49 protein-coding genes and 1 tRNA gene (2 of these 50 cut by a window edge) are annotated in these 57,671 nt (G+C 58.4%); 26 read left to right on the forward strand and 24 right to left on the reverse strand.

Annotated features, from left to right (window positions below; genetic code table 11):
- The 3 genes from D1820_RS16770 to D1820_RS16780 form a co-directional block, all read right to left on the reverse strand.
- Nucleotides 1-1,485, reverse strand: partial view of a M3 family oligoendopeptidase gene (locus D1820_RS16770; RefSeq protein ID WP_118069832.1) — the 5' portion only. It extends 360 nt beyond the left edge of the window; the window shows 1,485 of its 1,845 coding nt (coding positions 1-1,485); the start codon lies at nucleotides 1,483-1,485; the stop codon falls past the left edge of the window.
- A 143-nt stretch (nucleotides 1,486-1,628) separates the two neighbouring features.
- Nucleotides 1,629-2,591, reverse strand: coding sequence for an alpha/beta hydrolase (locus tag D1820_RS16775; RefSeq protein WP_118069833.1), 963 nt, complete (start codon nucleotides 2,589-2,591; stop codon nucleotides 1,629-1,631).
- Complete coding sequence (locus tag D1820_RS16780) at nucleotides 2,591-2,878, reverse strand: SCP2 sterol-binding domain-containing protein (RefSeq protein WP_040172450.1); 288 nt, start codon at nucleotides 2,876-2,878, stop codon at nucleotides 2,591-2,593. The genes D1820_RS16775 and D1820_RS16780 overlap by 1 nt, the downstream gene beginning before the upstream one ends.
- A gap of 97 nt (nucleotides 2,879-2,975) precedes the next feature.
- On the opposite strand from D1820_RS16780, the gene D1820_RS16785 reads away from it, so the two are divergent.
- From D1820_RS16785 to D1820_RS16810, 6 genes are all read left to right on the forward strand, one after another.
- Nucleotides 2,976-3,545, forward strand: coding sequence for a tetratricopeptide repeat protein (locus D1820_RS16785; RefSeq protein WP_040172452.1), 570 nt, complete (start codon nucleotides 2,976-2,978; stop codon nucleotides 3,543-3,545).
- Nucleotides 3,546-3,586: 41 nt separating this feature from the next.
- On the forward strand, nucleotides 3,587-6,604 hold the full coding sequence (locus D1820_RS16790; protein WP_118069834.1) for a helicase-related protein: 3,018 nt from the start codon (nucleotides 3,587-3,589) through the stop codon (nucleotides 6,602-6,604).
- A gap of 28 nt (nucleotides 6,605-6,632) precedes the next feature.
- Nucleotides 6,633-6,998: an RNA-binding S4 domain-containing protein gene (locus D1820_RS16795; RefSeq protein ID WP_040172575.1), complete on the forward strand. Its 366-nt coding sequence runs from the start codon at nucleotides 6,633-6,635 to the stop codon at nucleotides 6,996-6,998.
- Nucleotides 6,999-7,062: 64 nt separating this feature from the next.
- On the forward strand, nucleotides 7,063-7,401 hold the full coding sequence (gene fdxA / locus D1820_RS16800; protein WP_014873843.1) for a ferredoxin FdxA: 339 nt from the start codon (nucleotides 7,063-7,065) through the stop codon (nucleotides 7,399-7,401).
- A 362-nt stretch (nucleotides 7,402-7,763) separates the two neighbouring features.
- Complete coding sequence (locus tag D1820_RS16805) at nucleotides 7,764-8,276, forward strand: CarD family transcriptional regulator (RefSeq protein ID WP_014873844.1); 513 nt, start codon at nucleotides 7,764-7,766, stop codon at nucleotides 8,274-8,276.
- Nucleotides 8,277-8,460: 184 nt separating this feature from the next.
- Entirely contained in the window at nucleotides 8,461-9,234 is a 774-nt protein-coding gene (locus D1820_RS16810; protein WP_102897484.1) for an ion channel, read from the forward strand.
- A 13-nt stretch (nucleotides 9,235-9,247) separates the two neighbouring features.
- On the opposite strand, the gene cobS is transcribed toward D1820_RS16810, so the two are convergent.
- Nucleotides 9,248-10,006, reverse strand: coding sequence for an adenosylcobinamide-GDP ribazoletransferase (cobS, locus tag D1820_RS16815; protein ID WP_118069835.1), 759 nt, complete (start codon nucleotides 10,004-10,006; stop codon nucleotides 9,248-9,250).
- 99 nt (nucleotides 10,007-10,105) lie between these two features.
- On the opposite strand from cobS, the gene cobT reads away from it, so the two are divergent.
- Nucleotides 10,106-11,122: a nicotinate-nucleotide--dimethylbenzimidazole phosphoribosyltransferase gene (cobT, locus tag D1820_RS16820; protein WP_102897482.1), complete on the forward strand. Its 1,017-nt coding sequence runs from the start codon at nucleotides 10,106-10,108 to the stop codon at nucleotides 11,120-11,122.
- A gap of 72 nt (nucleotides 11,123-11,194) precedes the next feature.
- Here the strand turns inward: cobT and D1820_RS16825 are convergent, their stop codons facing one another.
- The 3 genes from D1820_RS16825 to D1820_RS16835 all read right to left on the reverse strand — a co-directional run bounded on the left by D1820_RS16825 (nucleotide 11,195) and on the right by D1820_RS16835 (nucleotide 15,315).
- On the reverse strand, nucleotides 11,195-13,087 hold the full coding sequence (locus D1820_RS16825) for a monovalent cation:proton antiporter-2 (CPA2) family protein (RefSeq protein WP_118069836.1): 1,893 nt from the start codon (nucleotides 13,085-13,087) through the stop codon (nucleotides 11,195-11,197).
- Nucleotides 13,088-13,576: 489 nt separating this feature from the next.
- Nucleotides 13,577-14,797 (reverse strand): PAS domain-containing protein, encoded by a 1,221-nt coding sequence (locus D1820_RS16830; protein ID WP_118069837.1) that lies wholly within the window; start codon nucleotides 14,795-14,797, stop codon nucleotides 13,577-13,579.
- 62 nt (nucleotides 14,798-14,859) lie between these two features.
- Nucleotides 14,860-15,315 carry an Lrp/AsnC family transcriptional regulator gene (locus D1820_RS16835; RefSeq protein ID WP_096707156.1) on the reverse strand — a complete coding sequence of 152 codons (456 nt, stop codon included), beginning with the start codon at nucleotides 15,313-15,315 and terminating at the stop codon, nucleotides 14,860-14,862.
- 144 nt (nucleotides 15,316-15,459) lie between these two features.
- Between D1820_RS16835 and hppD the strand changes: the two genes are divergently transcribed.
- On the forward strand, nucleotides 15,460-16,560 hold the full coding sequence (gene hppD, locus D1820_RS16840; protein WP_040181478.1) for a 4-hydroxyphenylpyruvate dioxygenase: 1,101 nt from the start codon (nucleotides 15,460-15,462) through the stop codon (nucleotides 16,558-16,560).
- Nucleotides 16,561-16,680: 120 nt separating this feature from the next.
- On the opposite strand, the gene D1820_RS16845 is transcribed toward hppD, so the two are convergent.
- Nucleotides 16,681-19,428, reverse strand: a complete 2,748-nt coding sequence (locus tag D1820_RS16845; protein ID WP_118069838.1) for a hypothetical protein — start codon at nucleotides 19,426-19,428, stop codon at nucleotides 16,681-16,683.
- A 169-nt stretch (nucleotides 19,429-19,597) separates the two neighbouring features.
- Here D1820_RS16845 and D1820_RS16850 point away from each other — a divergent pair, with 169 nt between their 5' ends.
- Nucleotides 19,598-20,314 carry an SIMPL domain-containing protein gene (locus tag D1820_RS16850; RefSeq protein WP_096788753.1) on the forward strand — a complete coding sequence of 239 codons (717 nt, stop codon included), beginning with the start codon at nucleotides 19,598-19,600 and terminating at the stop codon, nucleotides 20,312-20,314.
- Between the two features lie 67 nt (nucleotides 20,315-20,381).
- Here D1820_RS16850 and D1820_RS16855 read toward each other — a convergent pair whose 3' ends face one another.
- Nucleotides 20,382-21,674 (reverse strand): O-acetylhomoserine aminocarboxypropyltransferase/cysteine synthase family protein, encoded by a 1,293-nt coding sequence (locus D1820_RS16855; RefSeq protein ID WP_102897478.1) that lies wholly within the window; start codon nucleotides 21,672-21,674, stop codon nucleotides 20,382-20,384.
- A gap of 175 nt (nucleotides 21,675-21,849) precedes the next feature.
- Nucleotides 21,850-22,839: a hypothetical protein gene (locus D1820_RS16860; RefSeq protein ID WP_118069839.1), complete on the reverse strand. Its 990-nt coding sequence runs from the start codon at nucleotides 22,837-22,839 to the stop codon at nucleotides 21,850-21,852.
- A gap of 401 nt (nucleotides 22,840-23,240) precedes the next feature.
- Here D1820_RS16860 and D1820_RS16865 point away from each other — a divergent pair.
- From D1820_RS16865 to D1820_RS16885, 5 genes are all read left to right on the forward strand, one after another.
- A tRNA-Thr gene (locus D1820_RS16865) sits at nucleotides 23,241-23,316 on the forward strand.
- A gap of 295 nt (nucleotides 23,317-23,611) precedes the next feature.
- A complete protein-coding gene (locus D1820_RS16870; protein ID WP_118069840.1) occupies nucleotides 23,612-24,838 on the forward strand; it encodes a tyrosine-type recombinase/integrase in 1,227 nt (408 codons plus the stop codon).
- The gene (locus D1820_RS16875; RefSeq protein ID WP_118069841.1) at nucleotides 24,835-25,407 is read left to right on the forward strand and encodes a hypothetical protein; all 573 of its coding nucleotides are present in this window, start codon (nucleotides 24,835-24,837) and stop codon (nucleotides 25,405-25,407) included. The genes D1820_RS16870 and D1820_RS16875 overlap by 4 nt, the downstream gene beginning before the upstream one ends.
- Before the next feature lie 86 nt (nucleotides 25,408-25,493).
- Nucleotides 25,494-25,760, forward strand: a complete 267-nt coding sequence (locus D1820_RS16880) for a helix-turn-helix domain-containing protein (protein ID WP_205521392.1) — start codon at nucleotides 25,494-25,496, stop codon at nucleotides 25,758-25,760.
- Nucleotides 25,761-25,817: 57 nt separating this feature from the next.
- Nucleotides 25,818-28,091, forward strand: coding sequence for a DUF5906 domain-containing protein (locus D1820_RS16885; protein WP_118069842.1), 2,274 nt, complete (start codon nucleotides 25,818-25,820; stop codon nucleotides 28,089-28,091).
- A 102-nt stretch (nucleotides 28,092-28,193) separates the two neighbouring features.
- On the opposite strand, the gene D1820_RS16890 is transcribed toward D1820_RS16885, so the two are convergent.
- Nucleotides 28,194-28,823 (reverse strand): hypothetical protein, encoded by a 630-nt coding sequence (locus D1820_RS16890; RefSeq protein ID WP_162894113.1) that lies wholly within the window; start codon nucleotides 28,821-28,823, stop codon nucleotides 28,194-28,196.
- Between the two features lie 720 nt (nucleotides 28,824-29,543).
- Here D1820_RS16890 and D1820_RS16895 point away from each other — a divergent pair.
- The 5 genes from D1820_RS16895 to D1820_RS16915 all read left to right on the forward strand — a co-directional run bounded on the left by D1820_RS16895 (nucleotide 29,544) and on the right by D1820_RS16915 (nucleotide 37,305).
- A complete protein-coding gene (locus tag D1820_RS16895) occupies nucleotides 29,544-30,815 on the forward strand; it encodes a hypothetical protein (protein WP_118069844.1) in 1,272 nt (423 codons plus the stop codon).
- A gap of 11 nt (nucleotides 30,816-30,826) precedes the next feature.
- Nucleotides 30,827-31,903: a hypothetical protein gene (locus D1820_RS16900; protein ID WP_118069845.1), complete on the forward strand. Its 1,077-nt coding sequence runs from the start codon at nucleotides 30,827-30,829 to the stop codon at nucleotides 31,901-31,903.
- Between the two features lie 315 nt (nucleotides 31,904-32,218).
- Nucleotides 32,219-34,159, forward strand: coding sequence for a hypothetical protein (locus D1820_RS16905; protein ID WP_162894114.1), 1,941 nt, complete (start codon nucleotides 32,219-32,221; stop codon nucleotides 34,157-34,159).
- Between the two features lie 574 nt (nucleotides 34,160-34,733).
- Nucleotides 34,734-36,476, forward strand: a complete 1,743-nt coding sequence (locus tag D1820_RS16910; protein ID WP_254683334.1) for an ATP-binding protein — start codon at nucleotides 34,734-34,736, stop codon at nucleotides 36,474-36,476.
- A 220-nt stretch (nucleotides 36,477-36,696) separates the two neighbouring features.
- Nucleotides 36,697-37,305 (forward strand): acyl-homoserine-lactone synthase, encoded by a 609-nt coding sequence (locus D1820_RS16915; protein WP_040172505.1) that lies wholly within the window; start codon nucleotides 36,697-36,699, stop codon nucleotides 37,303-37,305.
- Nucleotides 37,306-37,359: 54 nt separating this feature from the next.
- Here the strand turns inward: D1820_RS16915 and D1820_RS16920 are convergent, their stop codons facing one another.
- From D1820_RS16920 to D1820_RS16970, 11 genes are all read right to left on the reverse strand, one after another.
- Nucleotides 37,360-38,451 carry an alpha-hydroxy acid oxidase gene (locus tag D1820_RS16920; RefSeq protein WP_118069847.1) on the reverse strand — a complete coding sequence of 364 codons (1,092 nt, stop codon included), beginning with the start codon at nucleotides 38,449-38,451 and terminating at the stop codon, nucleotides 37,360-37,362.
- Nucleotides 38,451-39,005 carry a sulfopyruvate decarboxylase subunit beta gene (comE, locus tag D1820_RS16925; protein ID WP_118069848.1) on the reverse strand — a complete coding sequence of 185 codons (555 nt, stop codon included), beginning with the start codon at nucleotides 39,003-39,005 and terminating at the stop codon, nucleotides 38,451-38,453. The genes D1820_RS16920 and comE overlap by 1 nt, the downstream gene beginning before the upstream one ends.
- Nucleotides 39,002-39,508 carry a thiamine pyrophosphate-binding protein gene (locus D1820_RS16930; RefSeq protein ID WP_118069849.1) on the reverse strand — a complete coding sequence of 169 codons (507 nt, stop codon included), beginning with the start codon at nucleotides 39,506-39,508 and terminating at the stop codon, nucleotides 39,002-39,004. The genes comE and D1820_RS16930 overlap by 4 nt, the downstream gene beginning before the upstream one ends.
- 37 nt (nucleotides 39,509-39,545) lie before the next feature.
- The gene (locus tag D1820_RS16935) at nucleotides 39,546-39,956 is read right to left on the reverse strand and encodes a universal stress protein (RefSeq protein ID WP_096870781.1); all 411 of its coding nucleotides are present in this window, start codon (nucleotides 39,954-39,956) and stop codon (nucleotides 39,546-39,548) included.
- 28 nt (nucleotides 39,957-39,984) lie between these two features.
- On the reverse strand, nucleotides 39,985-40,965 hold the full coding sequence (locus D1820_RS16940; RefSeq protein WP_118069850.1) for an alcohol dehydrogenase catalytic domain-containing protein: 981 nt from the start codon (nucleotides 40,963-40,965) through the stop codon (nucleotides 39,985-39,987).
- Nucleotides 40,962-41,723 carry an SDR family NAD(P)-dependent oxidoreductase gene (locus tag D1820_RS16945; protein WP_118069851.1) on the reverse strand — a complete coding sequence of 254 codons (762 nt, stop codon included), beginning with the start codon at nucleotides 41,721-41,723 and terminating at the stop codon, nucleotides 40,962-40,964. Before D1820_RS16945 ends, D1820_RS16940 begins: the two co-directional genes overlap by 4 nt.
- Complete coding sequence (gene hisD / locus D1820_RS16950; RefSeq protein WP_102897471.1) at nucleotides 41,716-43,023, reverse strand: histidinol dehydrogenase; 1,308 nt, start codon at nucleotides 43,021-43,023, stop codon at nucleotides 41,716-41,718. The genes D1820_RS16945 and hisD overlap by 8 nt, the downstream gene beginning before the upstream one ends.
- A 12-nt stretch (nucleotides 43,024-43,035) precedes the next feature.
- The gene (locus tag D1820_RS16955; protein WP_118069852.1) at nucleotides 43,036-44,364 is read right to left on the reverse strand and encodes a TRAP transporter large permease; all 1,329 of its coding nucleotides are present in this window, start codon (nucleotides 44,362-44,364) and stop codon (nucleotides 43,036-43,038) included.
- Nucleotides 44,365-44,376: 12 nt separating this feature from the next.
- Nucleotides 44,377-44,889, reverse strand: a complete 513-nt coding sequence (locus D1820_RS16960) for a TRAP transporter small permease (protein ID WP_040180975.1) — start codon at nucleotides 44,887-44,889, stop codon at nucleotides 44,377-44,379.
- A gap of 115 nt (nucleotides 44,890-45,004) precedes the next feature.
- Nucleotides 45,005-46,150 (reverse strand): TRAP transporter substrate-binding protein, encoded by a 1,146-nt coding sequence (locus D1820_RS16965; protein WP_118069853.1) that lies wholly within the window; start codon nucleotides 46,148-46,150, stop codon nucleotides 45,005-45,007.
- A gap of 23 nt (nucleotides 46,151-46,173) precedes the next feature.
- On the reverse strand, nucleotides 46,174-46,359 hold the full coding sequence (locus tag D1820_RS16970; RefSeq protein ID WP_040173837.1) for a hypothetical protein: 186 nt from the start codon (nucleotides 46,357-46,359) through the stop codon (nucleotides 46,174-46,176).
- A gap of 129 nt (nucleotides 46,360-46,488) precedes the next feature.
- Here D1820_RS16970 and D1820_RS16975 point away from each other — a divergent pair, with 129 nt between their 5' ends.
- The 4 genes from D1820_RS16975 (at nucleotide 46,489) to argE (ending at nucleotide 51,477) form a co-directional block, all read left to right on the forward strand.
- The gene (locus D1820_RS16975) at nucleotides 46,489-47,514 is read left to right on the forward strand and encodes a LacI family DNA-binding transcriptional regulator (RefSeq protein ID WP_118069854.1); all 1,026 of its coding nucleotides are present in this window, start codon (nucleotides 46,489-46,491) and stop codon (nucleotides 47,512-47,514) included.
- Nucleotides 47,515-47,745: 231 nt separating this feature from the next.
- Nucleotides 47,746-49,119, forward strand: a complete 1,374-nt coding sequence (locus tag D1820_RS16980; protein WP_118069855.1) for an aspartate aminotransferase family protein — start codon at nucleotides 47,746-47,748, stop codon at nucleotides 49,117-49,119.
- Between the two features lie 14 nt (nucleotides 49,120-49,133).
- On the forward strand, nucleotides 49,134-50,318 hold the full coding sequence (locus D1820_RS16985; RefSeq protein ID WP_118069856.1) for a M24 family metallopeptidase: 1,185 nt from the start codon (nucleotides 49,134-49,136) through the stop codon (nucleotides 50,316-50,318).
- Nucleotides 50,319-50,322: 4 nt separating this feature from the next.
- On the forward strand, nucleotides 50,323-51,477 hold the full coding sequence (gene argE / locus D1820_RS16990) for an acetylornithine deacetylase (protein WP_118069857.1): 1,155 nt from the start codon (nucleotides 50,323-50,325) through the stop codon (nucleotides 51,475-51,477).
- Nucleotides 51,478-51,487: 10 nt separating this feature from the next.
- Here argE and D1820_RS16995 read toward each other — a convergent pair whose 3' ends face one another.
- The gene (locus D1820_RS16995; RefSeq protein ID WP_118069858.1) at nucleotides 51,488-52,819 is read right to left on the reverse strand and encodes a GH1 family beta-glucosidase; all 1,332 of its coding nucleotides are present in this window, start codon (nucleotides 52,817-52,819) and stop codon (nucleotides 51,488-51,490) included.
- A gap of 28 nt (nucleotides 52,820-52,847) precedes the next feature.
- Complete coding sequence (locus tag D1820_RS17000) at nucleotides 52,848-53,879, reverse strand: LacI family DNA-binding transcriptional regulator (protein ID WP_102897463.1); 1,032 nt, start codon at nucleotides 53,877-53,879, stop codon at nucleotides 52,848-52,850.
- A gap of 248 nt (nucleotides 53,880-54,127) precedes the next feature.
- Between D1820_RS17000 and D1820_RS17005 the strand changes: the two genes are divergently transcribed.
- The 3 genes from D1820_RS17005 to D1820_RS17015 all read left to right on the forward strand — a co-directional run.
- On the forward strand, nucleotides 54,128-55,480 hold the full coding sequence (locus D1820_RS17005; RefSeq protein ID WP_118069859.1) for an ABC transporter substrate-binding protein: 1,353 nt from the start codon (nucleotides 54,128-54,130) through the stop codon (nucleotides 55,478-55,480).
- Between the two features lie 158 nt (nucleotides 55,481-55,638).
- Nucleotides 55,639-56,646 (forward strand): carbohydrate ABC transporter permease, encoded by a 1,008-nt coding sequence (locus tag D1820_RS17010; RefSeq protein WP_096788768.1) that lies wholly within the window; start codon nucleotides 55,639-55,641, stop codon nucleotides 56,644-56,646.
- Between the two features lie 10 nt (nucleotides 56,647-56,656).
- Nucleotides 56,657-57,671: the 5' portion of a carbohydrate ABC transporter permease gene (locus D1820_RS17015; protein ID WP_118069860.1), read on the forward strand. It continues 134 nt past the right edge of the window; the window shows 1,015 of its 1,149 coding nt (coding positions 1-1,015); it begins with the start codon at nucleotides 56,657-56,659; its stop codon lies beyond the right edge, outside the window.

Raw genomic sequence — 57,671 nt, forward strand, 5'->3', positions numbered from 1 at the left:
TGTCAACTCCCCCTCGGCGCGGGCGGCGTGCAGTTTGCACTCGAAATCGTAGAATGCGATCTGGCGCACGACCGTGTTGATCATATCCTCGACCTTGCCTGCCAGCAGGATCTTGCGCTCGGTCTTATCCTTGGCGTTTTCCAGCATCTTGCGGAAGGTTAGCATTTCGCCAAAGACCGAGGCGGTCTCGGCCAGTGTCAGCGGTGTCGATGACAGCATCTCGCCCTGATCCGCCGCCAGCACCTGATGCACGCCGTGCCCCAGCTCATGCGCAAGGGTCATCACGTCGCGCGGTTTGCCGAGATAGTTCAGCATCACATAGGGGTGCACGTCGGTCACGGTCGGGTGGGCAAATGCGCCGGGCGCCTTGCCCGGTTTCACCGCGGCATCAATCCAACCCTTGTCGAAAAACGGCTTGGCCAGATCGCCCATGCGGGGGTCAAAGGCGCTGTAGGCATCCATCACCATCTTGCGTGCCTCGTCCCAGTTCACGGTACGCGAGGTCTCCATCGGCAGCGGCGCGTTGCGGTCCCAGACCTGCATCCGGTCCAGCCCCAGCCATTTGCGCTTCAGCTCATAATAGCGGTGCGACAGCTTGGGGTAGGCCGCAACCACTGCTTCGCGCAGTGCCTCCACGACCTCCGGCTCGACGTGGTTGGAGAGGTGGCGACCCATTTGCGGCGACGGCATCCCACGCCAGCGGTCGAGAATTTCCTTTTCCTTGGCCTGGGTGTTGTGAACACGGGCGAAGATCTTGATGTTGTCGGAGAAAACCCGCGCCAACTCCCGCGCGGCGGCTTCACGCTTGCTGCGGTCCTGCTCAGTCAGGAGATTGAGCGTGCCCTCAATGTTCAGCTCTTCGCCATCCACGGTGAAGGTGAGACCGGCAATCGTCTCGTCAAACAGCCGCTCCCAAGCATCCCCGACCACACCGAGATCATGCAGGAATTTCTCCAGCTCATCCGATAGCTGGTAGGGTTTCATTGCGCGGATCCGGTCGAAGATCGGTTTGTAGCGGGCCAGATCGCTGTTGGCGGCGAAGTGGCCGTCCAGCACGGTGTCCTCAAGCCGGTTGATCTCCAGCGTGAAGAACACCAGCGGCGTGGTGAAGATGGTGATCTTTTCCTGCATGTCGGACATGAACTTCGCGCGACCCGCATCGGTGGTCAGCTGGTAATACCGCAATCCGGCAAAGGACATGATCCGGCCAGCAATCGCGTTGATCTTTTCATTGCGCAGGACACAATTGAGCAGGCCATCAGCATCCAGATCAGCCAGCTTGCCCTCGTAATCAGCCGCGAAGCTTGCGCATTCCTCTTCCAGCCAGGCCAGATCCCGGTCCAGATCAGACGCATCCTCAGAGGTGTAGAGATCGCTGAGGTCCCATTCAGGCAGATTACCCAGCCCGTCCGGCCCGGCCCCACCTGCGGCATTGGCGTTGACGTCTCGCATCAGGTCGCGGTCAAGGAAGGGAGCGTTGATCATCAGGGCACCTCAGGCTATTTTATGTCTGCTTCGACATCTAAGCGTGAGGGCAGGGGATCACAAGCAACCGCCCTGTGTGTTGCAGTGATTTATGCGCAGCATCAGGGCGGTGCGCTCAATCCAATCTTACGGCACAGGGCAGCCTAGTCTGCGTATTGGTCAAACAACCGGGTCATCTTGTCAAAAATGCTGCGGCGTGTGTCAGCCCCTTCCATCATCACCTCGTGCTGCGCGTTCTTGACCAGATCCAGTTCCCCGCCTGGCCAGCGGGCCATGCGATCATGGATGGCAGCGGTGTTGACGATCTGTTCTTGCGTCCCGAGGAAGGTGATGCAGGGCAGCGCGGGAGAGGGCATTTTTGCAAGGTCGGCGCATTCACGCAGACTCTCACCCAGCCACCGGACCGTCGGCCCGCCGAGCGACAGGTCCGGCTGTGCCGCCAACTGATCCTGCATGAGACGATACATCTCCGCATCATTGGTGAGCGAATTGCCCTCAAACGGGCTGGCCTGCACATATGGGGCAAGGGTGGTTGTCGGGGTCCGCATCGCGCCAATGCCGAACCGGTCGCCCATCGCGCTGAGCAACCGCGCCACAGGACGCAGGGCCGGGGGAATCTGAATGCCCCACATCGGGGCGGAAAACACACAGGCCTTCACCGGAAGCCCCTCCATCACGGCGCGCAGCCCTATGGCCCCGCCCATGGAGTGGCCAAGAACAAACCAAGGTTTCGGCAACGCCAGTCGCTCGGCCAGATCCACCGCAGCGTCGACATCTTTCTGAAAATCGCGAAACGCCCCGACATGACCCAGAAGGCGCTCGGGCAGCATCCGGTCAGCAAGCCCCTGGCCGCGCCAGTCAACCGCCAATGTGGCATAGCCGCGATCGGCCAGGTCCTGGGCTGCGGCGCCGTATTTCTCGATATATTCGGTGCGTCCCGGAAACAGCAGCAACGTGCCTTTTTCGGCGCCGTCCGGACGCCAATGGCCCACGCGGATGCGCAGGCCATCGCTGGTGGTCACCCAATGGGCCTGCCCGCCGTCGGGTCCTCGCGCGATATCGGCAAAGAATGGAGCGGGGGTCAGATCCATCAGGTGCGCGTCCATCAGGCCATCGCCGATGCCAGTTTCATCGCGGTGCCCATGTCACCATCAATGGTCAGCTTGCCGCTCATGAAGGCAGTTGTCGGGTTCAGTTCCCCTTCAATGATCGACTGGAACGTCTCGGCGTCGGCGGTCATGGTGACTTCGGCCTCTTCGTCAGCGACGCGCGCACCGTTCTGGTCGAGCATGATTGTGCCCATGCCGGTGATGTCGAATTTGGCGGAGCCATCAAAGCCGCCGTCCATTTTTTCGTTCAGCGTTTCTGCTGCTTGGGTCAGCGTTTCGCTCATGTTCAGTCCTCATATTTGGTCCGCAGCCGCAAATTTATGTGAGGGAAGGCCCCCAGGCTCTGGAAAACGCGGGCTGCGCGGTTACACTTAACCCATCATGGTTGCAAAATTCTCCAATCTCAAAGCTATCGTGGCGGCAACGTCTTTGACAGTCCTGTTTTCCGTGCCTTTGCAGGCGCGCGCGGAGGACCCCGTGGATGAGGCGGGATTGCTTGCGGCGCTGGCCCAGGCCGACCCGGGCGAGGCGATTGGCCTAGACAGGTCATTGCAGGCGCTTTGGGGGAGCAGTGGTTCTCCGGCGATGGACCTTTTGCTGAAACGAGGCAAGGACGCTCTGGAACGGGGCGACACCCGCATTGCCATTGAGCATCTGACCGCGTTGACCGATCATGCGCCCGGATTTGCGACCGGTTGGTATGAACGTGCGCGGGCCTATTTTACTGCGGGGCTTTTCGGGCCTGCGGTGGCGGATCTGGAGCGAACGCTGATGTTGAACCCTAATGACTACAACGCGATCTTTGCGCTGGGAGCGATGTTCGAACAATTCAATGATCCGCAAAACGCCTATGAGGCCTACCAGAGGGCGCAGGCTATACATCCGCATCACGAGGCGATAACCAGCGCGCTTGATCGGCTGAAGACCACAGTCGAAGGCAAAGAGCTGTAAAGCGGGCAATTGAGCGCGGTTCGGGCGTTGAGGGCACTATCATGACAGGCATGCAGAGTTCCGGGACCTCCCGGGTCCTGGCGGTTCTGGGACCGACCAACACCGGCAAGACGCATTATGCAATCGAACGCATGTTGGGGCACCGCACCGGTGTAATGGGGTTTCCGCTCCGTCTTTTGGCACGGGAGGTTTATGACAAGGTAGTGGCGGCCCGTGGCCCCTCTGTGGTGGCGCTGGTCACCGGGGAGGAGCGGATCGTTCCGCCGCGTGCGCAGTATTGGATCTGCACGGTTGAGGCGATGCCCGAGGGCATGGGCTGTGATTTTCTGGCGGTCGATGAGATTCAGCTCTGCGCCGATCCGGAACGCGGACATGTGTTTACTGACCGTCTGCTGCGGGCGCGTGGCACGCAGGAGACACTGTTTTTGGGTGCGGATACCATGCGCGGCCCGATCGCTGCACTGGTTCCCGGTGTCCAGTTTCTACGCCGGGAGCGGCTCTCGGATCTGGTCTATTCTGGCTCAAAGAAGCTCAGCCGGATGCCCGCCCGCACAGCCATCGTCGGGTTTTCCATCGACAACGTCTATGCCATTGCCGAACTTCTGCGCCGTCAAAAGGGCGGCGCGGCGGTGGTCATGGGCGCGCTCAGCCCACGGACGCGCAACGCCCAGGTGGAGCTATACCAGAACGGAGAGGTGGACTATCTGGTCGCGACCGATGCCATCGGCATGGGGCTCAACCTCGATATTGATCACGTTGCCTTTTCCTCCCTGACCAAATTTGATGGGCGCCGGATGCGGCAGTTGGTGCCGAATGAGCTGGCGCAGATCGCCGGGCGGGCAGGGCGCGGCATGAGCCACGGCAGTTTCGGGGTGACCGGCGACGCGCCGCCGCTGGACGATGGTGTGGCGCAGGCCATCATGGAGCATCGTTTCACGCCGCTGAAAAAGCTGAACTGGCGGTCCTCCAAGCTTCAATTTGGCACTGTAGAGGCGCTGATCCGTTCCCTCGAATCAGCACCGGAGGATCAGAATCTGGTCCGCGCACGCGAAGCGGATGATCTCATCGCGCTGAAATCGCTTTCCCAACAGGATGAAATTCTGGCGCGGACAACCAACGCCCCCTCGGTGCGACTGCTGTGGGATGTCTGCCGGGTTCCCGATTTTCGCGGCATCTCTCAGTCGGAACATTCTGGCCTTTTGGGCGTTTTGTTCCAGTATCTGCACGGGTCCGGTGTGGTGCCGGATGATTGGCTGGCACGACAGATAAAACGGATCGACAGGGTTGATGGCGACATTGACGCATTGTCGAAACGTTTGGCCTTTATCCGGACCTGGACCTACGTTGCACAACGGAACGGCTGGGTCCGTGATGAAAGTCATTGGCGCGGAGAGACGCGCGCTGTAGAAGACAGATTGTCGGACGCCTTGCACGAACGTCTGACTCAGCGATTTGTGGACCGGCGCACATCCGTGCTTTTGCGCCGGCTCAAACAGAAGGAGGCCCTTTTGGCCGAAGTGAATGACAAGGGTGAAGTGACCGTCGAAGGTGAATTCGTTGGTCGTCTTGAAGGGTTCCGGTTCTCGCCGGACAAAAGCGCTCAGGGCGCCGAGGCAAAGGCGTTGAAATCCGCCTCCCTGCAAGCACTCGCACCGCATTTCCATCTCCGGGCTGACCGTTTTTACAACGCGCCGGATACTGAAATTGATTTTACCGATCAGGGCGGCCTGATGTGGGGCGAACATGCTGTCGGCAAATTGGTGGCCGGCGCAGATCCGCTGAACCCACGTATCGAGGTTTTCGTCGATGACGCTGCTGGGGCAGACGTCGCTCAGAAAGTCGAACGCCGCCTGCAGCATTTCATCTCCCGCAAGGTCAACGCGCTGTTTGAGCCGCTGCTCAACCTGCAGCGGGACGAAGAGCTGACCGGCCTTGCGCGTGGCTTTGCCTTCCGCATGGTCGAGGGGCTGGGTCTTCTGCCGCGTGGAGCCGTCGCACAAGAGGTGAAGGATCTGGATCAGGACGCCCGTGGCGCGCTGCGCAAGCACGGCATTCGGTTTGGCCAGTTCACCATCTTCATGCCGCTGCTGCTGAAGCCGGCACCGACCCGCCTGCGTCTGGTGCTCTGGGCGCTTGCCGAAGGTCTGGGGGAGTTCCCGGATGCACCACCAGCTGGTCTGGTGACCGTGCCGGTCATCAAGGATGCACCGCAGGGGTATGATACCATGTGCGGGTATCGCAATGCAGGCGAACGCATGATCCGTATCGATATGCTGGAACGCCTTGCAGATATGCTGCGGGCCGAAGACAGCCGTGGCGGTTTTGAAGCCAAGGCCGACATGCTGTCGATCACCGGCATGACGCTGGAGCAGTTTGCCGATCTGATGCAGGGACTTGGCTACCAGGCTGACAAGGGCGAGCGGGTGAAAGCCAAGGCTGTTGATGCCGTGGTGACCGAAACCGGCACGCCCGAAGCCGACGTTCCTGTTATGGATGCCGCTCAGCAGGTTGAGAACACGCCTGCCGCTGCGCCGGATGAGGCTGATACCGCTGCAACCACCGACGCTGTGGTTACCGACCCGGTTGCGCCTGCTGACGTTCCGGTTGAGGTCACCGGGATCGAAGATGCGGGCGTTGCGCCCGTGGCGGAAGAGCTCGCAGATCCGGTTGCTGCCGATCCGATCCCGGAAACCGCAGAAATTGAGACACCTGTCGGCGATGCGGCGGATGCGAAGGTTGAGGAACAGGAAACCGAGGTTTTCTATACCTTCACCTGGGGCCGCGCCCGCAAGACCGGTGGAAACCGCAACGGCAATCGGCGCGGTCAGGAGGCTGGCGGCGACCGTGGCGGTGCCAAACGCGGTGGTGATGCCCCGCGTGGCAAGGGCAAACCGCGCGGCGGTAAGCCGGGCGGTCGTGATGGCAAACCCGGCAAAAAGGGCGGCCGTCAGGATCAGGGCAGCAAGACCTATTCGGCGCGCCCGCCGAAGAAGGAAAAGCAGATTGACCCCGACAACCCCTTTGCCGCAGCGCTGATGGGGCTGAAGCAATCCGATTGATCGGCTGCTGAAACCGAAGAGGGTGCTGGTGAGCGAAAAGATCAGAATTGACAAATGGTTGTGGCAGGCGCGGTTCTTCAAGACCCGCAGCCTGTCCGCCAAAATGGTCAGTGGTGGTCATCTTCGTCTCAATGGCAACAAAATCGCAAAACCGGCTCAGAACGTCTCTTCCGGGGATGTTCTGACCTTCCCGCAGGGCCGCATCATCCGAACCGTGCGGATCGAAGCCCTCGGAACACGGCGCGGACCAGCCCCAGAGGCACAGGCGCTGTACTTTGATTTGACCGAAAAACAGGACCCCGTGCCGCGCAACCCGCGCTACGAGGGAAAAGGTCGCCCGGATAAGAAAGAGCGCAGAGCGCTTGATCTTAGTCGCCGGGATGGTGCGTTTTGACATCTTGAAGCCGGCGCTTCGGTGATTTAGCTACAAGCCAAACAGCTACGGGACTCGGCCAACCATGACTTATGTCGTTACGGATAACTGCATCGCCTGCAAATACACCGACTGCGTCGAAGTCTGTCCGGTCGATTGCTTCTATGAGGGTGAGAACACATTGGTGATCCACCCGGATGAATGTATTGATTGCGGTGTTTGTGAACCGGAATGCCCGGCGGACGCGATCCGCCCCGATACCGAACCGGACATGGATAAATGGGTTGAGTTCAACCGCAAATATTCTGAAATGTGGCCGGTCATCGTCTCCAAGAAAGACCCGCTTCCCGAGGCGGAAGAGCGCGACGGCGAAGAGGGCAAGCTGGAGAAGTACTTCTCCGAGGCCCCAGGCGAAGGCGGCTGAGCCAAGGCTCCTGGCAGGACTATCGCATCATGTGAGCGGCGACTCACCTCCGGTGTTCTTGGCGCTGCTGCCAGGGATGCGCTGGAAGGTGAGCCCGTTTTGCGGTGTTTTCTATGGTCCGATAGCCCGCCACCATGAGGTTTCACGGGTCCTCGCCTTTTTGTAAGGCAAAAAATGTGATATACTCAGTCAGCAAATGACCAATCACGGATGTCCGCCTTGGCTGTGCGCCTTATGTCGCACGGGTCTGTTGGCGGTTTTCCTGCGACATGTCTGCGACGCGGATCTTCGGATCATCGCGCGTGTGGACCTGTGGCAGCCCAGCCGATCCTGACATCGGCACATAGCGAGGAAAGACCTGTATGACTAAATCGAAGAAGCCTGAATTCCGCCCCGACGACTATGTTGTGTACCCCGCCCATGGCGTTGGCCAGATCATTTCGATCGAGGAGCAGGAAGTGGCCGGCTTCGCGCTGGAACTGTTTGTGATCACCTTCGAGAAGGACAAGATGACCCTGCGGGTGCCGACCAACAAGGCAACCGAAATTGGCATGCGGTCGCTCAGCTCCCCCGATGTGATCGCCAAAGCGATGACCACGCTCAAGGGTAAGGCGAAAGTAAAGCGCGCGATGTGGTCGCGCCGTGCCCAAGAGTATGAGCAGAAAATCAACTCGGGTGATCTGATTTCCATCGCGGAAGTGGTCCGCGACCTGCACCGCACCGATGACCAGCGCGAGCAGAGCTATTCGGAGCGTCAGCTCTATGAGGCCGCGCTTGAGCGTCTGACGCGTGAGGTCGCAGCCGTTTCCGGTGGCGATGAAATCTCTGCTGCGAAGCAGGTTGACGAGGTGCTGACCTCCCGCGCTGCGGCGTGATCTTTACCCGAAAACAGCGGTGATCTAGCCAGCTGATATTCGGAAAATCAAAAACAAAGGCTGCGCTTCAGAGCGTGGCCTTTTTGATTTTTGGGCTATGATTTAGCCCCTCCCGATGTCACTGCGTATCTCTGACAGGATGATGCGCCCGACCACGGCCAAAAAAAACGAGCAGAGAATACCCATGACGGATCTAAAGACTCGCCTGACCGATCTCTATCGGGGCACTGACAGCGCATCCGTCCGCTTTCGCTACGGGCTGATCGGCTTTGATGCCGTGACCATCCTGTTTTTCATGTCCACCGCGCATATCCCCCACGGGCCATGGTTGATCGGGCTGAGCTGGCTGGTCGGGCTGGTTATCGCGTTGGATCTGGCAGCACGGTTTTGGATCAGCAGCAACCGGCGCAAGCTGTTCTGGCGCATTTACACGCTCGCTGACATCATTGTGCTGGTGTCGCTGTTGTTGGAGACGATTCTGCCCGGCGGGCTGGCGTTCCTGCGCATCTTGCGAGGGTTGCGGCTGATCCACTCCTACCATCTACTGCAGGATCTGCGGCGTGATAGCCGGTTCTTTCGTCGCCATGAGGATGCAATCATTGCCGGGATCAACCTATTCATCTTTGTCTTTGCGACGTCGATGACGGCTCTGGTGTTCTTCATGGACACCACAGGCAGCGACTATCCTTATATTGACGCGCTCTATTTTACGGTCGCGACGCTGACCACCACCGGTTTTGGCGATATCACCATGGCGACGCCTGCTGGCAAAACCTTCTCTGTATTTGTGATGGTGGTGGGGGTGACCCTATTTGTGCGGCTGGCGCAGGCGATCTTCAATCCGCAGCGTGTGCGTTATACTTGCAGCCAATGTGGGCTAACCCGCCATGATGTGGACGCTGTCCATTGCAAGCACTGTGGCGGACAGCTGAAGATCCGCACCAGCGGCGTGGAGTAAGCGGCAGCGGGCCTCAGCTGAGGGTGGCGGACAGGCAGAGCAGCGCGACAAGCTCACACAGCTGCTGCGTGGCCCCCAACACATCTCCGGTCTGTCCTCCAATCTTGGTGCGGGCAGTGGCAGCGAGGACGGCAGCGACCACACACATCGCCAGCAAGGGTCCCCAGACGGCCCAGCCAAGGGTCAGAACGGCGGCCAGGGTTGCAATCGCCAGCCCCAATCCGCAGTTGCGCCAGGGAGGGCGCCCGACGGAGGAGGACAGGCCGGTGCCGCGCGCATTCGGCAGGGCCGCCATGACGACTGGCATCATAGCGCGGCTCAGCATGGCCACAGGCAAGAGCGCCCATGCCGCGTCAGCCGCCAGCAGGCTCGCATAGGCGACCCAGCGCAGACCAAGTGTCAGGATCAACGCCAGTACACCATAGGTGCCGATTTGGCTGTCCTTCATGATCTCCAACCGCCGCTCACGGGTGAAGCCACCCCAAAACCCATCCGCGGTATCTGCCAGCCCATCCTCGTGCATGGCGCCCGTCAGAACTGTCTGTGTGAGCAGCGCGATCCCAGCCGCCAGCATCGGAGATAATCCTATTCCCTGCGCGATGACCGCCAACAGGCACGCCGGTACCGCGACGGCAACCCCGGCAAAGGGAAATGCCCACACTGCGTGCGCATGTCGCGCAAACTGTTGTTTTTGCAACCTTGGCATGGGCAACCGTGTCAACAAGATCAACACGAGCAGAAAATCTACACCAGATATGTCGTTTTTTCGCATTTGCGGGCCTCACGGAGGGCTTGCGGTGTCAAGATGAACCGGTACATACGGATGATCCGCTTTACCTGCGACGACCCCTTCGATGCAATGAGGCTTTCCATGCTATCACCGCTCTTTTCGCTTGATCACTTTCGTGCGCAGCTTGCGCAGGCTCCGGGCGTGGACGAACGGGCTGAAACGGCCGCAGCCGAACGCAACAGCCAATTGACCAAACCGCCGGGCTCGCTTGGGCGGTTGGAGGATCTGGCGATCTGGTACGGCAGCTGGCGTGGGACCGACCGCCCGGTGATCCGGGCGCCGCAGGTGATCGTCTTTGCCGGCAACCACGGCATCGTGGAGCAGGGGGTCTCTGCCTTTCCGAGCGAGGTGACCGCGCAGATGGTCGCCAATTTCAAACACGGCGGTGCCGCGATCAACCAGCTGGCAAAGCTGGCGGGCGCCCGTCTGGATGTTCATAGCCTCGATCTGGAAACGCCAACGAAGGACTTTACCAAAGACGCCGCCATGGATAGCGCCGAACTGCTCATGGCGTTGCAGACCGGGTGGAAATCGGTTGATCCCTCCGCCGATCTGCTTGTGGTAGGTGAGATGGGTATCGGCAATACGACACCGGCCGCAGCGCTGGCCTGCGCGCTGTTCGGCGGTGACGCCGGGGATTGGACCGGACGCGGGACCGGTGTTGATGACACCGGCCTGGCGAATAAAACCCGGGTTGTGGCGGAAGGGGTGGCGCTGCATGGCCCGGCCATCACCGACGGTGTTGAGGCGTTGCGCCGTCTCGGCGGGCGCGAGATTGCCGCCATGGCCGGGGCCATGACCGCGGCCCGCATGATGAAAATCCCGGTCATTCTGGACGGGTTTATCTGCTGTGCTGCGGCCGCCTGTTTGATGCGAACTCATCCGGCGGCATTGGATCATGTCGTAGCCGGTCACCAGAGCGCCGAAAGCGCCCATGCCGCATTGCTGACCCATCTTGGCAAGCCGCCATTTCTGTCGCTGGATCTACGCCTCGGAGAGGGGTCTGGCGCGGCCCTGGCCATCCAGGTGCTGCGGGCGGCTGTCGCGTGCCACAGCGGTATGGCGACCTTTGAGGAAGCGGGCGTTTCCGGCAGTTGAGCTGGCGCTATGTGCCACTGATGCCGCTTTGCCGTCCCGCTTTTTTGACAGGCGGGGCGATGCAACGGAGGATCAGGCTGATTTCTGATCTGAGGATTTCTTGGCCTCTGCTAGCTCCAAGAGCGCTGTTTCCAGATCTTTTTCCAGTTCGCGGGCGCGGGCGATATAAGCCGGGTTTTCGCTAGCCGGCGTTCCGGGAATCCAGAGACTCGCCAGTTCGCGCACGGTCTGACGATCATGGGCATAGAACGTCTGCTCCGCCTGCGCCGCCTCATATTCGCTCAGCCCGATCTGCTCCAGAACATAGCGGCCGGCGCGCAGGGAGCTGTCGAACATCTCACGCACAATATCATTCGCTCCAGCCTTGTAGAGCTCAAACACATGGTTGCGATCAAATGCGCGCGCAATGATGTGCAGATCCGGATAACCGCGACGGGCATGGGCAACCAGCCTGAGGGCTGCCTCTCTGTCGTCAAGTGCCACAACAAGAACCTTGGCCTTTGCAATGCCAGCGGCTTTCAGCAGTTCGGGGCGGGTCGGATCACCGAGGAAGCTCTTGACGCCAAACCGCCGCATCAGCTGCACGGATGCCATATTGCTGTCCAGAACCACGGTGTTGAACCCACTGGCACGGACCAGGCGATTGACGATCTGACCAAAGCGCCCAATCCCGGCCACAATGACCGGGCCTTCTTCGTCGATTTCGTCGGCGGCCTGTTCCTTGGGGCTGTCCTTGCTGTATTTCGACAGCAGGTCATAAAGAATGAACAACAGCGGAGTGATCAGCATCGACAGCGCGATCACCAGAAGCAGTTTTTCGGACAGTTCAGGTGGCACCACATTGAGCTGCCGGGAAAATGCCAGCAGGACAAATCCGAACTCACCCGCTTGCGCAAGGCCCAGCGTAAACAGCCAGTGGTCACGTTTCTTCAGGCCGAATGCTTTGCCCACAAAGTAGAGCACAGCGCCTTTTGCGATGATGACCAACAGGGCGAGGCCGATAAGATCGCCCGGTTCGGCCAGAAACAGGCGATAGTTGATACCGGCACCGACCGTTATGAAGAACAGCCCCAGCAGCAGCCCTTTGAAGGGGTTGAGGTCGCTCTCAAGCTCGTGCCGAAATTCACTGTTGGCCAGAACCACCCCGGCGAGAAAAGCCCCAAGCGCAGGCGAGAGACCGACCAGCGTCATCAGGAAAGAGATGCCAACAACGATCATCAGCGCCAGGGCCGTGTACATTTCGCGCAGGTTAGAGGCATGGATGAACCGGAACACTGGCCGTGCCAGATAGACACCGGCCAGCACAATCGACGCAATAGCTGCAAGGGTGACCAGGGTCACAGCCCACCCCGGCAGCCCTTCGACCAGCGACAGTGTGGCGTGGCTGGATGCACCGTGGGCGTCATCCGCGGCGCGCGCAATGGATCCATTCCCGGTGATCTGCGCGCCATGTTGGGCCGCCAGCAGCGGCAGTAAGGCAAGGATGGGAATGACCGCGATATCCTGCGTAAGCAGAACCGAAAATGTGGCCCGCCCCCCGCCGGTCCGCATCAATCCTTTTTCAGAGAGGGTTTGCAGGACGATGGCCGTTGAGGACAGCGAGAGCGCCAGGCCAATGGCCAGTCCCACCTGCCAGGTTTCACCCGCCAGCATGGCAGCCCCCATCAGGGCCATCGTACTGACGAGGATCTGCAGGCCGCCCAGACCGAGCAGCTTATGACGCATCGCCCAAAGCGCGCGCGGCTCCAGCTCCAACCCGATCAGAAAGAGCATCATGACGACGCCAAATTCGGCAAAATGGCGCAGGTCTTCGGCTTCGCTTCCAACAAACCCGAACACCGGTCCGATAATAATTCCGGCAGCCAGATAGCCTAAAACCGAGCCAAGCCCGAGACGAGCGGCAATCGGAACGGCAATCACCGCGGCTGCAAGGTAAATCGTCGCCTGATAAAGAAATGCATCCATAAGTTTTGGTATCGCAAGCGGTGCCCGGCTTGGCAACGTTTAACATGCGATGACGGCGTGGGTCGGTGTCGCAGCGCCTGCCTTGGCTCGCCGGGGCATCATATCTGTCCGAAATCAGGCAATCAGCGCTGACCTGTCGGAACGTCGAGCGCCACTGGTCTGGGCCGCAGGCCGACCGAGGCAGGTGCCCAACCGGAACTTGGAAAGGGGCCTAGGGTCGAGATCCATCACTGCAGAGTTGGCATGCGAGGCGCCATAAATCAGAGGCTTTGAGCGCGCAGGGGCGGGCGGTCCCAGCTCCCAAAAGCTTTGTAGCCCTTCGAATGTTTCGAGCAGCCTGTGTCACCCCTGCGGTGTCATGGGCCGTTGAAACAGAACCGCTCTTCTTGCGGTTCTATTTCTTGTCAGGGATACTAACAGCAGACAAAACCAGCGCTGGCCGATTAGCGGGTCCCAACCCTGGCTTGTGTGCAACCTGTGCGCCTGACGTCAGCGTTCCAGAGAGCGGATCTCATTGCTGAGTTTCGCAATACGCTCCAGCCGTTGGGAGATGCGCTCCTGAAAGACGCCAAGCTGGTCGATGATATCCGCCAGTGTTTCGCCCGACTCCGGTAGGCGGGCACTTTCGATTTTACACAGAACACGGGTTGAACTGAGGCCCAGAAAATGGCGGTGCATAACCTGGCAGGCATGCATGATACGCGAGGCTTCGCGCTCCACCTGGTCCAGCCCCTTGCCTGCGCGTTCCAGCTGCTGGGCCACCAATTGGGCCAGCACATCGCGTTCCCCCTGCATGTCAATGTCCCCCAGACCGCGCCGTTCCTTCTGCAGCTGGATGTCGCATTCCTTCAGGACACGAACCATGCACTCGACAAACAGGGAGTCGTCCACGGCAGCCTCAATCACCGCAAAATTGCTGTCCTTGCCCATGACATGCGCTGCAAACCAATCAGACATCTCGCGCGACATCGCGCCATAGTTCTGCGACAGGACAGTGACGGGCCCGCCTGAGGGCTCGATACGTGACGCAATGACCCGCAGGTTATGCGGGATCGTGTGCATGGCGTCGAAATCCTTGATTAGGCCTTCGGTCTCACTGACGAGTGTCTTGGCATTGTCCAGCATCTGGCACAGATCGATAATCATCTGATCCGGCTCATTGTCCAGACCGATGTCGCGCGCGATCAGTTCCTCACTCATCGCCTTGATTGCGAATTGGCGATAGTCGTCAAACCCATGATCGACAATCCAGCCCTTCAGGCGTTCGGCGCTTTCCTCCGGTGTCAGATCCTCGTTTTGCTCCGCTGCCAGCAGCTTGGCGTAGAGGCTTCGGGCATCGTCGAACATCTTGCTGGTGGGTTTGATCCGCGCCGACAGGTACCCGTCGGCACAGGGAACCACGACCGCATACACCCAGTAATAAAGCCCATCCTTGGCCTTATTCTTGACGTAGGCGCCCATGGTTTGGCCGCTCTTGATGGTATCCCAGAACAATTGGAACACACCTTTGGGCATATCGGGGTGGCGAATGGTGCGATGCGGCGCACCAAGCAGTTCGTCCCAATCGTAGTCGGACACCCTGCGGAACACATAGTTGCCAGCGATGATGACCCCGCGGCTATCGGTGCGGGAGAAAAACACCTCGTTTAGCCCAAACGGAGCCTCGCCGCGGGTGGGGCGGCTTTCAATGCGACGATCTACAAAGGACACGGTCTCTATCCAATCTCTAAGTCTGTACCCTGTTTGTATAGCGCACGAGTGTTCACGGAACCTTAAGTCGGCAGCGGTCCATCGCTTTTTAATTGTGCCATCACAATCTGGCTTTGAACCCGTGCGACCGTCGGATGCGGCAGCAGAATTTCGTGCAAAAGCCGGTTTAATGCAGCAAGATCAGTGCAGAATACTCTAAGTAAATAATCGGCTTCGCCGGTCATGGTCCAGGCTGAGGTGATTTCAGGGCGCATCCGGACCAGCCGTGAAAATCGTTCAGATTGTTCAGGTCCGTGACTCTCCAGATGGACCTGCACAAACCCCTGAACACTCAACCCCAGCTTGTCAGGATCCAGCCGCGCCTCGTAGCTGCGGATGTAGCCGTCAGCCTCCAGACGTTGTCGGCGCCGCCCGGCCTGGCTGGCTGAGAGGTTCAGCAATTCCCCCAGCTGCTGTGCGGTCAGATGGGCGTCTTTTTGCAGTGCGGAGAGCAGTTTCTGATCAGTTGTGTCTAACATATGCGGGACTTTCACAAATATACAGCATCATGCGCGTGATTTACGCGTCTACACACTGGCATATCCTAAACTATGCGCAAAACAAGCATCTGAATTGCGGTATTCTAAATGCAGCTACACTATTCCCTATCTGGAGGAAGCCGCATGGGTCCGTTCCCGCATAATGCCCCGAAATCCGTCATCAGCGCCGAAAATCCGGCCGGGACCGATGGGTTCGAGTTCGTCGAATTTGCCCATCCCGACCCGCAGGAGCTGCGCGATCTTTTTGCGCGCATGGGGTATGAGCTGGTGGCGCGCCACAAGAACAAGCCGGGCATTGAGCTGTGGCAGCAGGGCGATATCACCTATATCCTGAACGCCGAGAAAGGCAGCTTCGCCGAGCGCTTCGTTGCGGATCATGGTCCATGCGCGCCGTCTATGGGGTGGCGTGTTGTCGATGCGCAGAAGGCCTTCGAACACGCCGTCGCCAAAGGCGCAGAAGCTTATGAAGGCGACGACAAGACGATGGACGTCCCTGCGATCAAGGGGATCGGCGGCTCGCTGATCTACTTTATTGATCAGTATTATGACACCTCGCCGTATAACACTGAGTTTGAGTGGCTCACCCAGTCGAAACCGCGCGGTGTTGGCTTCTATTACCTCGACCACCTGACCCATAATGTTTTCAAGGGCAATATGGACAAATGGTTCAGGTTCTATGGTGAGTTGTTCAACTTCAAAGAAATCCGTTTCTTCGATATCGAAGGAAAATTCACCGGACTGCTGAGCCGCGCACTGACCTCACCCTGCGGGCGCATTCGCATCCCGATCAACGAAGATCGTGGCGAAACCGGGCAGATTGTCTCCTATCTGAAAAAATACAACGGCGAGGGTATCCAGCACATCGCGGTCGGTAGCGAGGATATCTATGGCGCGACGGATGAGATTTCCGATCGCGGGATCAAGTTCATGCCGGCCCCTCCGGCCAGCTACTATGAGATGAGCCACGACCGTGTGGTCGGCCATGAGGAACCGCTGGACCGGATGCAGAAACACGGAATCCTGATTGACGGCGAAGGTGTTGTTGATGGTGGGGAGACCAAGATCCTGCTGCAAATCTTCTCCAAAACCGTGATCGGACCGATCTTCTTCGAATTTATCCAGCGCAAGGGCGATGATGGCTTTGGCGAGGGTAATTTCAAAGCGCTATTTGAGTCGATTGAGCGTGAGCAGATTGCCAACGGAGAGCTTGCAGGGGCTGAGTAAGCAACCATTCGCAGACCAAAGCGACAAAAGCCGGGCCCAGGGTGGTCCGGCTTTTTCGATTTGGTTCGCAATTTGGGGCATCTTCTGCGCCGTGGTCGTATCGTTCCGGCTGAGTTGGCCTTAACTGCTGGGAATTTTCAGCGTTAGATTGCGATTGCCCTTTTGGTATTGCAGCTGGCTGTCTCCAATGGCCACAACACGCCCGCCATCGATCCGATCTCCGACTTTTACCTTCTTGTAACGGCCGTTGGGCATCAGGATCAGCGCGCGGCGATTTGACGGGGTGCCATAGACACCGATCAGGTTCAGGCGCCGCAGATTGATCGCGTTGTCGACGGTCGCTTGCCGCGCAACCGAGGCGCTGGATGGGATCCGTGGTGTAACTGTCCGGGGCGGGGCGCTGGCGACCGCTTCTGAGATGCTGGCCTCGGCATTGCGCTGGCGATTGCGCTGCGCACGGTCGACCAGATTGGCGAAATTGGCTGGCCGCCCACGGGGCACAACGGAGCGGGCAATCGCCTGTGCGGTTGCGGGCAGACTGTTTTCCTCTGGCGGTTTCAACCCCGGTGGACGGCTGCGAGGGCGTAGCGCGCCCAGTTCAGCCCGGCTCAATCCGCCAAGCTGCGCGCGTTCATTCTGTTCAACCAGATCGTTGGGGCGCTGTTTAGGGCGAAGTTCCGACAGGATCGCCTGACGCGCGGCTTCCTCCGCTGCAGCTGCAACATCCGGGTCTGGGCGGGCAGGGGTCGGTGGAGGGATCTTTTCAGGGCGGCCGAGGAACACCATGATCCCATCCGGGTTCAGCGTCCCGTTCGGGGTGGCCTTGACCAATCCGCGCTCATCCAGCTCAAACTGCTGTCCGGCGGCGGTGGGGGTGCTGATCGCGCCCAGTTCCAGATCCGTAGCGAACAGGGTCTGATCGGGTAGGGCTGTTGCATCTTCGGAGATATCGGTCGGGTCAATTGACGCCACATAGAGGGTCTCAAGCGTATCTGTTCCCGGGGTCTCGGGCGTTTCAGGTGCGTGTTGCCAGATGCCGGTTGCGGCATATTGGGCCGCGCGTGTCAGCGACGTGTCCTGATCTGCCGTCACCGCTGGTTCATCCGTTTCCGGGGCCAGCTCGGCGCGATCCAGATCCTCCGTGAGCGTTTCATCTGCCGTTGGCGTGGCGTCCTGCTCCAGCCGCAGCGCGTCCAGAACCGCAGTATCCGTACTGGACAACCCTTCATCACCGTCCGCAGGGGCAGCCGTGTCATCGGGCGCTGTGCCGTCTGGCTTTGCGTTCAGCGGCAACAACGCCCCCTCATCAGGTTGATCTGGTATCGCGCTGACTTGGGGTGCGATATAACCGGGACCGCTTGTGTCTGGGCTGTCCAAAGGCGTTGTGGTTGCATCACTGACGGCGTTGCGGGACTGCCTGTCGGCAAGGATGGCCCAGGCCGCCACAATCGCCATGAAAATCAGCAAGCCGCTCACCAGGGCCAAGCCGAGGAACCGTGGCTTGCCGCCGACCTTCTGGTTTGAAACACCAGCGAGCAGAGAAGCCTTGCCTGCCTCATGCAGAGATTTCTTGTCCTTGGGCGCCTCCGGGAGTGAGATGTCCGCGATATCATCACGGGGCAGAACCGGCGCCGGACTTGCTGCTTTTGGCGCGGGGGGGATTACGCCCTTGGCGGTGGGGGAGGGTATGACCGGCCCGGTCGTCGGAGCAGCCAGCGGCTGCGCTTTGGTGGTGCCGCCTCCCGGTGTCGTCGGGCTGTCGGACAATGCAATGGAGCCGAAGGCAGCATGAGGCACCACCCGCTGGCCATCGTTAGGCTTAGTCTCCGTAGGCGCATGAGCCTCGGCAACGGCTTTGGTCGCTGCAGGCGCTTTGGGCGGTACTGGCGAAGCTGTTGCTGCAGAGGTTTTCTGCGCGCGCAGGTCGCCATCCTTGCGCCGCCGCGTCGAAAACCCGCTTGCAGCGATAGCTGTTGGCGCCGTTGGCGTATCTTCGGTGTCGGTGTCGGTGTCGGTGTCGGTGTCGGTGTCGGTGTCGGTGTCGGTAACGGGCGCGGCGTCTGGGGTATGATCCGGCTCAGCTACGATCTGTTCGGCCTCTTTGCCCTTGGCTGTGGCAGTGTCAGACACATCGTCGGGAATGTCATCGGCAGATGCCTCCTCGGGGTCTGACGGGGCAGGGACCGCGGAGGCAGCATCATCAGCGGTGGTGGTCAGCGTCGCCGCAGTGGTGGGGGACACCTCGGGTGATGCGTTTTCGTCTAAGGGCGTGTCTGCATCGTCCTCAGCATCCACATCAGCGTCAGCAATAGCGGGCGGCGCGTCGGCGGGGCCGATGTCAATCACCGCGACGCCGTCAGGCTCAACCGGGGCTTCGCCGGATTGCAGCAAGGTTTGGGACGCACCAAAAAACGGCTCTCCCAGGAAATTCATCTCCTGCGGCATCGCAACAAAGCTCACCGGCAGGAAACCATGTGCCAGCGCAAAATCTTCGGCCTCTTGCAAGGTTTCGCGGGCGACGGCGGCCACATGGGTCTGTGCGCTATCCTCACTCAGGTCGAAGACCAGCTCATCCACCTGATAGGGCGTGGCCCCATCGAGGCCCTGCTCAGCAGCGGCGCGGCGGCTGTCGGGATCGGTGACCCCGGTCTCAAGCGTCAGATATCGAATTTGATCGTTCGGGATGATCAGCTTGCACGCGATCGGCCCCTGCGCATGGCGTTCGCCCAATTGGCGCAGATCCGCTAGCGCGGCGCTCAGATCGTCGACATCCAGCGAGACTGTGCCAATCTGGCGCCAACCACCGGCGGCACGTTGCAACAGGCCAACGCCGGTGGAGGACAGAGAGAGTGCAAACCCCGGTTTCATGATGCAAACACGCCTTCAGCTTTAGTATGCCCATACCCCTGTGCGGCAGGGCGATCTTGGCGCAGACCATAAGGCAGAGCGCGCGCAAGGGAAAGGAAAAGACACGATTTCCCCCTTGCAGGCGGTCAATTGCCATCCCCATGTTACACCCAGAAAAAGGAGCAGTTCGATGAAAGCTAGACATATCTTTGCCTCGGCGCTGGCGGTTCTGCTGGCAACAGGGCTTGCCCATGCGCAGGAAACCCCGGTGGATCGCCAGATCTCGGTCACCGGTGAGGCGCGTATCGCCGTCACCCCGACACTGGCGACAATCACCCTGGGCGTCACCGAAGAGGCCGAAGAGGCCGCGCTCGCCATGTCCGCCGTCTCAACCAAGATGGTCGCGGTTGTTGATGAATTGCGGGCTGCTGGTATCGCAGCGGAGGATATGCAGACCCAGCAGATTTCCCTAAATCCTGTCTGGTCTCAGGACCGCAGCTATTCGGATGGCCGCCGCAAAATCACCGGGTTCAACGCCTCCAATACCCTGTCCCTGCGCATCCGCGACCTGGATCAACTCGGCGAGGTGCTGGATCAGGTGCTAAAAGTCGGCGCCAATGATTTCCGGGGGTTGAGTTTCGGAGTCGCCGATCCGGCGAAAGTGCAGGACCAGATCCGCGGCGCCGCAGTGAAAGACGCACGACGCAAGGCGGCCCAGCTGGCAGAGGCCGCCGGGGTTGAGCTGGGCCCTGTGCGGTCAATTCACGACCGCGACACCGGTGGTGGCCAGCCGATGATGGCGATGGAGATGGCCCGCAGCGCTCCTATGCCGATCGAGGCAGGAGAGTTGAATTTCAGCCACAGCGTTTCCGTGGTTTACGATATCAAACTGCCGACAAACGACTGAGAACTAAAAAAGGCCGGGATGTCCCGGCCTTTTCCTTATGACGTAACACTGGCGGGGGATCAGCGGATTAGCTGCTCGCCTTGCTCAGGGCCTGATCCAGATCGCCAATCAGGTCATCGGCGTTTTCAATCCCGATAGAGACGCGCACAACATTCGCCCCGGCGCCAGCCGCCTCCTGCTGCTCAGGCGTCAGCTGGCGATGGGTGGTTGAGGCAGAGTGGATAATCAGTGACCGGGTATCGCCAAGGTTGGCAACATGGCTGAAGATTTCCAGCGAGTTCACCAATTTGACACAGGCGTCATACCCGCCCTTCACCGCAAAGGTGAAAAGCCCGCCAGTGCCCTTGGGATACTGTGCGTTCGCACGATCATGATAGGGCGAGGATGGCAGCCCTGCGTAGGTCACATAGTCCACGCGCGGATCCTGCTCCAACCACGAAGCCACGGTTTTGGCATTCTCGCAGTGGCGTTCCATCCGCAGGCTGAGGGTCTCAATCCCCATCAACGTATAATGCGCGGCCTGTGGGTTCATGGTCATGCCCAGATCGCGCAGGCCGATGGCAATGCCATGGAAGGTGAAGGCCAGCCCGCCAAAGGTCTCGTGGAACTTCAGCCCGTGATAGGCCGGCTCGGGCTGCGACAGCGACGGGAATTTGTCATTTGCCGACCAGTCAAATGTGCCGGAGTCCACGATCACGCCACCGGTCACAGTACCGTTGCCAGTCAGATATTTTGTTGTGGAATGCACAACCAGCGTCGCCCCATGAGCAATCGGATTGCAGAGGTAGGGCGTGGCAGAGGTGTTGTCGATGATCAGCGGTACACCCGCCGCATCGGCAACATCCGCGATGGAGCGGATATCCGTGACGTAGCCGCCAGGGTTTGCAACAGATTCGCCAAATACCGCCCGCGTGTCGTCATCAATGGCTGCGGCCACCGCCTCGGGGTCGTCAAAATCCACGAATTTGGCCGACCAGCCAAACCGCTTGATGGTCTGGCTGAACTGGGTGACGGTGCCCCCGTATAGCCGGGTTGAGGCCACCACATTGCATCCCGGTCCCATCAGAGGGAACAGCGCCATGATCTGGGCAGCGTGGCCGGAGGAGCAGCAGACCGCCCCAACGCCACCTTCCAAGGTCGCAATGCGCTCCTGAAGTACGGCCACTGTCGGGTTGGTCAGACGCGAATAGATAAAGCCAACTTCCTGAAGGTTGAACAGGGCCGCCGCATGATCTGCATCGCGAAACACATAGGCGGTGGTCTGGTAGATCGGCGTCTGCCGCGCACCGGTGGCCGGATCGGGCTTGGCGCCGGCATGAATTTGCAATGTGTCGAACCCGTAGCTTGGCGCTTCAGACATTGAATGTGCTCCCCTTGAATGGTCGACCCTACTGGTCGGAACTTGTTTCGCGCGTAAGAACACTCTGCCACGACCGGTAAGGCAAGCTGCAATTTGGCGCGGCCCTCGCGTGGCGCAGGATCCGGCTGGGCACACAAGGCACTCTTCCGCAGAGAGCGCATGTCGAAAACGCTGATTATCGCATCCAGAAACCGGCGGATTTGATCCGGTTGCGCAAAGCCTGCTCCTTACGAGGCAGGTTCTCTCGATCAAACATCGCGCGTACCTTGGCGCCGCGACCCTGATAGATCATGCGCTTCATCGGCTCATATTGCTTCAGAACTTTCTTGATCTTGTTCGGTCTGGCGACGGCCTCCAGCGCGGCGACCACATCATCGCTTTCCCGCGCGTATAGCAGCGGCAGACTGCGGTAATGGCAACTCATCTCTCCATCAAGATAGCCCTCGGGCAGTGTCGCCCGCCCACCGCCAAGGCTGTGAATGACCAAAGGCAGAGCGATCTGATCCAGCCAGGGATCCAGCGACTGGCCGATCAAGGCCTTTGGCAGATCGTCGCGGATGGAGACTGCATACTCAAGAAACCGCTGACCAAAGGCGCGGGGACAGGTCCCATAATAGTAGCCGGCATTGAAATAGAGATAGCGGCGCCAGAAATTTTCAGGCTGGCTGTGATCAAGGCTGCTGTCGAAATCCAGACCAAAGCGATCATATAACGCGCGCCAAATCCCGGTCATGTCAGGACCATAGAGCGTCGGCTTCGGCCAGGTCCCCTCCCGGCGCAGTGACGCCGAGGGGTGGGCAAAATCTAACGGTATCTGGTTGAGCGGGCCGGTGATCAGCGTGTCGGTGTCAAAGAATACAAATGGTTCGCCCTCTGGCATGGCCAGAAGCGCCTCAATCTTGTTGCCATAGGGGTAGCTCTCGCCAAAGGCGACGGATTGAAACGGTAGAATCTCCGCTCCCAAGGCTTCCAACGCCTCCAATACCGGTTTGTTGCGAATGCTGGGATCCTTGGTCCAGAGCGCGCCTGACTGCGGGACCGCCACATAGAGCTGCCCTGTAAATTCAGGGGCGTATTCGCGCAGGGAGGCCGCAAACAGCACCGCCTCATATTGCAACCGCCCTGCCTGACCGACGATCATGATATTGAAACGTGTTTCCGTCATACGGCTGCTTCCGGTTGCTCGGGGTGGTCAGCACGTTGCCTGCGCTGGCACGCAACAGCCCCTATCATCTTGTTGATGGCATGATCATATATTTCTGCACCGGTCACCAGCATGTCTTTGGATCGATTTGACATTTGGGTCCCGACCGCAACGCAGACCCGTGACCACGCAGGGATGACCGAGAGCCCAGTGAAGATGGCCGCCGCCGTCAGCCCTGCTGACGGCGCAAACCGGTGGAGTGCAGAGATCGGCGATCCTGCTGGCAGACTGCAAAGGGGGCGGGATTGGTTACGGCAAAATATGCACGATCCGCGATTCAAATGCCGCTATGACATTCTAAGCCACAAGACGAATTTTTCGTCTTGCACCCCTTCGCGAGAGGCGCTATCTCGCTGCTCAAGGCCCCTATAGCTCAGCTGGTAGAGCAACTGATTTGTAATCAGTAGGTCCGCGGTTCGAGTCCGTGTGGGGGCACCATCAACAAAATCAATGACTTAGCTGTGTTTTGAGTGTTTTTCGAATAATCGAGAGGCGCAATGACAGTCCGCGTTGCTTTTCATATATTGTTTAAAATCAACGTATTAGGCAGCACCCTGCCACCCAAAGACGACCCCATTTGCATGGACTTGGACTCACTTTGACACTGTTGGATCAACCTGACTAACCCCCTGTTTTATATTCACTTTCCCAGAAACGCGTTGTACGGATTTAGCCTGAGTTGGAAGCCGTTTGCTACGTATTTGCTACAAACTTTTGGGAAGGAGTTCGGATCATGGCTGGAACAGATAGAGTGAGGATCAAGATGACCACAGCGTCGGTCGCTAAACACTTGGTGGCCCCGGATGATCCGCGCACGCCGACGATGATCTATGACACTGAACTGTCCGGTTTTGGTGCCTATCGCGCGTCCACCCGCCCGGGTAGCTATTTCATTCACTACCGAGTGAAACGCCAACAACGCAAAAAGGTGATTGCTCGTGTGAATGAGATCAACGTGGCTGATGCCCGTGACGAGGCAGCTCGAATCAAACTGGCCGCACGGCAGGGAACAGACCTGATGGCCGAGCGCAAACTTGAAGCAGATCAGGCCAAGACTTTGGGCGAGGCCTATGCGGAATATCTTGAAGTCCTAAAACGTCGGAACGCGTCTCGCAGAACCTTTGAAGGTTATGAGATGAACTGGCGTTTGTGTCTCAGCGCCCACGCCAGCAAATCCCTGAAAGACATCTCCAAGGCGAACCTGCGCCGTTGGCATTCGAAGTGGGGGCAACGCGGTGCGACCACCGCCAACCACGTCGCGCGGCTGTTCCGGGCTGTCTACAATCACGCGCTCAAAACCACCGATGGCCTGCCACCAAATCCGGCAATCGCAGTGGATTACTTCCCTGAGAAGAAAACTCGCAAGCGGTTGGAATGGGAAGATTTACCGGATTGGCTCGTAAAGGTCCGGGCATTGGATAACCCCACGCGCGGCTGTTTCTGGCGCTTCCTGCTCTATACTGGTCTACGACGTTCAGATGCCTGCTCCGTGCGCTGGGATGACATTGATGGCGACTGGCTCCATCGGCCTTGCCCCAAAGGCGGCGAAGACTTCGCCTTTGACCTGCCCATATCCCAGAAACTCCACGAGATCATCCTAGAGGCCCGCAGGGTGCGCGATGTGATGTTTCCTGACAGTCCGTATGTGTTTCCAGCAAACAGTGCCTCTGGCCATCTCTCTGCGCCCAAGGAAAAGACGTTCCTTGAAATCACCCCGCACATGTTGCGTCGGAGTTTTGCCACGGCCTGCGTCGAGGCTGGGCTTGATCCGTATACGACCAAACGATTGTTGAACCACCGCGTGTCGGGCAATGATGTGACATCGCTGTATGTGCAACCATCAAAGGCGTTCTTGCTGGATAAGATGCAGGTTGTGTCGGAGTATATCGCTGAGCAAAGCGGGGAGTCGAAACCGTTGTTGCCTGCACCTCTTGAAGTAGACCACGGACCAACGCGATGATGGAATGGGAAGAAATTGAAGAGGCTCGCAGGAAGGCCCTTGAACAACGCTTTCGCGCTAGTCACGATTTGGATTTTGCACGCGCGCAAGCGGCGGCTGCATATGGGCGCACCCTTCAAATTGCTGTTTCAGCTAAAAAGAACGGGGCAGAGCTCAGCACCTTACTCGATGCCTTGAAAGGCCTTAGTCCGTCGTCAATCGCCTTCCTTCAATGCATCGGTGCGGCGCTGGATACAAAAATCAAATGGAACGACGTAGTTGGTGTCACCTATGAGGCGGTTGACTTGATTGAAAAACCGGGCCGAAAACCGAGTCATCTAGGTGATGCTGTTTGCTGGTTGTCGTATTGGTGGATTGGTCAGGGCAACAAAGTCAGCAATGTTCTGCGCAATTCAAAAAGCTCAGAAACAGGGATCAAACCTTCACGGATGCTCACATTTCTCCACGAGGAGATGGCTAAGATAGACGATGACATCCCAATTGAGACCATTCACAGCACTCGACGCCGGGATGATGTGTCCAAAGCTCTGAAAGATTTTACGGAGGTGCTTCGGAGTTTGCAAAAATAGACCTCCTATAGCCATCGATTGTTGCAAGGCCCAAGTTGCCGAAAATCGGCTTCTTTCTGGATACAACTAAATCCAAGGAGGCCCTGATGGCTTACGTGAAATTACCTCCAACAGACCCAGCAAGTGAGCTTGCCAAGATGAGCGACATCGCCTTCGGCGAATGGCTGAATACCGGGCATGTTGCCCGATTGCTCAAGATATCCCCGTCCTCGCTAGAGAAAGCCCGTTCTTTGGGTCGCGGCCCCTATGCCGCGCTGCCCTATCACAAGATTGGTCGGTTGGTGCGGTATCGCCGCACGGACATTGAGAGCTTTCTCAGTACCCAAAGGATCGTGGGCGTAACACGCCGCTGATCTGAAATCCCAACACATCACGAAACTTAAAAACCGCTTTGGCGGAATGGAGAAACTATGTCTGTTATCGACTTCAAGAAATTGGAGGCGCGTATCGCGCATGACCCAGAAACTTTCCTCAGAGCCGAGGGCTATCATGGCGAGGTGGTGAATGGCGAATTCATCACCGGCGACATTCACGGTAATCCCGGAAAATCCTTCGGTGTCAATCTGGTAAAGGCCTTGTTCAACGACCTGAACGATGCTGAAGGCCGCACCTCTGGCAAAGGTTGGATCAATCTTATTGCCAAGAAACTGACGATGGATCGAAGAGCCGCAGCAGCGCATATCGTGGAGATGATGTGCTGGAACGCGGATGACTTCGAGCCTGACGAAAAACCACCGAAACGCAAATCCGGTGATCTGGTCATGCCAGTGCCATCGGACGCACCCGAAATTCCTTACAGGGTTGGTGATGCGCTGAAATCCGGCTCGGATATCATGCTCACTAGCATCTACGTCTACCGTAATGCCGAGGGCGAGTTGTTGCATTATGTCCTGCGCTTTGAAGAGCCAGCCACAGGAGATGGCAAGCCCGTCAAGGAAATCCGACCACTGTACTATTTCGGGCCTGAAATCGGGTGGAAGATGAAAGGGCCTCAAAAGGCGCAGCCAACCACTCTGTTTGGGTTGGAAGAATTAGAACGCCGCCCGTTTGATCCGGTGCTACTGGTTGAAGGCGAAAAAACCGCGCTCGCCGCTCGGGACCTATTCTCTAGTCATGTTTGCATCACGTGGCCCGGCGGGGCCGGTCGGTTGTCCAAGGCGGATTGGTCTCCCTTGTCCGGTCGCCACGTCGTGTATTGGCCTGATGCTGACGATGCGGGGCATAAGACCATCGCTCCGATTCAGCGCGCTTTGGGGTTGATTGTAGCTGCTTCGCTCAAGGTGGTTCAGGTTTCGAGCGCGATGCCGAACAAGTGGGATTTGGCTGATCCGCCTCCCGGAGGTGTCGAGCTAGCTGCAATGTTGTCAGAGGCAAAGCCGTTGGATCTGACACCCTTAAAACTGTTGTTGGAGATGAGCTACTCGGATCTTGCAGAACAGTGGTATTTTATCGTTGAGACCGAAGAGTTCATTCACTTGCCCACCGGGTTAACACTCACCAAGCAGGCATTTGACGCGATGTACCGGCATCTGTCAGAGGCGCAGCGCGGGTCAATCGGAAACCGCTTCCTTGAAGACTATCGCGACAACAAGCTTGTGAAACGCGTCTACCACCCCGGCGAAACAGATGAGATCGTTGTGGTCGAGAAATTCATGCGCGCACTCAACACATGGCGCCCATCAGAAGTCGCCCCCGTGGAAGGCGATGCCAGTACCTTTGTTGATCACCTGCGATACCTCGCAGGTAATGAGCGAGATTTTTCGCACTTAGCCGACATGCTGGCCTTCATGGTGCAGAAGCCCGGAGAGAAGCTGAAATCTGCGGCAATCATCGTCGGTAAACAGGGCACAGGGAAAAGTTATGTCGGCGATGTCCTTCGAATTCTCTTAGGGGAGCATAATTGCTCGGTCATCGAAACCAATGAACTCAAGAGTGAATACAGTGGCTACATGGAGGACAGGGTGTGCGTGATAATTGAGGAACTGATGGCCCCTGGCCGTCGGGATGTCCTCAACAGCCTCAAACCCAAGATCACGCAGTTGCTTATTCCGCTTCGTAAGAAATACGCTAACAAGCGGGACATTCCGAACACCGTCAACTTCATTGCCTTCAGCAACTTCTTTGATGCCTTGCCTTTGGACTATGATGATCGCCGTTACTTTGTTGTTGGTACGGATGCAGAAAGACGAGACGTGGCATATTACAACCGGCTTTGGGGATGGACCGAGAAAAGCTATGGCGTCATCCTGAATTGGCTGCTGAAGCGCGATTTGAGCAAGTTCAACCCCAATGCAAAGCCCCCGATGACCGCAGCCAAGCGTGAAATGACACAGTCTTCACGCCCGGTCGTCGAAGCCGAAATCGCTCGCATGATCGCAGAGCGTGAACCGCCTTTCGATTTGGATCTGGTCGAGATCAAGCGCGTGTTGCAGGTTTTGAGCGACTATATGCGCGAGGCTAATTTGTCTGCTGTTCAAAAGGGGCTGAAGGCCAATGGTGCAAAGAACCTCGGCCAGAAAAAGGCGCTCATTCAAGGGCGTGAACAGAAGGTGTCACTTTGGGTGGTTCGCGATGTCGCAAAATGGGAGAGAAAGCCCAATGCCGCCATCGCGCGCGCCTATTTTGAACGACAGTCCGGTCCTGACGCCGACCCTGATTGTTTGGATCTGTTCGTGGAAGACTAAGGACTAAGCAAGGATAGGCCAATTTGACGAACTTTTGGCTCTGATACTTCTCCCCTCGTGCCAAGCGGTGCGAGGGGTTTTCCATTTCTGGGTTAGTCTTGCTTAGTCCCTAGTCTTTTCAAACAACCAACCCGTCTGCTCGATAATGCGGGTGGTGCGATTGTCGCGGTTTTGCACCTGCGCTTCCAAAATTTGGCGGATATTGCCTCTCGCGTGCATGGTGTCGGCCCAGATCAGATCATCGTATGTGCGGGGCTTGTCGGGCTGCTTCTCTGTTTCTGGATGCCAGCCGTACAGATCGAATGACCGATACCGCAACAAGGCCTGTATCTCCTTATCTGTATCGGTCAGCTTTGCCAGAAATGACGGAGAAATACAGAGATTGGCGAGGTTGGTGTAACAAGCCGGGTCTGAGCTGAGGCTATAAACGTGGTTGAATTGCAGGTCGCGTGGTCGCCGTGTCAATCCGTTGGCCCATGAAAACGCCTCGGTAGGCGAGGTGTTGTCGTCAAATCCAACCAACCGCCCATCCAATTCGCTCACTTCGCCACGGCGCTTAAAATTGCGGATGATCGGAAAGATTGCCCTCGCACCAGTTTGCGCCACCGTGTCGGGATGGGAAAACAGGGTCAAAGATGCTACTGCTTGTGCAAGGCTTTGGTACGCGCTGGCCTCAATCAACGCTTGCAAAGCCTGAAAGCCATCAAATTCCAGTTGCTGCAAAGTCCGCAACAAGCATCCCCGATCTGCAAGCGCCCTTGCGGTTGACTGGTGATCGGGGTGTTAGTAATCCGCGAGAACACGGACCCTGCGCCTTTAGCCGGGGCCTGTTGTATAACACAGGCACCCCGACCATAGGTCAAAGGTGTTCAGCCGGTTTCCCAGCCTAGTTCTCGAGGGGTTACTAAGCCCCAACGCAGATGCGTCGTCTGCGTCAATCGCGAGACTACCCGCGCATCGCAGAAAATGACAGAGGCGAAATTCGGTTGTTGGTGGCGTCGAAGGGCGAAGGCAACCTTATCGGGTTTTTAGGTAGTATAGATCGGGCAAATCCGACATTGATCTGATCACTCGGATTGCCCGATTTGACCCGGATTGCACCCGGTTTGCTACGGGGAATGAGGTTTGAGGCATGCTGCCATCGGTTATGCGGTTGTTTTCAAATCGCAAACCTCTCCTGAGACTGTGCCGGAGTTCACGCTGGATAGTTAGTGGACCACAACTTGCTTTTTAAACTGGTAAGCCGTGGCTGGCTTGGAGGGTTCATGCAAATATCTATTGGAAGAGAGGTATGAAAACCAATGTGCGCCCTTGGATTTTGGAGCCAATCGTCATTGACCCTACAGTTTGAGCGTGAACTTTGTTAACTAAGCTGCTATCTTTGAGTGACTTTAGTTGAAAAGTTTGAGTTGAGGTCAAGTACCTAATTTAATTGAGAGATTTGTACACAGAATGGCCAAAGAAGTTGCTGAATTTGCACATGATCTACACTCTGGATTGTCGTCTTACACAGTTCCTGAGTTTGACGATCTACATACTATCGGGATGGCCGCCACCCTAGCCATTCATATCAGAGGGCTCGGGGAAATTGAGTATGAAATTCTACGCAGGGTTTCGGATCACTTCATGTCCATTCCGTCTATGGCTCTCGAAAAAGTTTTGGCGGTGCTTGAAGAGGTTGGCTTCGTACAGCTAGTGAGAAGCGGTCGAAAGATTTCGAAAGTCATCCCCAATATTCCGATTTTTGAAGATGTGTACGAAGGTATTGGTGGGTACGCGCAATCTGAATGCACATTAAACAGTCACGAGGAAGCGACCCTGCAAATTCTCGAAACGTTGCAGAATGCACCTGCCAACAAAGATGCGCTCTTCAATAATCTAGGTATCGAAAAGCCAGTTTTTGACCGCTGTCTAACTTTGGGCGGTGAGAGCGGTATCATGTCCGAGCACCAAGCGCGTGGTCGATCCATATTAATCAGCCCGTTCTATTTTTCAGATAACCTTGACGGTCTTGCTGATGCAGCAGCGGCTGTTGGTTCAAACGCGATAAAATCGACACTTGAAAAAGTGAAGACAAACCAAGGTTGGCCGATTGGTCTGGTCAAGAGCCAAGGTGAAATTGGAGGAGTGAAATTAGATGCTACCGAGCAGGCACTTATTGATAAGCTGTCAGCAGAAGGCATTATTAAACCTCCGACGATCAAGTTTGGCCAAAAGACACAGTCTTTTCTGTTTACCCCGAAACCCGGTAGCACGCGTCTAAACGCTGCTAACCGTGAAGTGTACGAACGTGCGATGGCTTTGATTTCTGCCGTGCGTAAAGGACAGCTTCTTGCTGATGCATATCGAATAAAGATGCCGGTTCGACTTTTGGAGGCATTTAGGGATCGAGGCTATTTGGGTGCGAATTCGGAGGCATGGGACCAGTACAGCAACCTTGTATTCCTGAGAGTGGCTTACCTCGAACAGGTTTCCACTGACAGATGGCGGTTACGGTTGAACAACACACATGAAAACGTAGAGGCACTGAACTTAGCGATCAATTTGCTTCGGACCGGTGATTTGGCTGGTATGGAAGTCAATCAAGATGCAAAAATCGCGCTGAGTAAAGATGAGACCTATATCCAGTCACTTATCTCTGCCAGTGAGATGAAGAAACGCGCAAAAGAGATTGCTGATCCAGAAGCAAAGCATGAGTTCGAGCAGCTCTTGTTAAAATTTTAGCAGGAGTGTTCATGGGAAAGTATGACAAAGACAGATTTCAAAAAGAGCTTTCAATTCGCTTTTGCTTGTCGCGCAAGATGGTTCCCTTTCTGGAGGTCGTAACCAGTAGTTCGGCTGATCTAAGTGACAACGCGGAAGTGCTAACTGACCTAGATGTCGCTGGTGTTGAAATCGCTGGAGACGGCGGTCTCAGATGGGCTTTTTTTGATTGCAAGTCGGGGAAGATGAGCGCGATCAATCGCGCATTTTGGGCGGCAGGGGTGAAAGACTACGTAGATTTCGATAAGGCATACGTTCTCCTCAAGAACAAACCAGTCCATAACCAAAGGCTTTCTGCCTTAACAATGAATGTTGATCTTCATTACGAGGATTCATTCCGAGAGCTTGGAACCACCAATGATCAGGCCTTTGCAGATGACCTGTTTTACCAGTCTTCGGTAGATCGTTGGGAACGGGTTTTCGATGCTTATGCGAAATATTCTTGGTCAAAGGCAACTTTCGAACTGGCAAGAAATAGTGTGCCGCTGACGAAGACACCGTGGACCACTTTCCGTTGGATCGTTGCGGAGCTTAGAAATGTCCGTGGAGAATATGACCCCAAGAAACCTGAACACAAAGCGATCTATTTGGACTTGATGGCGTCTGCCATGGTCCTCTGGGCGTCACTAAGCCGAGATATTCGCCGGTTTTATGAACCGGCAATGAGTAAAGATGAGTTTGAAAAAATCCTGCGCTATTATCTATGGGGTGGGAGAGAAAATTATGAAATCAGGCAGAAGATGAAGGTTCTTTCTGGTGATGGAACAGGTCAAGCCGATATGCCTGCATGGTCCAAACTGATTGCTTATGCTGGAATTACTGTGGCTGCACCAAATTGTGTCCTTGAATGTGCTCATATCTGCCGTGAACTATCGATCCGGTGTCTGGCAGAGGAAAACGACGACTTCGATAAGAGAATTAAACTTCGCATGTCGGAAAACAATCGAATTCGACAATTCGTCTCCGGCATGAACGGTTACTTAATTGATGCAGGTGCTCTCCCAAAGGATATGGCAAAGACAATTGATGACCTGTTGTTCGGCTTTTGAGCCTTGATTCAGATTAACCAGAATAACAGCTGCGAAGGGCCGTAAGCACTTTATTTCAACTTCGATGACCTGATCCCTTTTTTTTGAGAAGCGATTTTACCGCTCTTGCTTAAGAAGGGGACTGGCACCTTGGAAAGCTGAAGTTTCAACCGATGAAATGCCGCGATCAGCACAAATGTCTGAGATGAGGGTTGCTGGCACAACATTACAATATCAGGTGCGCGATCTGCTTGGGGCTGCAAGCAGTTTGTTGAGTAGTTTGCTTGATGTTTTTTCTGAGAAACCTGGAAAATGATCAATGAGGGAGAAAGGTAATTGCTGCAAGCTGAATACCTTGACCAAATTATTTCCATCACGCGAGAAGACTTCACTTCCGGGATTGATTCTTCCATTGTGGATTGTTTAATTGCCGATGATGGCGAACTTTGGGTCTCCGATCTTTGGCGGTTGTGCAGATCCGCAGAGTGCGCCTTTCATGCAGGCCAGCTAGAGGTTGAAGTAAGCGAAGTTCTCGGCAATATCGTTGAAGCATTTAGACAACATCCTGATCCTGTTAAAATTGTTGCTCCGAGTGCAGCAGATGCATGGCGAAACGCGATCTCACTGGCGTGGAGAAGCCCAAGCCCCTTTCCACTGAAATCGCCAGACAAGACACGATCCCAAGTGGTTGGCGAAGCTTGCAAGCGGCTTAAAGCCAAGGGCTACACGCTACCCATTCGTGCATTTGGGGCCGATTGGAATGACCGGAGCCTTCAAAATGCTTGTCGGACTGTTGAAAGACATATTTCACGATTGGGCGGGGAAGCCGTCGTCAATCAACTTGGCGGTGTCATAAGTGACACAAATGGCATCTATGAGGGCATATGGCTATTCGGTGATCGCGGACTGGGTATTGGTCAGCCAAAAGAAGCTGCAATACCGTATGGTTGGCTCATCGGCCTTGCAGCTAAACACATGCACAGACCCAACACGTGCCGCAATCCTTCTATCGCATGGCGCTCAATGATTGAGCTATCGCGAGATATTGCAGCGTCTTTTGATTGCCAACGATACAGCCAGTTTGAGGATATAGGGGGTATCGCTATTGGTCAGATTGCCTCCAAAATGTCTGAGGCAATCGGCTGGCGAGCGTTGTTTTTCACCCCACAAGCCCCGAAGCTCCTCCTGCCACGCTTACAGAGTGCTTTTCGAGAGGTTCTTGACGACAAAGTGGACTGGAAGGTCAAGCCAACGGTCTTGGGCCTCATTCGTGAAGCGATTGAATTGGTAGAGTTGTTGCGCGTCGACGGCTGCACTTCGATCCATACCGCACATGCGCAGCGTGTGTTTCCAAGATTGCTCGAACTTTCCAGCACTGTGTCGGGCAAAGTTAACCGAGGATACCATAAGCCCTTCGGGGGAGCGTCGCGTGAGGATACGAAATTTATCATGTTCTCTGGTCCTAAGAATACTCTCGTTATTTGGCCTGTAGGTATGACCGTAGAGGCCCTTTGCGAAACAGTGTTTGAGTTCATTTGGTCCAACCTGCCTTCAAAGCGTGCAAAAGAAATTGTTGGCAAAGTCATCGAGTTGGCGATTTCTCAAGCCTGTGAAGGCAAAGCTGATCGCGTTTGGCACGATGTTTCGTATGGATCAAAACGCAAACGCCTTCAGATCGATGTGGCGACGCGAACTGACCAAGATATTACTCTTATTGAGGCGAAGGCAAAGAGCCTGACACAAGACGGTCAGTTTGGTGTGTCTGGTAAATTCTACAAGGACTATGCACAGAGCTTTTTGCCAATGGTAAAGCAGCTTTCACGACATGATCAACACCTACAGCAGGGCGCAACTCCGCTGGCTTCTAAAGATGATGCTAGCAGCCTTTCTGTTGAACGCATCGCAGTTTCCCCCGTTTCGTTCGGCCCGATAGGTGATGGCTTAACGACAACTGCGCTGATGACGGCATTGGCGTCTGCAAAACTGAACTCAAGCAACGGGGATGACACGCTGGGAGCGTCGCTTTCAGAGTTTAACAAAGCCGTTTCTGAAGCAATGACAGAAATTGCACTTGTTGCTCCGAAGGACGAGGAAGGGCGGCATGATTTTTTCGACTACTTTCTATTTACGCATTGGCTTGATCTTGGTCAGTTGATCTTTGCTTTGGATCGGTCGGAAAATGTTAGAGACGCACTACGGCCGGTAAGACATGTCACAACAGGCTCTCGAGATTTTTGGACGGATTATTCCCATATGGCCAGTTTGAGAAACGAATAGCAAAACACCCGTAGCGCAGTTGTCTGGATCTTGGATCAAGCTGGAAACGTTTTGTTACATATTTGCTTCGAGCAAGTTGAGACAAGTAAGGATTTGGGCTTAGAATTATGATATCAAACGAAAAAAATTTCGTATTTCGGATTTCATCTGTCGCTTTGTAATCAGTAGGTCCGCGGTTCGAGTCCGTGTGGGGGCACCATTTTCCAGATCAAAGATCTCAGGGATACGCTGGTTGGACGCGCTCTTGAGCCCGCCTCTGTTAACGCGGATCGCAATGGTCGCGGCTGGCGTCCATCATAGGGCCGTGGGTCCTATTCTACCGATCGATATCGTCATGATTGAAGTGCGGATGGGTGATTATCCCTTGCCGTGTTGACGCTGTTTTTCTCGCTAAAAGTTGAGCTTGATCGGCCTGTCGTTAAGGTCCTCTCGGCAATATTAAGTCATCTGTCACCATTTGACCGCAATTTATCGGTACGAGCGAATCGGATAGCTGTTGTCAAATTAGGTGATGCTCGCCTTTGACGCGTGAACGCGACGGTGGGGAGGTGGCCAGGTAAAACCGGAAAGGAGGATGCGTTTGTTTTCATTATCGCCAGACCTCGTGAATTCCGTTGCCAGTCAGAACAAGCTTGTTTGGTCGGACCTTCCCTCCCGATTTGCCTCGATCACCCTGGTGTCGCTGCTGTCACTCTATTTTCTGTCCTTGCAGACCATTGCCGTTGTCTACGCGGCTTACGTTCTGGTCGAATTGGTGGGTCTGCGGGTCTACCGGCGGCTGTCTTCTGACGTGACGCTCGGCGGTATGGTCCTCTTCGCCGGTTCCGCGCTTGTTGGCGTCTGCGTTTTCAATTCTTTGTCGCTGCTGCTGTTCCTGCATCCTGAACCCTTCCCCAAACTGATGGGGGCGATGCTGCTGATCATTGCGCTCAATCATTCGGTGGTTGCCCGATCGGCATGGTTCTATTTTGGGATCATCACTGCGGTGCCGATTATCCTGACCGTAGGCTATATGGTTTGCGCGACGCTTCTCCGTGTGGCGAGTCCCGGCGAAATGATCATCGCCGCGGTCATTCTGTTGTTGGGGGCCGCATATATGGTGCACGCCATGTGGGTGCAGCACCAGTTGACCGCACGGCTGCGCGAGGCGTTGAGCGCGGCGGAGGCCGCGAGCCGCGCAAAGAGCCGGTTCCTCGCCGCGATGAGTCATGAGATCCGCACACCTCTGAATGCGATTTGTGGCATGTCCGAATTGATCGAAGAGGAAAATTCCGGGTCTGATACGCTGCGGGAGCAGACACAGCTTTTGCGCAAATCGTCTCAGGCGCTCACCGGGATCCTCGATGATGTGCTTGACCACGCCAAGATCGAGTCGGGTCAGTTCGAACTGAACCTGGCCACGGCCTCCCCGCGGGAAGAAATCGCCAGTGCCGTTGAAATGTATCGCGCGCGCGCGGATGAAAAGGGGCTCAGGCTGGCTGTCAGCCTGGGGCAGAACATCCCTGACTATGCGGAATGTGATGCATTGCGGCTGCGGCAGGTGATCGGCAACCTGGTCTCCAACGCGGTGAAATACACAGAAACCGGTCAGGTTGAGGTGGCTGCCGATTGCGAAGATCTCGACGGGCGCGCGATGCTGCGCGTCGCGGTTTCCGACACCGGTCGGGGCATGACGCCAGAGCAAAGCGTCAAACTCTTCACAGATTTCTATCGCGCCAAGGACAAGAACGCCCCCAACGTCCCCGGCACCGGGTTGGGATTGGCAATTGCCCGCCATCTGGCCCGCATAATGGGCGGCGATATCACTGTGCAGACCGGCCGCGACTGGGGCAGCTGTTTCACTTTCTTCTGTCCGATCACCGCGCTGGATGCCTCAGAGGTGGAGGTCCTGCCGCAGCAGATTGCCCGCACAGAGGCAAGCGAGCTTGGCGATCTGTCTATTTTGCTGGTGGATGATACGACATCCAATCGGCTGGTGGTCCGGGCGTTTCTAAAGAACAGCGGGGTGCGGATCACCGATGCAGAAAACGGCGCCGAGGCCTTGGACGCCTTGGAGCGACACCCGTTTGATCTGGTGCTTTTGGACATGAAAATGCCTGTGATGGATGGCCGCGAAACCCTCACAGAAATGCTGCGGCGTGGCGGACGGATTGCGGCAACGCCGGTGGTCATGCTGACCGCGAACGCGGCCCCGGAAGAACAGGAGCTGTTCCTGCGGCTCGGCGCGGTGAGTTACCTGTCTAAGCCGGTCAAAAAATCCGTGCTGCTTTCGGAAATTCGCAAGGTTACATCGGCACCGGCGGCGCGCTCAGCCTGATCGCGTTGCAACCTTCCGGGCAGAGAGTGTGGTCTGGTGTCGGGGGGTCGCCGCGATTTGTGACTGATGCGATCCCAATGTGAGAAGCGGCCGCAAAAAGCGGAGCGGCTTTTCTGAATTAATTCAAAATTTACGCTTTCCGGATAGGTTGAGTCGAATTTTCGATAAATTGCCGGAATGCAGGTTTGCATTCGGGCTGGAACAGCTGACCGGGCCTGCGATGCAGTCGACAGAAATTACATTCGACAACTTTGCGGAGACCGGTGGGCTCTTCACTGAGATGCTGCGCGCGCGCTATCGTCATTTTGTTCAGTTGCGACGCTGGAATCTGCCCAATGTGCGTGGCTTGGAGTTTGACCAGTACGACACACCAGAGAGTATCTACTGCACTGTTCATGAGGGGAAAACAGTCCTCGGCGGTTTCCGGGTGACCCCCACCACTGCGCAGTGCATGACCACCAGCTACATGTTGCGGGATGCGCAATTGGGTCTGCTGCCTGGCCTGCCGTCAAATGTCCTGGATCATTCCGCGCCGCAGGATGCCGCAATCTGGGAGGTCAGCCGGTTTTTCGTCGAAGATACGCTGAGCGCGCGGGAACGCAGAGATGTGCGCGGACATCTGGAGCGCGGTCTCTCCCGGCTCGCGCAGGAGTGGAACATCAGCGCCTTTTTGTGCATCACCTCGGTCACAGCTGCGCTGCTGATGCGCAGGGCGCGCCTGTCGATCACCTCCGCCGGGCCTAGGTTTGAAGCAGGCGGCGAAACCTGTCAGGCCTACCACCTGACGGTCGATGCAAAAAGCCAACGCAGCGACGCAGACGCAGCATAAGCGCGCTCAACAGCGGCAACCGCGCGGCGCTATGTCTGACGATGAACTGCGCTCTCAAGTGGCAAGCGAGACGCGCCCGGTTTGTGCCATGGCAATGCTCAGCTCTTCGCTTAGCGCATCCCACAACTGCTCCAGCCCAGCCTCGCCCCTCGCAGCAATCGCGTATTGCAGGACACGGCCCAGAAACACGAAATCCGCGCCCATTGTGATCGCCTTCAGAACATCCTCGCCCGACCGGATGCCGCTATCGTAGAAAACCGGAAACGTCGGCCCAAGATCTGCACGGATCTTTGCCAACATCTCTATCGGGGCGGGTGCGGCCTCCAGTTGTCGCGCGCCATGGCTGGAAATCTGAATGGCATCAACTCCAGCCGACACCAGCGCACGGGCGTCTTGGACGTCCAGCACGCCTTTCACCACCAGTTTTCCGGGCCAAAGGTCGCGCAGCCGGGCCAGCGTGTCCCACGTGGCGCGCGCCCGGCTTTCGGTGCGGTCGAAGTCATAGCCGTCCATTTTGAAGTTCGCCATGACAGGCTTGCCCTTCAGCAGCGTCGCCAGCGACCAGCGCGGATGCAGGGCGAAATCAATGAATTGGCGCGGACCGATGCGGAACGGCATCTTGAAGCCATGCCGCAGTTCGCGTGGACGGCGGCCGACCTCCGGCACATCGACCGTGAGAACCAGCGTCTGATAACCGGCTGTACGGGCGCGTTCGGTCAGCTTGAAGGTGCCGCTGCCGTCGCCGCTGAAGTAAAGTTGGAACCAAGCGTATCCTTCAGCCGTCTCGATGATCTCTTCCAGCGGGGTTGAAGCAACGGTGGAGACCCCATGGGGCACCCGGTGGCGGGCGGCCAACCGGGCCAGCATCAGATCCGCATCCGGAGCTGCGAGGTTGCACATCCCCATGGGGGCAATGCCAAAAGGGCGGTCTGCCTCGGCGCCAAATATGCTCTTGGCCAACGACCGCTGACTGACATCGCGCAAGATACGGGGTCGCAGGGTGATGGCATCCAGGGCTGCGCGATTGCGCGCCGCCCCGGTTTCCTGCCCTGCTGCCCCATCGATATAGTCAAACACCATCCAAGGCAGCCGCCGCCGGGCCAGACGGCGGGCGTCCTCAGCCGAATGAATGGCGCCTGCGCCCATCAGCGGGCGACAGCCGTCATAAAGCGGTCGCGGATCACCACCGGATCCATCGTGATCACCGGCATCTTGGCGTTGCCGCTGTCGCATTTCACCACCAGCACCGTGGCCTCGCCACTCGCCAGCGTCTGTTCGAGTGCAGAGCCGGTGTCTTTGTCCTGCACCTCGATCACCCGGCCACAGCCAGCGGCGCGCGCCATCGCAGCCAGATCGGTGCGCTGACTGGTATAGGTCGGCTGATCGCCGGTTGAGCCATAAGAGCCATTGTCGATGATCATCAGGATGTAATTACTGGGCGCGTTGTTGCCGATGGTGGGCAGGGTGCCGAGATTGGTGAGGATTGAGCCGTCTCCGTCAATCACGATCACTGGCTTCGGCTGTGCCAGCGCCAGCCCCAGCCCGATGGAGGAGGCAAGGCCCATGGTGCCCAGCATGTAGAAATTGCTAGGCTGATCATCAATGGCGTGCAGTTCCTGCGACGGAATACCGATATTGCAGACCACCAGTTCGTTGCGCAGGATGGGCGCGATCTCTTTCAGGATTTCAGAACGGATCATTGGTCGCCATAGCCTCCCCAGAAATTGGCATCGGTCAGGATGGCAACAGGTTTGTTGCACATGAAGGTGTATTTCAGGATGTTGTCGAATTCCTCGACGTCCCGCTGCCAGTGGAAGTGGTAGGTCGGGATATTCATCTGCGCCAAAAGTGCCTTGGTATGCACGGCCATTTCCACCTGGCAGGCCACCGGCTCGCGCAGCTCGCCGCGGTAGGAGATCAGCATCGGCAGCGGCATCCGGTAGTATTGGATCAGCGTTGCAAGCGTGTTGATGGTGACCCCAATGGCGGTGTTCTGCATGATGATCGCGGGGCGTTTGCCCCCCATCCAGGCGCCGACGCACAGCCCCATGCCCTCGTCTTCCTTGTTGGAAGGGATGTGAAAAATGTCATCGCGCTGGTCAATTTCCTCAATCACGCCCGCCAGTTGCTTACAGGGCACGGTGGTGACGAAGGACACGCCATTGGCCGCCAGATCGTCAGCGATCCTCTTGTCTATTGTCATGGTCGATTGCCTTTGTTTGAGGTCTCGGTGTTGGGGATCAAAGGGGGCGGCAGACATGCACCGCGCAAGGCGCGTGGCGCACCACACGGGCGGCGGTCGAGCCGAGGAAAAAGTCGCTGAGCCCGGGTTTATGTGAGCCGACGACGATACAGTCCGTACCGTTCTGTTCGGCATATTCAACGATGGCCCGGTATGAGCGACCTTTGACGATTTCAGCTGCCACATCGCCATAGTCGGCGGTCTTCTTGGTTAGCTGCTGACGGGCCTTTTCGAGCCCTTCGCGCACGGCGTCCTCATCCAGATAGGCACTGACAGAGCCTTGCGGGGCCTCATAGACATGCAGTGCGGTGATCTGTCCGCCGGGGTTGCACAGGGTCGCGGCGGCTTTCAGTGTTGTGCCGGACACCCCGTGGTCCAGGGCCATGGGAACCAGGATCTTGTCATACATGATGCTCTCCGTTTGCTCAGCTCAGGGCCTAGGCCCAGGGATCCAGAATGATCTTTGGCGCGGCCACTGCGCCGGATCGCAGGTCGTGAAATGCGGCGGCGCCATCTGATAGCGGCCGCTGTTCTGGCCAGTCCAGCGGACCTAGGCAGCCGTCAAAGATCGCTTGCGCGGTGTCGCGAAAATCCTGCGCGGTATAGGTATAGGTGCCGATGAAGGTGATTTCCTGCAGCGTCATGCGGCGGATATCCAGACCGCCCGCATCCTCGCCCAATCCGACGTGAGTAATCACGCCGCCAGGCGCGGCCGCGGCAGAGGCGGCGGCGCGGGTGGCGGCATAGCCCGCGGCGTCGACCACCAGTGGTACAATGCCCTGAAACTCTGCCACCGCCCGCTGGCCGCAGTGGTCTGCCAGAAAAGCCCGGCGTGCGGCGTTGGGTTCCTGAACCGCGACGTCCTCCACCCCCATTGCGCGCAGTGCCAGCGCAGCGGCCAAGCCGATGGCACCTCCACCGATCACCAGCGCGCGGCGCTCCATATCCGGGTGCAGCGCCTTCAGCGCGAGCCGGGCGGTGTGCCAGCTGACCGCCAGCGGCTCGGCCAGCGCGGCCTTTGCCAGCGGCACATCATTCGGCACGGTTACAAGGTTGCGCTCCGGCATCGCCACGAACTGGGCAAAGGCGCCCTCGCGCGGCGGCATGGAGATGATCTGTCGGCTGGCGCAGAGGTTTTCACGCCCAGCCGCGCAGGCCGCGCAGCTGCCGCAGGTCACCAAGGGGTTGATCGTCACCCGGCGGCCCGCTTGCGGTCCGTCCTCAATCACGCCCGCGGCCTCATGCCCCAGGATCAGCGGCGCGGGCCTGCGGGCATCGTGGCCCAAATAGGCATGCATGTCCGAGCCGCAGATGCCAGAGGCACGGATGCGGATCAGCTGCTCGCCCTCTCGTCGCGCAGCCATCGGCACATCTCGGAATGCCAGCGTCTCAACCCCCTCATAAACCAAGGCTTTCATTTCGCTGTGAACCCTCCATCGACCATCAATACCTGCCCGGTGACATAGGCGGAGGCATCGGAGCACAGAAACAATAGCGGCCCGTCCATATCCTCCAGTCGGCCGTTGCGGCCGATGCAGGTCTGCGCGGCGTTGCGCGCGGCGCGGCCCCCATCATCGAACACGGCCTGCGTCAGCTCGGTCGGGAAAAACCCCGGTCCGATGGCGTTGGCGGTGATGCCATGGGGCGACCAGGCCTCAGCCATGGCGCGGGTCAGTTGGGCGATCCCGCCCTTGCTGGCGCCATATGCGACGCCGCCGGGGAAGGCGCGGGTGGTCTGGAGCGAGGCGAAATTGACGATCCGCCCCCAACCTCTGTCCTTCATCCTGGGCATTAGGGCTTGGCTCAGAAAGAATGGTGCGGAGAGGTTCAGTGCGATGGTCTGGTCCCAGCCCTCGGCGGTGACGTCATCCGCCGTTTGCCGGGTGTTCACACCGGCCGCATGGATCAGAATGTCAGGTGCCCCGAAGGGGGCCGTGACAGTGTCCCGCAGCGCCTCCAGCGCGCTGCGGTCCGCCACATCCGCCACCGCATAAGCCGCGCTTGGCCCGATCTCAGCACAGACGCTTTCCAAAGCCTCGGCCCGGCGCGCCACCGCGACCACCTGCGCACCGGCAGCGGCCAACGCAATCGCTGCGCGACGCCCCAGCCCGGAGCTGGCGCCGGTGATACAGGCGGTCCGGCCTGTCAGGTCGAAAAGCGCGCGCGGGTCAGCCATTTGCAGTCAGGTCAAAGGTTTCATCCGGGAAATACTTGGCCAACCGCACGTCAGCAGCGCGGGCGTGGCCTTCCATCCCCTCCAGCCGGGCAATCCGTGCGGTCGCCTCTGCCACCGGTTTTGAACCTTCGCGGGTGGCGCGCTGCCAGGTGACGATCTTCATGTATTTATGGACTGACAGCCCGCCGGTGTAGCTGGCCGCGCGCGAGGTTGGCAGCACATGATTGGTGCCCGCTGCCTTGTCACCGTAAGAGACCGTGGTTTCCTCGCCCAGAAACAGCGAGCCGTAGCAAGTCAGCTGCCCCAGCCACCAATCCAGATCCTCGGCCTGTACGGTCAGATGCTCTGGCGCGTAGGCGTCGGAACAGGCGGCCATATCCTCGCGGTCGGCACAGAGGATGACCTCCGCATAATCGCGCCAGGCCGCAGCGGCATTTTCGCGGTTCACCTCGGGCAGATCGTCGATCAGCCCCGGCACCCGCCGCATCACCTCCTCGGCAAGAGTGCGATCATCCGTCACCAGCCAGACCGGAGAGTTGTAGCCATGCTCGGCCTGGCTCACCAGATCAGTGGCAACGATATGCGCATCCGCCGTGCTGTCGGCCAGGATCAGGCTGTCAGTGGGGCCCGCGATCATGTCGATACCGACACGGCCGAACAGGATACGCTTGGCCTCCGCCACGAATTGATTGCCCGGACCAACGAGGATATTCGCCTTGGGCAGTCCGAACAGGCCGAATGTCATCGCCGCAACGCCCTGCACGCCACCCATTGCCATGATCTGATCTGCGCCGCAGATATGGGCGGCGTAGACGATGGCCGGCGCCACGCCGACGCCGGGGCGCGGCGGGGAGCAGGCGGTGATGTGTTTGCAGCCGGCCACTTTGGCGGTTGTGACGGTCATGATCGCGCTGGCGATATGGCTGTAGCGCCCGCCGGGCACGTAGCAGCCCGCTGCATCCACCGGGATCGCCTTCTGTCCGGTGATGAAACCCGGTGAAATTTCCGTCTCCACATCATGCACAGTGCTTTTCTGTAGTTCTGCAAAGCGGCGCACGTTGTCATGGGAGAACCGAATGTCGGCCTTCAGCTTTTCCGGCACCAAGGCGCAGGCGGCCTCAATCTCCTCATCCGTCAGCAGCACGTTGCCCTCGTATTTGTCGAATTTGGCCGCATATTCCAACGCTTTGGCGTCGCCTCCGGCCTCGATCTCATCAAGGATCTCCTGCACAATCTTATGGGTCTCGGACGCATCCGACTTGGGGGTCAGGGCCGCCTTCTTCAGGTACTCACGGGTCATGTCCAAAGGGTCCTATTTATAGATGTCAGGGAGCAGCGTGGTTGAGATCGCAGGGAGATACGCGATCAGCAGCACCACAATCAGCATGGTCAGAACAAACGGTATGGCGCGGGCGGCGATCTTGAGGATGGACTCACCGGTGATGCCGGAGACAACAAACAGGTTCAGGCCCAGCGGCGGAGTGATGAACCCCACACCCAGCGCGGTGATCATCATGATGCAGAACTGAATTTCGTTCATGCCGATGTTGTCGGCGAGCGGCTTCAGGATCGGCGCCAGGATCACGATGTTGGGGGTCGTCTCCATGACACAGCCCGCAGCGATCAGAATGCAGATCATCAACAGGATCAACATAGACGGGTCATCGGTCAGCCCGGTCACCGCTGTGACAAACCCCTGCGGCACGCCCATGATGGCCAGTGCCTCTGCCAGCGGCGCTGAGAAGGCGATGATCGGCAGGATCACCCCGTTCACCTTGGCAGAGCTGACCAGCATCGCCGGGAAGTCCGCCAGTTTCAGCGTGCCCAGCAAAAAACCCATCAGGATGGTGACAACAACAGCGGTGGCGCCGGCCTCGGTCGGGGTCAGGCGGCCGGAAAAAATTCCATAGAAGATTATCCCTGGCACGATGAAGGCATACCAGCCGGATTTCAGTGACTGGCCCAGATTGCCCAGCCATTCTCCCAGCCCCATATTGCCGCCGGTCTCATAGGTATAAAGCCGGTTCATGATGATATTGGTGACAAGGATCGACACCAGAATGGCAATCCCCGGGATCAGCGCCGCCAGAAACAGGGTGGAGGCGGAAATCCCCAACACCAGACCGATGATAATATAGGCTATCGACGGCGGGATCAGGATGCCGGTGCAGGCACCAGCAGCCACCAGCGCGCAGGCGTAGGGGCGGGGGTAGCCGCTTTCGACCAGCCGGTTGATGGTCATCCGTCCCACCGCAGCAGCGCCAGCGGCGTCTGAGCCTGAGATCGCCGCGAACATGCCGCAGACCAGCACCGTGGCGGAACCAAAACCACCCCGTGTCCAGCAGGTCAGCGCCTCGGCCACATCCAGGAACTTCTTGCTTAGCCCGGTTCTGACCAGCACATCACCGGTCAGAATGAACAGCGGCACCGCCGTCAGCGCAAAGGCATCAATGCCGGTGAACAAGCTTTCGCCAATTGCGCTGAGCGGCAGGTCGCCCGACATCACCAGCATGGTGATCGCGGCAGCCCCGATGGCCGCCCAAACCGGCACCGCCAGCGCAATCAGGGCCACAAACATGATCACCGGCAGGTAGAAATCCCAACCCAGTTCCACCGTTTGATTGAGTGAATTCCACAGCATCTCTCAGATCCTTCAATCAAACAGCTTGTCGCCTTCAAAGACGGGCGTGCCGTCTCGAAGACTGCGAAAATCGCGCAGGAAGGATTGCAGCAACCGCCAGACCATCAAGGCGAACCCGGCTGGCACCGCCATCAGGAACCAGACCATGGAAATGCGCAGTCCGTGGCTGACAGAGCCGAATTTGGCGGAGACCAGCACCGTCTCGAACGACCAGTAGAGCGCCACCAGCGCGACCACGAACATCACCAGATCGCCAAAGATATACAGCAGCGCCTTAGGGCGCGGCCCGAGGTAATGCATCAGTACATCAATGCGGATATGGGCGCGCTCCTTCACTGCGGCGGCGGCACCGATCCAGGCGAGATAGATGAAGGAGTAGCGCACAATCTCCTCACCCCAGATCGAGGAATAGGCAAAGAGTTCGCGCCGGATAACCTCAACCGCCATAGTGATGACCAGCATCACGTAGAAGGTCAGCAACAGCCAGCGCTCGGCGTTCTTGTCAATTTTCCGCAAGAGGTCCATCGCTCGTCCCGAGGGTTGGGCGCGCCTTATGAATCAGCCCGAACCGGGCTGTCGCAGGCGGCTAGAAGAGAAAGGGAACGTGGCACCGGGTCCCGGAACCACGTGGTGCGACAGCTTACGCGTCGTGGACGTAGTATTTGCCCTGCGTGCCTGCGGCCTCTTCCAGCTTGGCGAAACTGTCCATCGATCCGGCCAGCTCAGTCTTGAACGTATCCCATTCGCTGCGCTGATAGCCGCCGGCCTCCTGCCACTCGCCCAGCTGATCGTCGCTCAGCGTATGGAAGGCGACACCGGCCTTGGCCAGCTCTGCCATGGCATAGGCGCGGGCTGACGGCACCTTGGAGAGGTTCTGATGCGCGGTCATCTCCGCCCCCCACATTACGCCGTCCTGCACATCAGCAGGCAAGGAATTGAACCACTCCAGATTGCACGAATAGACCTGACTGTCCGGCACCGCCTGGGTGAAGGTCACATGGCTCAGGATATCCTTGAAGCCAAAGACATAGAGCGCTCCCACAGAGGGGTCGAGCGCATCTGCTACACCTTGTTTGATCGCCGACGGCGTCTCGCCCCAGGCCACTGGCGTCGGGTTGGCACCGACCATACGGTAGTACTGCTGCAGCATTTTGGAGCCCGGAACCCGGAATTTCACACCCGCCATGTCGCCCGGGGAGGTCACCGCATTGCCGCCCTTGCGCACAGCCACGACGCGGGGATCAATGTTCACATAGAACAGCGCCTTGAAACCGTTGGCCTCCACCTTGGGGTGCACCTCAGCGTTCCAGAAATCGGAGGTCACCAGATTGGTGAACCGCTGATTGGAGCCACAGAGATAAGGCATGTTGATCAGATCAACGGTGGAGGCGAAGGGGGCGAAATTCGACAGCGAATGCTGTGCCGCCTGAATGGTGCCGCCCTGCACCTTCTGCACCAACGCACCGCCTGCGCCCAGCTGCCCGCCGGGGGCCAGTTTGACGTAGATCTTGCCATTGGTGGCGTTCTGGATGTTCTCCTTCAGGTCCAGCTGCATGATTGGGTAGCTGCGTGACGCGCCCAGCACATAGGCGGTGGCCACCGTCATGATGTGCTCGGCCGCACGTTCACGCTCCTTTTCTTCCTTGGCGGTTTGCGCCACTGCCTCAGTGGACCAAAGCACCCCACCAGCCCCCGCGACCAACGCCGCAGTAAATGAGCCGGCCGAGGCCAGTTTCAGAAAATTACGGCGCTCTGCAGATTTGAGCCCATCCTTGCCATTCGTCATTGTCTTCCTCCCTTGGAAATCCATCAGCTGCCGTCTTGGTTTTTTTGGTCAGCTTCTTTTTTGAGAATTGCAGCCACAAACAGAATGGACGCTGCAAACAGGATCACCATCTCGCCGACGTCGCTCAGAAAACCGCCGCTGCCAAAGGCGCCGAGGGCGACATTGGCAAAGAACACGGCAAACACGCAAACAGACGCCATCAGAAACATCGAAAGATCCCCGTTGTTATCTCATCACCATTTGTAAGCGCTTACATCAATAATGCAAGCGCTTACATTAAACGCTGGCAGCGGTCGGGAAATCTGCTAAAATGAGCCCGGGAAATGACAAGGTACGACATGGGAAAAAGCCCCTCCGCTCCAACACTTAACGATGTTGCCAAGGCTGCAGGCGTCTCGACCGCCACCGTGTCGCGCTGCCTGAATTCACCGGATCGTGTTATCGAAACGACCCGCCAGCGTGTGATGCAGGCGGTCGAATCACTGGGCTATACGCCAAACTTCGCCGCCCGCGTTATGGCGGCCAAACGCAGCTTTACCATCGGAGCGATTATTCCCACGATGGACAATGCGATCTTCGCGCGCGGGTTGCAGGCGTTTCAGGATCAACTGCGGGAGGATGGCTACACGCTGCTGGTGTCCAGTTCCGCATATAGTCCAGAGGTGGAGAAGGAACAGATCCGTGCATTGGTTGCGCGTGGCGCAGATGGCTTGCTGCTGATTGGTCATGAGCGGGAGGAGCAGATTTACCAGTATCTGGAGAAACATCGGGTACCGGTCCTTGTCGCTTGGTCTTATGCGCCTGAACGGCTGCAGCCGTCAGTGGGTTTCAGCAACAAGGGCGCGATGCGGGATCTTGCCCACACGGTTGTTGATGCCGGGCACCGCCATATTGCGATGATCTCCGGTATCTTGCAGGGCAACGACCGTGCCCAAAATCGCGTCAGCGGTGTTCGCGATGCCATGCGCTCCAGAGGTCTCGACCCGGCTGCGCTCACATTGATCGAAGCCCCCTATGAGATTGAAAAGGGCGCCTCAGCCTTTGCAGAGCTGATGTCACGCGCGCCCCGCCCAACCGTGGTGATGTGCGGCAATGATGTCTTGGCAGCAGGGGCGCTCCGCGAGGCGCGAAGCAAGGGCATCGCCGTGCCTGACGATGTCTCCATCACCGGGTTTGATGATATCGAGCTGGCAGAAATCGTCAGCCCCGCTCTCACAACTGTGCATGTCCCGCACCGCGAAATGGGGCGCAAGGCGGCGCAAGAACTGATTGCAATCGTGGAGGGGCGGTCCGAAGGGCAGTCGGTCTGCATTAATACCACACTTGTCACGCGTCAGTCCTTGGCGCGGCCGTCCGGCAGATAGCAGCCCGTTCTCACCGGCCAATCCACCGGCTGACAAAAAAATCTGTTGCCTTGGGCAGACCCGCTATGCTCCAACAGTGGCACGACCCTGGCAATAAAGGCATTGCGCGCTGCTGTCCGGGTGAGCGGAGCCTTTTCTGCTCAAAAACGGACCACCTTCTGGTCTGTCGCGTGCAACCGGCTCCCTTCATGTGACCAAAGGCGGCGCGCCGCCAAAGCCAAGGACTGAGCCATGCTTCACAATGACCAACTCGACCAGTGGGATCGCGACTGTTTCTTCCACCCTTCAACGCATCTCGCGGAATTTGCTCGCGGAAATCTGCCACAGCGCGTGGTGACCGGCGGCAGCGGCTGCCATATTGAGGACCGCGACGGCAATCGGCTGCTGGATGCCTTTGCCGGGCTTTACTGCGTGAACGTCGGCTATGGCCGACCTGAGATCGCCGAGGCCATTGCCGATCAGGCCCGAGCGCTGGCCTATTATCATTCTTACGTCGGGCATGGCACCGAGGCCTCGATCACCCTGGCAAAGATGATCCTCGACCGCGCCCCCGACCATATGTCGAAGGTCTACTTCGGTCTTTCCGGCTCTGACGCCAATGAAACCAACATCAAACTGATCTGGTATTACAACAACATTCTGGGCCGCCCTCAGAAGAAGAAAATCATCTCCCGCTGGCGGGGGTACCACGGGTCCGGGCTGATGACCGGCTCGCTGACCGGGCTGGAGCTGTTTCACAATAAATTCGACCTGCCGCTGGCACAGGTGGTCCATACCGAGGCCCCATATTATTTCCGCCGCAGTGATCGCAGCCAGAGCGAGGCCGACTTTGTTGCCCATTGCGTGGCCGAGCTGGAGGCGCTGATCGCGCGGGAAGGGGCCGATACCATCGCCGCCTTCATCGGGGAGCCGGTACTGGGCACCGGGGGCATCGTCCCACCGCCCGCAGGATACTGGCCCGCCATTCAGGCGGTGCTTGAACGGCACGATATCCTGCTGATCGCGGATGAGGTGGTCACCGGATTTGGTCGTTTGGGCACGATGTTCGGCTCCGATCACTACGGCATGCGCCCCGATCTTATCACCATCGCCAAGGGGTTGACCTCTGCCTATGCGCCGTTGTCGGGGTCCATCGTGTCGGACAAGATGTGGCAGGTGCTGGAGCGGGGCACGGATGAGAACGGCCCGATTGGCCATGGCTGGACCTATTCGGCGCATCCCATCGGCGCCGCTGCCGGGGTGGCCAATCTCACCCTGATTGATCAGCTGGGTCTTGTCGAAAACGCGGCGACCGTTGGCAGATATCTCAATGGTGAGATGCGCAAGGCCCTCGGCGATCACCCGAATGTCGGGGATGTGCGGGGCGAGGGGATGCTCTGCGCGGTGGAATTCGTGGAGGATCGTGACGACCACCGCCTGTTTGACGCCAGTGACAAGATCGGCCCGCAGATAGCCGCCAAACTTCTGGAGCAGGACAGCGTGATCGCGCGGGCCATGCCGCAGGGCGATATCCTCGGCTTTGCGCCCCCCTTCTGCCTGACACAGGATGAGGCCGACCAGGTGGTCTCCGCCACCCATCGGGCGGTCACCGCGGTTGTTGGTTGACGAAGGATGCAACGATGACAGATCCAAACATCCCGTTTGCACGGTCCGAGTACCAGCAACGCCTGGCCAAGACGCGCGCCGCGATGGCGGCTGCCGGGCTGGACGCGCTCTTTGTTACCGATCCGTCCAATCAGGCCTGGCTTACCGGCTACGATGGCTGGTCGTTCTACGTGCATCAGGGGGTGATCGTCCTGCCGGATGGCGATCCGATCTGGTGGGGGCGACATATGGATATGATGGGCGCGCGCCGCACCTGCTGGATGCCGCAGGATCATCTGCTGGGCTACGGCGACCACTATGTCCAATCCACCGACTGCCACCCGATGCAGCATCTGGCCAAGCAGCTACGCGCCCGCGGGTTGGGCCATGCCCGGATCGGGGTCGAGATGGAGAATTACTACTACTCGGCAAAGGCCCATGCCGTATTGGCGGCAGAGCTTCCGCAGGCGGTTCTTGTGGATGCCACCGCGCTGGTCAATTGGCAGCGGCTTGTGAAATCCGATGCAGAGCTGGGCTTTATGCGCAAGGCCGCGCGGATCACCGATAAGGTGATCCAAACCGCCATCGAACGGGCCGCGCCCGGTGTGCGCAAAAACGATCTGGTGGCCGATATCCTGCATGCCGGTGTGACCGGTGTGGAGGGCGATTGGGGCGACTACCCGGCCATCGTGCCGCTGACCCCGTCCGGGCTTGATGCGACAGCGGCGCATCTCACCTGGGACGGCACCCCGATGCGGCAGGGCGAGGCAACCTTTTTCGAACTCTCCGGTTGTTATCGCCGCTACCACGCGCCACTGTCACGTACGGTGTTTCTGGGCACCCCCTCGCAGGAGATGCTGCGGATCGAGGCGGCGCAGATCGAAGGCATCGCCGCCGGGATCGAGGCGGCCCGCGCAGGCAATCGCACCTGCGATATCGCGGATGCTTTCATGGCCGTAATGGCCAAACACGGGATCGAGCGTTCGGGCCGCATGGGCTACCCGGTTGGCCTGTCCTATCCGCCGGATTGGGGGGAGCGCACGGCGTCGATCCGCAGCGAGGACACCACTGTGCTGCAACCCGGCATGGTCTTTCATTTCATGCCGGCCCTCTGGATGGACACATGGGGGCTGGAGACCACGGAGACTCTGCTGATCCGCGACACCGGCGCTGCCGAGCCGCTCTGCTCGATTGAGCGCAAACTTTTCGTGAAAGGGTGAGGGGATGATGGAGCAGACCACTGGCATTCTCTCAGACCTCATCGCCTTTCCGACGGTCTCCGCCGACAGCAATCTGGAGATGATTGCCTATCTGGCCAACCGGCTTGAAGACTGCGGCGCGCGGGTGGATGTGATGTTTGACGACAGCGGGCAGAAGGCCAACCTTTTTGCCACGCTTGGCCCCGAAACCGATGGCGGGATCGTGCTGTCGGGCCACAGCGATGTGGTGCCGGTGACCGATCAGGACTGGACCAGCGACCCGTTTGCAATGGTGGAACGGGACGGGCGGCTCTACGGGCGGGGCACCTGCGACATGAAGGGGTTTATCGCTGCGACACTTGCCATGGCGCCAGAGTTCGCCGCGCAGATCAGCCGCAGCCCCATCCATTTCGCCTTCACCTATGATGAGGAGGTGGGCTGCATTGGTGCCGGTCACCTGGTGCAGGCCCTGCGCGAGCGTGCGTTGAAACCACGACTGGCACTTATCGGCGAACCGACCAGCATGCGCGTCGTCGAAGGGCATAAAGGCTGCAACGAATATAGCACTCGATTTCAAGGTCTTGAGGGGCACGGCTCCGATCCGGGCCGGGGCGTAAATGCGGTGGAATACGCCGCGCGCTATGTCAGTCGCCTGCTGGATCTGCGCGGTGATCTGCAACAGCGCACCCCGCCGGACAGCCGCTTTGATCCGCCCTGGACAACGCTGAACATCGGTGCGCTCAACGGCGGCAACGCCCATAACGTCATCGCGTCAAAGGCGCAGGTGGATTGGGAAATGCGGCCGGTGCAGCCCTCGGACGCGGATCATGTCAAGGACACGATGGCGCGCTATTGTCGCGACACGCTCTTGCCCGCGATGCAGGCGATCTACCCGGAGGCCAGCATCGAGACGGAGGTGGTGGGCGAGGTGGCCGGTCTCACCCCCACCAGCCAAAATGAGGCGCGTGAACTCATGGCGGAGTTGCTCGGCAGCAATGCTGCTGAGCTGGTGCCCTTCGGCACCGAGGCGGGGCTGTTTCAGGCGCTTGGCCTGGATGTGGTCGTCTGCGGCCCCGGATCCATCGCGCAGGCGCATAAGGCGGATGAGTACCTGTCGCTTGATCAGCTGTCGGACTGTCTGAGGATGCTGGAGCAGTTGGGAGACCAGCTGGCGAACTGAAGCCAGCCCTTTAGCGCGCGCCCGATAGTGCAGATTGCAGCGCATGGTAAGATGCCTTGGGCGTGCGTTTCAGCGTGTCAAAATCCACATGCACCAGCCCAAAGCGTTTCTCATATCCCAACGCCCATTCGTAGTTGTCCAAGAGCGACCACAGAAAATAGCCCTGCACCGGCACCCCGTCGGCGATGGCGCGGCGCAGGGCATCCAGATGGTCGTCCACAAAGGCGACGCGGGCGCTGTCCTGCACTGTGCCATCCGTCACCACATCCGCATTGGCCATACCGTTTTCCGTCACCAACAGCGGCAGATCCCCCGTATACTCGCGCGCGGTCCGCGTCAGAAAATCATAAAGCCCCTGCGGATAGACTTCCCAGCCCATCTGCGTTTTCGGCAGCGGGCCGTCCACTTCGGCATAATGCGGCCAAGGGCCAGTGTCGGGGGCAATCCGCTTGCGGGTGTAATAGTTGATCCCGCACCAGTCGACCGGCGCGGTGATGGTGGCAAAATCATCCTGCCATCCCTGCGGCAGATGCGGCTCCAACCCCTCCAGCGCCAGATCCGGGTAACGTCCGTGAAACGCTCCACCAAGGAAAAAGCCATTGTAGATCGCATCATAGCGCGCGGCGGCCTGCTGCGCGGCTGCGCTGTCATCAGCGGGCGTGGCCCATTCCAGATTGAACACACCGCCCAGATTGCCCATGCCGAGGGCGCGCATCACCTGAATGGCAGTGCCATGGGCCAGCATCACATGGTGCATGGCCCGTGCGGTGGCGCGAATGTCGCGCAGACCCGGCGCGTGATGGCCAAGAAAATGCGACAGCCAGCCCACGCACCATGGCTCATTGATCGGGGCAGCGGAATACATCCGGTCGCCGATCCGGCTCATGATGACCTCAGTATAGTCGCCAAACCACTTGGCAATCTCGCCGTTGCGCCAGCCGCCCAGATCCGCCAGGGCCTGCGGCAGTTCCCAGTGATACAGCGTCACACAGGGCTGCAACCCGCGCTCCAGCATCGCATCCGTCAACCGGTCATAGAAATCCAGCCCCTCAGGGTTCGGCGCGCCGTGCCCCTCTGGCATAACCCGCGCCCAGCTGGTCGAAAATCGGTAGCAGTCAAACCCGGCTGCCGCCGCCAGATCAAGATCCTCAGCGTAGCGATGATAGTGGTCGCAGGCCCGCTGGCCATGTTCGGCGCGCACCACATTGCCCGGCGTGGCGGCGAAACTGTCCCAATGGGTGGGCCCCGCGCCACCAAATCCGTGGCCTTCGATCTGATAGGCAGAGGTGGCAGTGCCAAACAGGAACTCTCTGGGGAAATCAGCGCGGCTGTTGCGAAACATCGGGAAGGGGCTCCTGTCGGGGGGGCAGTCAGCGAGGAGAGGGCGCAGGCCCGGTGGAGCGGCCAACGGTCAGCTGCGCTTCTAGCAGACGTGTCGGAAGCGGCAGGCCGGGGTTGCGGATCTGGTCCAGCAGCAGATTGGCCAGTTGGCGGCCTGCCTCCTGTACGGAGGAGACGGTGGCGGTGAATTGCGGCACCTCATCGCCGTTGCGCAGATAGGACAGATCATCGTCATGGGTGATCACCGAAATATCGCGGCCCATCTGACGCCCTGAATCCTCAATCGCGCGGCGCACGCCCATTGCGGGGATGATCGACGACACCAGATAGGCGGTGGGTGGATCCGCCATCGCCTGAGTCGTCACAACCGTGCGATACCCATAGCTCTCGGTCATTTCCTCCGCATACATCAGCGCGGGATCCAGCGGCAGGCCTGCCGCCTTTAGCGCGTATTCATAGCCCGCCCGCCGACGCCAGGCGAAATCCATACTCTCCAACCCGTTCACCAGACAGATCCGCCGGTGCCCAAGGTCGATAAGAAACCGCGTCGCCCGGTCAAAGGCGCTTTTGTTGTTCACATCCAGCCAGCAATAGTCCCCCGCCAGATCGGAGGCGCGGCCATGCACGGCAAAGGGCAGGCCGATTTCACGCAACAGCCCGATCCGGGGATCCGACATGCGCGGCGCATGCAGGACGATGCCGTCAACATTCCGCTTGGAGGCCATTTCGCGATAGGCTTTTTCCTGCTTCTTATCCTCAACCAGCGACAAGACCATGTCATAGCCCGCCGCGGCGTAGCTCTCGCCGGCACCCGCAATGAAGTCGCCGAATATCGGGTTCACCATCTCATGCTGCGACGACAGCGGGATCACGTGACCAATCGCCATTGCCCGCCCTGTGGCCAGTGCCTTGGCACGGGTGTTGGGGCGGTAGTTGTGTTGCTCTGCGGCGGCTGCGACGCGCTTGCGGGTTGCTTCGCTCACCTCGGGAAAGCCGTTGAGCGCACGGCTCACTGTCGTTTGCGACAGGTTCAGATATGCGGCCAGTTCCTTCAGGTTCATTCGCAGAAATCTCCAAAGCGCTTTGATTCTAATATATGCACCCAGGGCAATCACGGGCCATCTGCGCAGTTATGGCAGGGCAGGGGATAGGCTGGCAAGTCCCGTGTTTTTTATAGTTGTTTGATGTTCGGACGGGAAATTGTTGACAGTTCCACCCGAATCCAGGATTTTGCTGATATCCAAAGCGCTTTGAAAACTTTGAAACCGTGACAAGCGGCGGGCGCATTGAACACTCGGGAGGAAACATCATGAAACGCAGTCTTTTGGCAGCAGCCGGCGTCTTTGCCCTGTCTGCAGGTCTTGCGCAGGCCGAAGGCGCGCTGACCTTTCCGGTCGGCGAGGGCGAGTTTAACTGGGAAAGCTTCGAGGCGCTGAAGGCAACCGATCTGTCGGGGGAGCAGGTCACAGTCTTTGGCCCATGGCTTGGCCCGGATCAGGAGGTCGTCGAAAAGGTGCTCGCGTATTTCGCTGAAGCCACCGGTGCGGACGTGCGTTACACTGGATCCGACAGCTTCGAGCAGCAGATCGTGGTCGATGCGGAGGCAGGCTCCGCGCCCAACGTCGCCGTTTTCCCACAGCCGGGTTTGGTATCGGACATGGCCGCGCGCGGCTTTATCGCACCCTTGGGCAGTGAGACCGCAGACTGGGTGCGTGAAAACTACGCGGCCGGCGACTCCTGGGTTGATCTCAGCACCTTCACGGGGCCGGATGGCAATGACGATGTCTTTGGTCTGTTCTACAAGGTGGATGTGAAATCCCTTGTCTGGTACGTGCCTGAAACATTTGAAGATTTCGGCTATGACATCCCCCAGTCGATGGAGGAGTTGAAGACACTGACCGATCAGATGGTCGCCGATGGCAACACGCCTTGGTGCATCGGTCTGGGATCTGGTGGTGCCACTGGCTGGCCTGCAACCGACTGGGTTGAGGATATGATGCTGCGCACCCAGGATCCGGGTGTCTATGACCAATGGGTGTCCAACGAAATCCCCTTCACCGATCCGCGCGTTGTGAATGCCATCGAGGAATTCGGTTACTTCGCCCGCAACGATGATTACGTCTCGGGTGGTGCGGGCGCCGTGGCCTCCACCGATTTTCGCGACAGCCCCAAAGGTCTGTTCGCCAGCCCGCCGCAGTGTCTGATGCATCGTCAGGCGTCGTTCATCCCAGCGTTCTTCCCGGAAGGGACCGAAGTAGGGCTGGATGCTGATTTCTTCTACTTCCCGGCCTACGCGGAGAAGGATCTGGGCAGCCCGGTTCTGGGTGCTGGCACCCTTTGGTCGATTACTAACGACAGCAAAGGTGCGCGCGCGCTGATGGAGTTCCTGAAATCCCCCATCGGGCATGAGGTCTGGATGGCGCAGCAGGGCTTCCTGACCCCGCATAAGGGCGTGAACACCGATGTCTACGCCACGGACACGCTGAAGAAGATGGGGGAGATCCTGCTCTCTGCCGATACCTTCCGCTTTGACGCATCTGACCTGATGCCGGGTGGAGTAGGCGCGGGATCCTTCTGGACCGGTATGGTCGGCTATGCCGGCGGCACCCCGGCGGAAGAGGTCGCGGCCGAGATCCAGTCCTCCTGGGATGCACTGAAGTAAGGCTCCGATAGGGGTGGGTCGGCCCCGATGGGCCGGCCCGCATCATCCCTCCCGTGTCATCGCTGTTTTTCGTCCCTCGTGACACGCCCATCTGCGCGCCCCCGTGACCTGCCGAACACCTGTCCGGCGCCACGCTCCACCACCAAGGGAGATATCCCATGCATCCAGCCATTCAGGGCCTGCTCACAATCGCCTTTGGCGTCGGAGGGTGTGTCGGCTATTTCTACTTTTCCAATCTCGTGCTGGACCGGGTGATTTTTCCGGCGCGCGGCGTGCATATCGCCCGCAATATCCGCCGCGCCAATATGATCCGGCCTTGGCTGTTCCTCTTGCCCGCATTGCTCGCGCTGGGGCTTTATCTGGCCTATCCGGTGGTTGAAACCCTGCGCCTGTCGGTCACCGAACGGGTTCCCGGCGGTGGATCGGAATTTGTCGGCCTTGCCAACTACCAGCAGATGCTGGCAGAGGCGAAATTCTGGGAGGCGCTCCAGAACAACTTCTTGTGGCTCCTTGTTGTGCCTGCGGCCTCAACCGCCTTTGGTCTGCTGGCCGCACAGCTGACCGACCGGTTGGCCTGGGGCAATATCGCAAAATCGCTGATCTTCATGCCGATGGCGATCTCATTTGTCGGCGCTGCGGTGATCTGGAAACTGGTCTATGACGCGCGCCCCGAAGGCACCGATCAGATCGGCGTCCTGAACGCGGTCTACATCTACTTTGGCGGCGACGGGCCGATGCAATGGCTGACAATCCCATTCTGGAACAGCTTCTTTCTGATGATGGTGCTGATCTGGATCCAGACCGGCTTTGCCATGGTGATCCTGTCGGCAGCCCTGCGCGGCATCCCAGAAGAAACCGTGGAGGCGGCCATCGTGGATGGGGCCGGACCGTTTCAGATCTTCTTCAAGATCAAGGTGCCGCAGATCATGGACACCATCGTTGTGGTCTGGACCACCATCACCATCGTCGTGCTCAAGGTCTTTGATATCGTCTTTGCCATGACCAATGGCCAGTGGGAGACGCAGGTTCTGGCCAACTACATGTACGACAAACTGTTCCGCGCCAATGACTGGGGCGTCGGCTCTGCCAGCGCCATGGTCATCATGCTGCTGGTGCTGCCGATCCTGGTCTGGAACGTCTATAACGCCCGCCGCGAAATGCGCTGAGGAGACCGCGATGACTGTTATTGCCGGAGAAAAACCTGCGCTGATCTGGGCCTTGCGCCTGTCTGTGGTGCTGCTTGTGGGGCTGTGGCTGTTCCCGACGCTGGGCCTCTTGGTGTCCTCCTTCCGCACCTCGGACCAGATCGCGACCAGCGGCTGGTGGCGCGCGATGTTCCCGAGCGAGCAGAACCTGACCCTGCGCACCGATCCCCCCAGCGCACAGGTGCAGGAGGGCGACCTCTATGTGATTGAGGGGCGTCTCTTTGCCGACGGCACCGAGAGCGAGATCTCCGCCTGGGGCACCTCGGCACGCGAACCCGCCGCTTACCAGCCCGGTGAAACGGCAGAGCTGCGCCGTGGCGGCACTCTGACAGTCACCGAGGATGGCGCCTACCGGCTTGAAAGCACCGAGGAAATCAGTGGCAAACGCGGCCCCCGCGTGTTCGTCACCGCAACCGTGCCGCCAGAGTTCACGCTGGAGAATTATGAGACCGTACTGGTGTCCGGCAATGCGACAGACAATATGGCAAAGGCGTTTTTCAACACGCTGACCGTCACCATTCCGGCCACCATCATCCCGATCCTCGTCGCGGCCTTTGCCGCCTATGCGCTGGCGTGGATGGAATTTCCGGGCCGTGCCCTACTGGTGGCGGCTATCGTCGGTCTGTTGGTCGTGCCCCTGCAACTGGCGCTGATCCCGCTGCTGAAGTTCCACAATGAGATCGGCATCGGCAAGGGTTACATCGGCGTCTGGATGGCACACACGGGCTTTGGCCTGCCGCTCGCGATTTACCTCCTGCGCAACTACATGGTCGGCATTCCGCGCGACATCATCGAAAACGCCCGCGTGGATGGCGCTACGGATTTCATGATCTTTGTCCGCATCATCCTGCCGCTCTCCTTCCCGGCACTGGCCTCCTTTGCGATCTTCCAGTTCCTGTGGACCTGGAATGACCTTCTGGTGGCGATGGTGTTCCTGATCGACGCGACCGGAGAAACCACGGTGATGACCAAGCAGATTGTTGAGC

This window comes from Phaeobacter sp. LSS9 (assembly GCF_003443595.1).
Classification (GTDB): domain Bacteria; phylum Pseudomonadota; class Alphaproteobacteria; order Rhodobacterales; family Rhodobacteraceae; genus Phaeobacter; species Phaeobacter piscinae.

Excerpts from the sequence above, each read along its gene's own strand:
- D1820_RS17010 (WP_096788768.1), top strand. The coding sequence starts at position 55,639 with ATGCATCCAGCCATTCAGGGCCTGCTCACAATCGCCTTTGGCGTCGGA.
- D1820_RS17005 (WP_118069859.1), top strand. The coding sequence starts at position 54,128 with ATGAAACGCAGTCTTTTGGCAGCAGCCGGCGTCTTTGCCCTGTCTGCA.
- argE (WP_118069857.1), top strand. The coding sequence starts at position 50,323 with ATGATGGAGCAGACCACTGGCATTCTCTCAGACCTCATCGCCTTTCCG.
- D1820_RS16790 (WP_118069834.1), top strand. The coding sequence starts at position 3,587 with ATGACAGGCATGCAGAGTTCCGGGACCTCCCGGGTCCTGGCGGTTCTG.
- D1820_RS16880 (WP_205521392.1), top strand. The coding sequence starts at position 25,494 with ATGGCTTACGTGAAATTACCTCCAACAGACCCAGCAAGTGAGCTTGCC.
- D1820_RS16980 (WP_118069855.1), top strand. The coding sequence starts at position 47,746 with ATGCTTCACAATGACCAACTCGACCAGTGGGATCGCGACTGTTTCTTC.
- D1820_RS16860 (WP_118069839.1), bottom strand. The coding sequence starts at position 22,839 with ATGACGGAAACACGTTTCAATATCATGATCGTCGGTCAGGCAGGGCGG.
- D1820_RS16875 (WP_118069841.1), top strand. The coding sequence starts at position 24,835 with ATGATGGAATGGGAAGAAATTGAAGAGGCTCGCAGGAAGGCCCTTGAA.
- D1820_RS16835 (WP_096707156.1), bottom strand. The coding sequence starts at position 15,315 with ATGTTAGACACAACTGATCAGAAACTGCTCTCCGCACTGCAAAAAGAC.
- D1820_RS16945 (WP_118069851.1), bottom strand. The coding sequence starts at position 41,723 with ATGGCTGACCCGCGCGCGCTTTTCGACCTGACAGGCCGGACCGCCTGT.
- fdxA (WP_014873843.1), top strand. The coding sequence starts at position 7,063 with ATGACTTATGTCGTTACGGATAACTGCATCGCCTGCAAATACACCGAC.
- D1820_RS16885 (WP_118069842.1), top strand. The coding sequence starts at position 25,818 with ATGTCTGTTATCGACTTCAAGAAATTGGAGGCGCGTATCGCGCATGAC.
- D1820_RS16785 (WP_040172452.1), top strand. The coding sequence starts at position 2,976 with ATGGTTGCAAAATTCTCCAATCTCAAAGCTATCGTGGCGGCAACGTCT.
- D1820_RS16805 (WP_014873844.1), top strand. The coding sequence starts at position 7,764 with ATGACTAAATCGAAGAAGCCTGAATTCCGCCCCGACGACTATGTTGTG.
- D1820_RS16855 (WP_102897478.1), bottom strand. The coding sequence starts at position 21,674 with ATGTCTGAAGCGCCAAGCTACGGGTTCGACACATTGCAAATTCATGCC.
- hisD (WP_102897471.1), bottom strand. The coding sequence starts at position 43,023 with ATGACCCGTGAGTACCTGAAGAAGGCGGCCCTGACCCCCAAGTCGGAT.
- D1820_RS16995 (WP_118069858.1), bottom strand. The coding sequence starts at position 52,819 with ATGTTTCGCAACAGCCGCGCTGATTTCCCCAGAGAGTTCCTGTTTGGC.
- D1820_RS16970 (WP_040173837.1), bottom strand. The coding sequence starts at position 46,359 with ATGTTTCTGATGGCGTCTGTTTGCGTGTTTGCCGTGTTCTTTGCCAAT.
- D1820_RS16930 (WP_118069849.1), bottom strand. The coding sequence starts at position 39,508 with ATGACAATAGACAAGAGGATCGCTGACGATCTGGCGGCCAATGGCGTG.
- D1820_RS16780 (WP_040172450.1), bottom strand. The coding sequence starts at position 2,878 with ATGAGCGAAACGCTGACCCAAGCAGCAGAAACGCTGAACGAAAAAATG.
- D1820_RS16775 (WP_118069833.1), bottom strand. The coding sequence starts at position 2,591 with ATGGACGCGCACCTGATGGATCTGACCCCCGCTCCATTCTTTGCCGAT.
- D1820_RS16915 (WP_040172505.1), top strand. The coding sequence starts at position 36,697 with ATGCAGTCGACAGAAATTACATTCGACAACTTTGCGGAGACCGGTGGG.
- comE (WP_118069848.1), bottom strand. The coding sequence starts at position 39,005 with ATGATCCGTTCTGAAATCCTGAAAGAGATCGCGCCCATCCTGCGCAAC.
- D1820_RS16850 (WP_096788753.1), top strand. The coding sequence starts at position 19,598 with ATGAAAGCTAGACATATCTTTGCCTCGGCGCTGGCGGTTCTGCTGGCA.
- D1820_RS16895 (WP_118069844.1), top strand. The coding sequence starts at position 29,544 with ATGGCCAAAGAAGTTGCTGAATTTGCACATGATCTACACTCTGGATTG.
- D1820_RS16810 (WP_102897484.1), top strand. The coding sequence starts at position 8,461 with ATGACGGATCTAAAGACTCGCCTGACCGATCTCTATCGGGGCACTGAC.
- D1820_RS16940 (WP_118069850.1), bottom strand. The coding sequence starts at position 40,965 with ATGAAAGCCTTGGTTTATGAGGGGGTTGAGACGCTGGCATTCCGAGAT.
- D1820_RS16935 (WP_096870781.1), bottom strand. The coding sequence starts at position 39,956 with ATGTATGACAAGATCCTGGTTCCCATGGCCCTGGACCACGGGGTGTCC.
- D1820_RS16965 (WP_118069853.1), bottom strand. The coding sequence starts at position 46,150 with ATGACGAATGGCAAGGATGGGCTCAAATCTGCAGAGCGCCGTAATTTT.
- D1820_RS16825 (WP_118069836.1), bottom strand. The coding sequence starts at position 13,087 with ATGGATGCATTTCTTTATCAGGCGACGATTTACCTTGCAGCCGCGGTG.
- D1820_RS16955 (WP_118069852.1), bottom strand. The coding sequence starts at position 44,364 with ATGCTGTGGAATTCACTCAATCAAACGGTGGAACTGGGTTGGGATTTC.
- D1820_RS16900 (WP_118069845.1), top strand. The coding sequence starts at position 30,827 with ATGGGAAAGTATGACAAAGACAGATTTCAAAAAGAGCTTTCAATTCGC.
- D1820_RS16845 (WP_118069838.1), bottom strand. The coding sequence starts at position 19,428 with ATGAAACCGGGGTTTGCACTCTCTCTGTCCTCCACCGGCGTTGGCCTG.
- D1820_RS16920 (WP_118069847.1), bottom strand. The coding sequence starts at position 38,451 with ATGGGCGCAGGCGCCATTCATTCGGCTGAGGACGCCCGCCGTCTGGCC.
- D1820_RS16910 (WP_254683334.1), top strand. The coding sequence starts at position 34,734 with ATGCGTTTGTTTTCATTATCGCCAGACCTCGTGAATTCCGTTGCCAGT.
- D1820_RS16985 (WP_118069856.1), top strand. The coding sequence starts at position 49,134 with ATGACAGATCCAAACATCCCGTTTGCACGGTCCGAGTACCAGCAACGC.
- cobS (WP_118069835.1), bottom strand. The coding sequence starts at position 10,006 with ATGCGAAAAAACGACATATCTGGTGTAGATTTTCTGCTCGTGTTGATC.
- D1820_RS17000 (WP_102897463.1), bottom strand. The coding sequence starts at position 53,879 with ATGAACCTGAAGGAACTGGCCGCATATCTGAACCTGTCGCAAACGACA.
- hppD (WP_040181478.1), top strand. The coding sequence starts at position 15,460 with ATGGGTCCGTTCCCGCATAATGCCCCGAAATCCGTCATCAGCGCCGAA.
- D1820_RS16960 (WP_040180975.1), bottom strand. The coding sequence starts at position 44,889 with ATGGACCTCTTGCGGAAAATTGACAAGAACGCCGAGCGCTGGCTGTTG.
- D1820_RS16975 (WP_118069854.1), top strand. The coding sequence starts at position 46,489 with ATGGGAAAAAGCCCCTCCGCTCCAACACTTAACGATGTTGCCAAGGCT.
- cobT (WP_102897482.1), top strand. The coding sequence starts at position 10,106 with ATGCTATCACCGCTCTTTTCGCTTGATCACTTTCGTGCGCAGCTTGCG.
- D1820_RS16870 (WP_118069840.1), top strand. The coding sequence starts at position 23,612 with ATGGCTGGAACAGATAGAGTGAGGATCAAGATGACCACAGCGTCGGTC.